Annotated in this window: 41 protein-coding genes, 1 rRNA gene and 2 pseudogenes; 18 read left to right on the forward strand and 26 right to left on the reverse strand. The window is 59.7% G+C overall.

The window, feature by feature from the left end; genetic code table 11:
* The 3 genes from BZ163_RS12315 to BZ163_RS12325 form a co-directional block, all read left to right on the forward strand.
* A partial coding sequence (locus BZ163_RS12315; protein ID WP_128871133.1) for a hydrolase or metal-binding protein occupies nt 1–824 on the forward strand: 824 nt, incomplete at its 5' end.
* Between the two features lie 48 nt (nt 825–872).
* On the forward strand, nt 873–1,370 hold the full coding sequence (radC, locus tag BZ163_RS12320) for a DNA repair protein RadC (RefSeq protein ID WP_128871134.1): 498 nt from the start codon (nt 873–875) through the stop codon (nt 1,368–1,370).
* Between the two features lie 9 nt (nt 1,371–1,379).
* Nucleotides 1,380–1,562 (forward strand): hypothetical protein, encoded by a 183-nt coding sequence (locus BZ163_RS12325; protein ID WP_128871135.1) that lies wholly within the window; start codon nt 1,380–1,382, stop codon nt 1,560–1,562.
* A 116-nt stretch (nt 1,563–1,678) separates the two neighbouring features.
* On the opposite strand, the gene BZ163_RS12330 is transcribed toward BZ163_RS12325, so the two are convergent.
* From BZ163_RS12330 to BZ163_RS12360, 8 genes are all read right to left on the reverse strand, one after another.
* Nucleotides 1,679–2,212: a S24 family peptidase gene (locus tag BZ163_RS12330; RefSeq protein ID WP_128871136.1), complete on the reverse strand. Its 534-nt coding sequence runs from the start codon at nt 2,210–2,212 to the stop codon at nt 1,679–1,681.
* A complete protein-coding gene (locus BZ163_RS12335; protein ID WP_218190506.1) occupies nt 2,213–7,531 on the reverse strand; it encodes a DEAD/DEAH box helicase in 5,319 nt (1,772 codons plus the stop codon).
* 98 nt (nt 7,532–7,629) lie between these two features.
* Nucleotides 7,630–12,333 (reverse strand): Eco57I restriction-modification methylase domain-containing protein, encoded by a 4,704-nt coding sequence (locus BZ163_RS12340; RefSeq protein ID WP_128871172.1) that lies wholly within the window; start codon nt 12,331–12,333, stop codon nt 7,630–7,632.
* Nucleotides 12,334–12,359: 26 nt separating this feature from the next.
* Nucleotides 12,360–12,743 (reverse strand): hypothetical protein, encoded by a 384-nt coding sequence (locus BZ163_RS12345; RefSeq protein ID WP_128871138.1) that lies wholly within the window; start codon nt 12,741–12,743, stop codon nt 12,360–12,362.
* Complete coding sequence (drmD, locus tag BZ163_RS12350; protein ID WP_256578991.1) at nt 12,740–16,006, reverse strand: DISARM system SNF2-like helicase DrmD; 3,267 nt, start codon at nt 16,004–16,006, stop codon at nt 12,740–12,742. The genes BZ163_RS12345 and drmD overlap by 4 nt, the downstream gene beginning before the upstream one ends.
* A gap of 153 nt (nt 16,007–16,159) precedes the next feature.
* Nucleotides 16,160–16,327 carry a hypothetical protein gene (locus tag BZ163_RS34815; protein ID WP_168187353.1) on the reverse strand — a complete coding sequence of 56 codons (168 nt, stop codon included), beginning with the start codon at nt 16,325–16,327 and terminating at the stop codon, nt 16,160–16,162.
* 113 nt (nt 16,328–16,440) lie between these two features.
* The gene (locus BZ163_RS12355) at nt 16,441–17,415 is read right to left on the reverse strand and encodes an inovirus-type Gp2 protein (protein ID WP_128871139.1); all 975 of its coding nucleotides are present in this window, start codon (nt 17,413–17,415) and stop codon (nt 16,441–16,443) included.
* 340 nt (nt 17,416–17,755) lie between these two features.
* Entirely contained in the window at nt 17,756–17,986 is a 231-nt protein-coding gene (locus BZ163_RS12360) for an AlpA family transcriptional regulator (protein WP_128871140.1), read from the reverse strand.
* Nucleotides 17,987–18,356: 370 nt separating this feature from the next.
* On the opposite strand from BZ163_RS12360, the gene BZ163_RS12365 reads away from it, so the two are divergent.
* The 5 genes and pseudogenes from BZ163_RS12365 to BZ163_RS12385 all read left to right on the forward strand — a co-directional run bounded on the left by BZ163_RS12365 (nt 18,357) and on the right by BZ163_RS12385 (nt 21,247).
* Complete coding sequence (locus BZ163_RS12365; RefSeq protein ID WP_128871141.1) at nt 18,357–19,208, forward strand: hypothetical protein; 852 nt, start codon at nt 18,357–18,359, stop codon at nt 19,206–19,208.
* Nucleotides 19,209–19,350: 142 nt separating this feature from the next.
* Nucleotides 19,351–19,446, forward strand: a pseudogene (locus tag BZ163_RS35575) (hydrolase); the annotation flags it as partial.
* An 88-nt stretch (nt 19,447–19,534) separates the two neighbouring features.
* Nucleotides 19,535–20,242, forward strand: coding sequence for a hypothetical protein (locus BZ163_RS12375; RefSeq protein WP_128871142.1), 708 nt, complete (start codon nt 19,535–19,537; stop codon nt 20,240–20,242).
* Nucleotides 20,243–20,569: 327 nt separating this feature from the next.
* On the forward strand, nt 20,570–20,953 hold the full coding sequence (locus BZ163_RS12380; RefSeq protein WP_128871143.1) for a DUF6124 family protein: 384 nt from the start codon (nt 20,570–20,572) through the stop codon (nt 20,951–20,953).
* Between the two features lie 39 nt (nt 20,954–20,992).
* Nucleotides 20,993–21,247: a hypothetical protein gene (locus tag BZ163_RS12385; RefSeq protein ID WP_128871144.1), complete on the forward strand. Its 255-nt coding sequence runs from the start codon at nt 20,993–20,995 to the stop codon at nt 21,245–21,247.
* Nucleotides 21,248–21,375: 128 nt separating this feature from the next.
* Here the strand turns inward: BZ163_RS12385 and BZ163_RS12390 are convergent, their stop codons facing one another.
* A complete protein-coding gene (locus BZ163_RS12390; protein WP_128871145.1) occupies nt 21,376–21,615 on the reverse strand; it encodes a helix-turn-helix transcriptional regulator in 240 nt (79 codons plus the stop codon).
* A gap of 505 nt (nt 21,616–22,120) precedes the next feature.
* Here BZ163_RS12390 and BZ163_RS12400 point away from each other — a divergent pair.
* Entirely contained in the window at nt 22,121–23,149 is a 1,029-nt protein-coding gene (locus BZ163_RS12400; protein WP_128871147.1) for a HAMP domain-containing sensor histidine kinase, read from the forward strand.
* A gap of 99 nt (nt 23,150–23,248) precedes the next feature.
* Here BZ163_RS12400 and BZ163_RS12405 read toward each other — a convergent pair whose 3' ends face one another.
* Nucleotides 23,249–24,472 carry an OprD family porin gene (locus BZ163_RS12405; RefSeq protein WP_128871148.1) on the reverse strand — a complete coding sequence of 408 codons (1,224 nt, stop codon included), beginning with the start codon at nt 24,470–24,472 and terminating at the stop codon, nt 23,249–23,251.
* A 228-nt stretch (nt 24,473–24,700) separates the two neighbouring features.
* On the opposite strand from BZ163_RS12405, the gene BZ163_RS12410 reads away from it, so the two are divergent.
* The 3 genes from BZ163_RS12410 (at nt 24,701) to BZ163_RS12420 (ending at nt 29,145) form a co-directional block, all read left to right on the forward strand.
* Nucleotides 24,701–25,606: a LysR family transcriptional regulator gene (locus BZ163_RS12410; RefSeq protein WP_128871149.1), complete on the forward strand. Its 906-nt coding sequence runs from the start codon at nt 24,701–24,703 to the stop codon at nt 25,604–25,606.
* Between the two features lie 135 nt (nt 25,607–25,741).
* Nucleotides 25,742–27,190, forward strand: coding sequence for a YfcC family protein (locus tag BZ163_RS12415; protein WP_128871150.1), 1,449 nt, complete (start codon nt 25,742–25,744; stop codon nt 27,188–27,190).
* An 89-nt stretch (nt 27,191–27,279) separates the two neighbouring features.
* Nucleotides 27,280–29,145: a CocE/NonD family hydrolase gene (locus BZ163_RS12420; protein ID WP_128871151.1), complete on the forward strand. Its 1,866-nt coding sequence runs from the start codon at nt 27,280–27,282 to the stop codon at nt 29,143–29,145.
* Here BZ163_RS12420 and BZ163_RS12425 read toward each other — a convergent pair.
* Together BZ163_RS12425 and BZ163_RS12430 are read right to left on the reverse strand one after the other, a co-directional pair.
* Nucleotides 29,124–29,957, reverse strand: a complete 834-nt coding sequence (locus tag BZ163_RS12425; protein ID WP_128871152.1) for a phosphatase PAP2 family protein — start codon at nt 29,955–29,957, stop codon at nt 29,124–29,126. The genes BZ163_RS12420 and BZ163_RS12425 overlap by 22 nt on opposite strands.
* A gap of 26 nt (nt 29,958–29,983) precedes the next feature.
* Nucleotides 29,984–30,655 (reverse strand): histidine phosphatase family protein, encoded by a 672-nt coding sequence (locus BZ163_RS12430; protein WP_128871153.1) that lies wholly within the window; start codon nt 30,653–30,655, stop codon nt 29,984–29,986.
* Between the two features lie 238 nt (nt 30,656–30,893).
* Between BZ163_RS12430 and BZ163_RS12435 the strand changes: the two genes are divergently transcribed.
* Nucleotides 30,894–32,813, forward strand: a complete 1,920-nt coding sequence (locus BZ163_RS12435; protein ID WP_128871154.1) for a methyl-accepting chemotaxis protein — start codon at nt 30,894–30,896, stop codon at nt 32,811–32,813.
* A gap of 49 nt (nt 32,814–32,862) precedes the next feature.
* On the opposite strand, the gene BZ163_RS12440 is transcribed toward BZ163_RS12435, so the two are convergent.
* From BZ163_RS12440 to BZ163_RS12450, 3 genes and pseudogenes are all read right to left on the reverse strand, one after another.
* Nucleotides 32,863–33,282, reverse strand: coding sequence for a type II toxin-antitoxin system VapC family toxin (locus tag BZ163_RS12440; RefSeq protein WP_128871155.1), 420 nt, complete (start codon nt 33,280–33,282; stop codon nt 32,863–32,865).
* Complete coding sequence (locus BZ163_RS12445; RefSeq protein ID WP_128871156.1) at nt 33,279–33,524, reverse strand: plasmid stabilization protein; 246 nt, start codon at nt 33,522–33,524, stop codon at nt 33,279–33,281. Before BZ163_RS12445 ends, BZ163_RS12440 begins: the two co-directional genes overlap by 4 nt.
* A 123-nt stretch (nt 33,525–33,647) precedes the next feature.
* Nucleotides 33,648–35,104, reverse strand: a pseudogene (locus BZ163_RS12450) (amidohydrolase family protein).
* 25 nt (nt 35,105–35,129) lie between these two features.
* Here BZ163_RS12450 and BZ163_RS12455 point away from each other — a divergent pair.
* Nucleotides 35,130–35,570: a hypothetical protein gene (locus BZ163_RS12455; RefSeq protein WP_178110472.1), complete on the forward strand. Its 441-nt coding sequence runs from the start codon at nt 35,130–35,132 to the stop codon at nt 35,568–35,570.
* Between the two features lie 47 nt (nt 35,571–35,617).
* On the opposite strand, the gene BZ163_RS12460 is transcribed toward BZ163_RS12455, so the two are convergent.
* The 4 genes from BZ163_RS12460 to BZ163_RS12475 form a co-directional block, all read right to left on the reverse strand.
* Nucleotides 35,618–37,063 carry a SulP family inorganic anion transporter gene (locus tag BZ163_RS12460; RefSeq protein ID WP_128871157.1) on the reverse strand — a complete coding sequence of 482 codons (1,446 nt, stop codon included), beginning with the start codon at nt 37,061–37,063 and terminating at the stop codon, nt 35,618–35,620.
* A 218-nt stretch (nt 37,064–37,281) separates the two neighbouring features.
* On the reverse strand, nt 37,282–38,175 hold the full coding sequence (locus tag BZ163_RS12465; protein WP_128871158.1) for an NAD-dependent epimerase/dehydratase family protein: 894 nt from the start codon (nt 38,173–38,175) through the stop codon (nt 37,282–37,284).
* A 103-nt stretch (nt 38,176–38,278) separates the two neighbouring features.
* The gene (locus BZ163_RS12470; protein ID WP_128871159.1) at nt 38,279–39,190 is read right to left on the reverse strand and encodes a LysR family transcriptional regulator; all 912 of its coding nucleotides are present in this window, start codon (nt 39,188–39,190) and stop codon (nt 38,279–38,281) included.
* 164 nt (nt 39,191–39,354) lie between these two features.
* The gene (locus BZ163_RS12475; protein ID WP_128871160.1) at nt 39,355–39,945 is read right to left on the reverse strand and encodes an NAD(P)H-dependent oxidoreductase; all 591 of its coding nucleotides are present in this window, start codon (nt 39,943–39,945) and stop codon (nt 39,355–39,357) included.
* Nucleotides 39,946–40,105: 160 nt separating this feature from the next.
* Between BZ163_RS12475 and BZ163_RS12480 the strand changes: the two genes are divergently transcribed.
* Nucleotides 40,106–40,420, forward strand: coding sequence for a putative quinol monooxygenase (locus BZ163_RS12480; RefSeq protein ID WP_128871161.1), 315 nt, complete (start codon nt 40,106–40,108; stop codon nt 40,418–40,420).
* Here the strand turns inward: BZ163_RS12480 and BZ163_RS12485 are convergent.
* Entirely contained in the window at nt 40,410–41,174 is a 765-nt protein-coding gene (locus tag BZ163_RS12485) for a sulfite exporter TauE/SafE family protein (RefSeq protein WP_128871162.1), read from the reverse strand. The two genes, BZ163_RS12480 and BZ163_RS12485, sit on opposite strands and share 11 nt — an antisense overlap.
* Nucleotides 41,175–41,403: 229 nt before the next feature.
* Here BZ163_RS12485 and BZ163_RS12490 point away from each other — a divergent pair, with 229 nt between their 5' ends.
* The gene (locus tag BZ163_RS12490) at nt 41,404–42,288 is read left to right on the forward strand and encodes a LysR substrate-binding domain-containing protein (protein WP_128871163.1); all 885 of its coding nucleotides are present in this window, start codon (nt 41,404–41,406) and stop codon (nt 42,286–42,288) included.
* A gap of 238 nt (nt 42,289–42,526) precedes the next feature.
* Nucleotides 42,527–42,871 (forward strand): cupin domain-containing protein, encoded by a 345-nt coding sequence (locus tag BZ163_RS12500; RefSeq protein ID WP_128871164.1) that lies wholly within the window; start codon nt 42,527–42,529, stop codon nt 42,869–42,871.
* A gap of 160 nt (nt 42,872–43,031) precedes the next feature.
* Here BZ163_RS12500 and mmsB read toward each other — a convergent pair whose 3' ends face one another.
* On the reverse strand, nt 43,032–43,919 hold the full coding sequence (mmsB, locus tag BZ163_RS12510) for a 3-hydroxyisobutyrate dehydrogenase (RefSeq protein WP_128871166.1): 888 nt from the start codon (nt 43,917–43,919) through the stop codon (nt 43,032–43,034).
* A 10-nt stretch (nt 43,920–43,929) separates the two neighbouring features.
* The gene (locus tag BZ163_RS12515; protein WP_128871167.1) at nt 43,930–45,456 is read right to left on the reverse strand and encodes a CoA-acylating methylmalonate-semialdehyde dehydrogenase; all 1,527 of its coding nucleotides are present in this window, start codon (nt 45,454–45,456) and stop codon (nt 43,930–43,932) included.
* A 162-nt stretch (nt 45,457–45,618) separates the two neighbouring features.
* On the opposite strand from BZ163_RS12515, the gene BZ163_RS12520 reads away from it, so the two are divergent.
* Entirely contained in the window at nt 45,619–46,566 is a 948-nt protein-coding gene (locus BZ163_RS12520) for a LysR family transcriptional regulator (RefSeq protein WP_128871168.1), read from the forward strand.
* A 30-nt stretch (nt 46,567–46,596) separates the two neighbouring features.
* Here the strand turns inward: BZ163_RS12520 and recD are convergent, their stop codons facing one another.
* The 4 genes from recD to rrf form a co-directional block, all read right to left on the reverse strand.
* Nucleotides 46,597–48,705 carry an exodeoxyribonuclease V subunit alpha gene (recD, locus tag BZ163_RS12525; protein ID WP_128871169.1) on the reverse strand — a complete coding sequence of 703 codons (2,109 nt, stop codon included), beginning with the start codon at nt 48,703–48,705 and terminating at the stop codon, nt 46,597–46,599.
* Nucleotides 48,702–52,391 carry an exodeoxyribonuclease V subunit beta gene (recB, locus tag BZ163_RS12530; RefSeq protein WP_128871170.1) on the reverse strand — a complete coding sequence of 1,230 codons (3,690 nt, stop codon included), beginning with the start codon at nt 52,389–52,391 and terminating at the stop codon, nt 48,702–48,704. The genes recD and recB overlap by 4 nt, the downstream gene beginning before the upstream one ends.
* On the reverse strand, nt 52,388–55,840 hold the full coding sequence (gene recC, locus BZ163_RS12535) for an exodeoxyribonuclease V subunit gamma (protein ID WP_128871171.1): 3,453 nt from the start codon (nt 55,838–55,840) through the stop codon (nt 52,388–52,390). Before recC ends, recB begins: the two co-directional genes overlap by 4 nt.
* A gap of 264 nt (nt 55,841–56,104) precedes the next feature.
* Nucleotides 56,105–56,220: ribosomal RNA gene (rrf, locus tag BZ163_RS12540) — 5S ribosomal RNA — on the reverse strand.
* Nucleotides 56,221–56,222: the final 2 nt, after the last annotated feature.

Consider the following 56,222-nt stretch of genomic DNA (forward strand, 5'->3'; position numbering starts at 1 on the left):
ATCAGTTCACCATTACTTCGCAGGTCCAGAGCCGCGACGGCTGGCTACTGCATCCACTCAATGAGGCGCTGCGCAATGGCCAAGACGGCAAGTTGCGCAGCATTCCGATCCGTTTGCTGTTCAACGAGCCTGATCTCAACTTTCGGGCTGACTACAGCCTGTTCGACCGTAACACCGGCCGGCCGGTGTGCGTCGGCAATGGCGAGACCTGCAAGCGCTTGACCAAGGACGGCATCCAGTCGATGCCCTGCCCTTCACCGGATGGCTGCCCACTGGCTCAAGGCAATGCCTGCAAGCCTTACGGCCGGCTGAACGTGGCTATCGGTGATGACGATCCGCTGGGCAGCTTCGTCTTTCGCACCACGGGCTACAACAGCATCCGCACCCTGGCAGCGCGTCTGCATTACCTGCGAGCCATCTCAGGCAATCGCCTGGCCTGCCTGCCGCTGGAGCTGCGTCTACGCGGTAAGTCCACTCGGCAGAGCCACGGCACACCGATCTTCTACGTCGATATCACGGTGCGCAGCGGGCTGAGCCTGGAAGACGCTTTACTGGCAGCCAAGCAACTGGAGGAAAACCGGCAAGCTGCGGGCTTTGATCAGAGCGCCTTGGATCACGCGGCCCGGCAGGGCTTTAACAATGGGGCCTTTGAAGACAGCGAGGAGGACACCGGCGCCATCGTCGAGGAGTTCTTCCCCGCCATTGAAGATCAGCCCAGCCCTGTAGAGCCCCAAGTCCAACTGGCAGCGCCTGCCAAACCCTCACTCGCCCAAAAGCTGGAGTCGCAAGCCGTGCGCCACCACAGCAGACCTTCGGCCCAATAACCGCGCTCCTCCCCTTTAGTTCTCACGCATTCGCACAGGAATATCCGCATGAAATATCACAAACTCATAGCAGGTGAGACGACCGGCACCTACGTCATGGAATCACCGGTCACCGAGGCCGACATCCTGCGGATGGCTCAGCAACTGGCGATGAGTCGTCTATCTAAAGGCAGGGCGCTGACTGATCCGAAGCAGGTATTCAGCCACCTGCAAACACTGCTGCAGTATCACGAGCACGAAGTCTTTGCTTTGCTGTTGCTCGATACTAGACACCGAGTAATCAGCTTTCGGGAGCTATTTAGAGGCACTCTGGATGGTGCCAGCGTGTACCCGCGGGAAGTGGTCAAGATCGCCCTAGAGCACAATGCCGCAGCTGTGATCTTGGTTCACAACCATCCATCCGGTGACCCCGAGCCCAGCCAGGCGGATCGTTCACTGACCTGCACGCTCAGAGAGGCGCTCAATCTGATAGGGGTGCGAACGCTGGACCACATCATCGTTGGCAGTGACGGCTGTGTGTCGCTGGCTGAACAAGGCTACCTGTAAGGAGACAATATGAAGCTGCTGCTACGCACACTCACCGCAGTATTCGTGTTTGCCGGCATTTTTGCTGGCTGCCTGGCAATATTACTGCTGGTGGTTCTGATGGTGCGCTTTCCACCGCTGCTGATCGTGGTGCTGCTGGCCTGCTGGATTTTCAACCGACTGGCTAGAGATTCAAAGTCAGCACATCAATAGGAACCTTGGAACGCATGGGTAGCAGCAAGGCTACCCATGCGACCGTCAGGTATTTTCTTTTGTCGTCCCGCTTTATCGAGACGTTAATTTTTTCTGCAGCTCTTCAAAACACTGCCTTACAGCACCCTTAAAAACTCGGCAACGGCAATAACCATACCCTCTTCCTCAGGCTCAAGAACCAAGGGCTCATACTCCGGATTTAGCGGCTTGAGCGTTATCCGCTCGTGCTGCCATTCGCCGTTATCAGACGTAGTTTTTCCGCTGGAGTAGACTTTTAAGGTGTACTCCCCACCGGTCTCAGTATCTGCCACGCCTACATGCCAGATGAGCAACTTCCGGCCCTGCCGACTACCAGCCGGCACCGGTCGGAACAGGCAGTAACTACCATCAGGCACCAGGGGCTCCATGGATCGACCGAGCACCTGGGCCACAAACATGCCAGGCTCCGACTTGCCATTATCCAGCACGACCCAGTCTTCAGCATGTTCGGCCAACTCAAGTAGTCCGTCCTGCTCCTTACTCCAGGCTCCAGCAGCGACCTGCAGGCCAACCAATGGTACGCAGCCCTGATAGGGTACAAAGCCTGCTTCATTCGAGGTTACGGTCTTGAATGGCAATACTTTGGCACTGGATACAGCCACACCAACCATTCAGCTGCTTGCAGAATCAAACCAGTCATCACGAGCAGCCAACTCCTTGGCCTTCGCCTTGCCGATGACTGCTCGCGCAATGCGGCGCATGTGCTCACGCATCACAGTCTTGTCATACAGCTCCTGGAACTGGATTTCGATCACCTCGTAATCTTTGTTCAGCAACTCCTGACGGATCTGACGATCCTTGGCGGCTGTTAGGGCATTGCCGTGCAGGTGCTCGCTCATGCCATCTAAATAGATGCAAACGCCCTCGTACTGATCGTTGGGCTCGTGGAAATACACGTCCGGACGGGTCGTGATGCCACCGGATAGCTGAATCGGTCGCTCAGTCTCAAACGCAGCCATGCCTGCCGCCTTCAGCATTGCCACTAGCTGTTGCTCAGGGGGATTACCCGGTTGCTGAGTCAGTGTTTCATCCGGCAAAACAGGCGCCAACTCATGGGCAAAGTTCAGGGTGCTCCCCCAGTCGTTGAACACTTCAAGCGCGGTATGGCGATTCAGTTTGTCATGATAGAAAGAGTTGCGGAAATGCTGGAGACAGTCCACACAGGACGACTCACAGGCAGACGGACACTCCTCGGCCAAGCGCCTTGCCGCACTCACCACATCCGGCCAGTGCTCCAGCAACTGTTCCAGCAGGCCCGAGCCACCCGGCATGGGGTCATACAGCAGCGCATCTACCGACTCACTCCCCGGTTTGCCTATCACCTGTACCTGGAGATCGGATATCTCCATATCCAGAACGTCGGCTGCTCCTTGACGCAGCGACTCCATGACGCTGTAGGCCGTTTCCTGGGAGGCGCAGTCCTGCAGTACTAGTGCGTCGGCTACCACCTCGGCGTAGAAAGCGATGGTCTGAACGGGACGGCCGCAGCGCTCGATATGATGCTCATTGAACTTATCCAGCTCCTGCTGGCTGCTCATGGCCGAGCGGCTAGCACCACACACCAGACAAAGCGGATAACCCAGCAACGCCCCGGATCGCACTTGCGAAGCCGCGCCAACATTCACCAAACGCATGTGCAGGCCATGCTTCAGTTGCAACTGCGCTTTGCCCCACTCATAGACTTTACCGCCGGAGTGCCGCCCCTGGTCTTGAGCAAAGACTGCCACCGCCATCTGAAAGCGATAGTCTTCATCGTCCGAAATATAGGAATGATGGGGGGCATCCACATCGCATATCGCTACACCCGGAATTTGCGTGACCGACATGGAGCTGGCTTCACTGCCAGCCTTAGTGTTCGGGCCAGTTTCCTGGACTGACTCACTTGCCACATCCACAGCAAATACCAGAGGCTCTTCCGGGACTAGATGGAAGTGACGAGGCACAAATTTGTGAGCATTGGCGTAAATCAGGTTACCAGGCACATATTCGCGAACAGCCAGCGCAGTGTTACGGCGTAACTCCCAATCACTAATGTCACTGCTGTGACGAGGCGCTACATGGGTCAGGGTAACCGCACCGGTATCCAATCCATAACCCGGCAAAAAGCCTTCAGCCGCTAATACGCCATAGGTATTGGTGTCATCAAAACCCTCTGCCTGGCTACGATTGCGCTTGGCCTCGCCTTTTAGTTTTTTTACCAGCCTTTCGCAGCGGGCGCGCAAGGCCTCTTCATCGGCGTCCAGTGTGCCCTTGCCAGCGGCCACCTTACGCAACCGTTCCAACTGCCCCAACGCCCACTGCAGGCGCTGGAATAGACGATTGATTACCCCCTGGAGCTGCTCAGCAAAACTACCAATGAGCACCTCTAACTGGCCACGGCTTACTACCTCGCGGTCACTAGCCGGCCATCCCTGGTGGAAGGCTTTAATCACCGCATTCAAGAGTGCTGCTTTATGCTGAGCTATCTGCTGACTCAGTGCTTCAACCGATAGAGGCTCAGTCCTCACCATGCCATCAGAGGTAAACAGATAGGGTCTGATTTGAAGTGGCAAGCAGGCAGACAAGGCCTCCTGCAGCGCAGTGACCTGTTGTCCTGGCAGACTGTTACTACGCAGCATCTGCAGCAGCGTGGTCAGTACTGTAGCATTCACGTGCTTCGCCACCATGACGGGGTTGCGCAGGTTGAAGCTGGGAGGTTCCACCAACCCTTCGAGCATCTTCAGCGGTTCATTGAAATAAGCTCGGTCATGACTGGTTGTGCGTGCATAGGTCAGATCCAGCGCCATGCGGAACTGGCGCCCGGCACGACCAGCCCGCTGCCAGTAATTGGCCGGTAGGGGCGGTACGTTGCGCATCAAAACTGCATCCAGCGAACCGATGTTCACGCCCATCTCAAGCGTGGGCGTACACACTAGCGTGTTGATCCGCTCGCTCTCGCCCTTGAAGGCGTTTTCGATGCGTTCACGCTCCGGCCCCGGAATCTGCGCTGAGTGCTCGCGGGCACGGAGCATAGAAAACTCTTGATCCAGCAGCAGCAGGTCGTAGTTGTCTGGATTCTCGGCCTCGAATACCAGCTTGCCACTACAACGCCAGGCCATACAGGTCATACCCGGGTTGACCCGGGCATGCAGGCGCCGGCAGGTCTGGCAGCGATACATGCCTGACGCAGGCACCAGCATCATGTGATCTACATGCACCTGGGTGGCGGCGTGACAGCCTGGCAAGTTCTTGCCGCGGGCTCCCTTGAACTGCACCTGCGTCAGCAACTCCAGTTCATCGGTACAGAGGCGCCAAACTTCATCCAGAAACGACTGAACGTGATCGGGATCCACTCCCCAACTCACAGCAGCCTGTTTGGCGGAACTGTCGTAAGTACTGAACCACTGCTTGATACGCCCTTTGTCGTGCTGACCATCGCGCACAAACACCAAGCCTTCAGGTACGCCACGCATGATCGGCAGATAACCGCGCAGTACTTCCTTCTCACCGTCCAGCCAGAATTTGGAAAACATGCGGGTGACAGGGTCAAACAGCATGCGCCGGGACCGGGCGGCATCCAACAGCGAGGCAATGCCGTCGCGCAAGTCAGCTGGTGAGCAGCCCAATGCCCTTGCCCACTTCTGAATAACCGGAAGTGCTTCATCCAGCCCCAGATACTGGATCTTCAAACGCCCCAACGGCTCCAGACCGGTGCTTTGGCGCGCCCCCAAGGTCAGCTCACGCAGCACCTGGGCGCGCAAAAACCACTTGCGCTCCTCGGCATGCGCCAGGCTGGTTTCCGATTTGGGTTCGACCCGCCAAACCTCTGGGATCAACGCCCGCGACAACTCATCATCTGCATCCAGAAACTTGTCCAGCCACAACACCAGATCACCGACCGAGACGGCGCCTTCGCGCAGCTTTTTGTAGATCAATTCCCTGAGGCGATAACGACGGGAGCGATCCTGCATCCAGCCCGCCTGGAAAGCGGCATCCTGGCGGTTGTCTGCGAACACCAGGAGGCGCTTGCGCTCGGCACGGTGGATCATGCTCTGGGCCAGCACATGCACATCCGCCACGCCCGTCGCGCGTACTGGACGGGCCGGCTCACGGTAGCTGCCGCTCACCCGGCGACCATGGGCGCCGCAGGATACACAGCGGGTCAGACGGCCAATGTGTTCTTCTTTCTGCTGTACGAAGTGCAATGCCTTAAGGGTCTTGTTGCGGCCACAACCAACACATTCAGGAGCCTGCCGGTCATGCGTGGTGCCGCAATAACGGCAGACGAAGAGCACCTCAGTACGCGAGGGTTCCTCCTCACCATCGGAGCCAACCTGATGATCCAGTGAAACCGCACGTACGCCCCCCAACGGAATGTCCTGGGCACGCCATACACGACTCTTGCCCTCTGCGGAGCCACCGCCAGGCGCATCACCGGTGTAATCGAAATCCTCCAGCGCATGCTCGAAGTAGTGCTGGCCACAGGTCGTGCAGCTCGACAGTGGGAAGGTTTTCAGTTCAGGATCACGCCCTTCAGTCGCAGCCAGTGCATCCTCAGCCGACAGCCACAGGCGCCCCAGCTGCCCTTGCCCTTCTTCAAAGGTCACCACTGCGCCGCTGACACCGCGCACAAAGCCGTGTACCACCGGGCGCAGCAACGGCCGGTCACCATTACGGGCCGCAGCCCCCAGGGCCAGCCAGATCAGGATTTCCTCTTCGGTGATCGGGCGTCCCAGTTTGTCGTTCAGCTCTTCCAACAAGGTAGCCACGGCTCGCGGACGGCGCAGCACATCGGCGATTTGAAACACCACCTCGTTATGGCTGAGCCACTGGTTCAGGGCCTCACGCCAGTTGTCACCGGCCATGCGAATACCGCTGGTGGTCTGGAACCAGATGCGGAATGCCTGCAGGTCAGCGGGCTCTACCTCGGCTCGGTCCAGTGTGCCGAGCATTTCCAGCACGGTTTTCAGCTGCATGGCCTGATCGCCATTGAAGGGCGCGCTGACAGTGCGCGGCTCGCCCCAGATATCCTCTTCGTAGGCTTCGCCGATCAGCTCGACATTCTGGCCATCCACGCCAAAGAAACGACTGGCAAACTCGCGGCCGGCTTCAATACCGCGGCGCGGGTCAGCAATGGTGGCGGAGGTGGCGACACAGGTGGTGCTGTTTTCGTCCTTGCCGCAATAGGCACGCAAACGGCGAATCAGGCAGGCAGTTTCGGCGCCGCCAGCGCCGGTAAAGGTGTGCGCCTCGTCGAATACCATGAACTCCAGCAGTGCATTGTCGAACAATTCCAGGTCCTGCTGCCGGGTAAGCAGCAGCTCCAGCTGCTTGACGTTGGTCAGCAGAATACGTGGCTGCTGCCCGGGTGTGCGCATGGCTTCACGGCTCACCCGTTCCTCGGTCGGGTGCAGAGCCACGTCCATTTTCTGTTGCTGCATCTGCTGCAACTTGCTGCGGTAATCGACCACCGTGCTGCCGGGCGCCAGACGCACGCCGTTGATGTCGGCTTCGGTACGCGGGGTTTTGCCCACATACATGCCGAAGGTGACGCCGGTGCCGACCAGTAGTTCGCGCATTCGCTGCAACTGGTCTTCAGCCAGGGCGTTCATGGGGTAAACGATCACCGCCGTCACACCCGCTTCGGCACCCTCGTCGCGCAATTGCAGGCAACGGCTGATGATAGGCAGCAGGAAACATTCTGTCTTACCCGACCCAGTACCGGTGGCCACCAGCGTGGTGCGGCCAGCCTTGATGGAGCGGAAAGCCTTTTCCTGGTGCAGGTAGGCCCCCGGATAGGGAGACAACTGGCGGATATGCGGGTGCAACACGTCGTCCTTGACCAACTGCTCAAGGCTCGCACCCTTCATAAAGGTGCGCGACAGGGAGATAAATGGCCCTTTCATCAGCGGCGTATTACGGGTGTGCTCGAGGTTGAGCAGTTCACGCATCTGTCGATACAGATTCTCGTCGGCAAAGGCATAGGTACTGAGCTGGTAGCGCAGAAAGTCGCTGACCACGTCTTCGGTGTAGGTAATGGGGTTCAACATCAGAACAGTGCTCCCTGCGGTGAATCTGTTTTATAGGACGCGTGCGTTTCGGCGATCTGGTCGGATTGTTCCGACTCCGGCAGCGGCACAATGCGGCGGATCAACTCGGCATGGGCGGCGCACTCCTGCCAGGAGCGCTCCACATCCTCATTCAACTGCCAGTCGTAGAAGCGTGGCCCCAGGCGTGAGGCCACCGGCTGGTATTCCTGCGCACGTTCATCATGGCCCAAGCTGTAGTCGGCAAGGCGCAGCTGTTCGGGAATCATCCAGCCTTCGCCGTCGTTCTGGGCGAGAAATGCATCGAAGCCTTTTTCCTGTAGGTCACGGAAGGCGACCAGCGACAGGACGGTGTGGCGCAGTTCGGGGTCTTTATCTTTGTCAATGCGCCAGAAGCCACGCGCGTCCAACGCTTTGCAAAACTCCTCATTTCTAAGCCGCGCGATAGGAATATCCAAGCCCGTCAATATCTGCCGGGAGTCCTCCAAATCGAGACCGTATAAATGGAACGCAAGAGCCTCAAGAATGGCCTTTAGTCGACTTCTCTCATGAGGGGTTACAGCCCACAAACGCCGCCAGGCAAGCGATTTATCGTACGACTTCTCGAAACTGATCCATACCTCAGCTCCACGCACATCCGGGAATGACAGCGGAAGGAAGTGCTTGATGTAAACCTCAAGTCGCCTCCGGAAAGCTTCGGATACCGAGCACTCCTCAGCAACAAAAAGATTGATGTGAGTACCACCTAGCCGCTTCCTCACTAGCCAGTCAAAAGCGATGGAAGAGAAAGCAAATGCCACCGAAGCAATCGACTTTGGAGATGATGAAAAAACACCTAAAGTGTTGCCACACGGGAACCCGTCGATCAAGCAGCCAATTGCCGAGCGTGTATCGGTGTTTCTAGCGATATCTCTGAACGCAAGCTTCAAACCAGTCTTGAATCTGTCGCCCTTTTTCCGACAATCCAGCAACGATATTAAGAACTGAGGGAGTATTTCCTTAGAGCCGAACTCCATCGGCTTCCATGTAGCTTGGGCGCTTGCCGTTGAAGTGAATCCAGAGGCGTTATTGTCAAAAATATTGACCATACCTCCCTGAAAGAGCGGCAACGCCACATCCTCAACCTCATCCACATGCATCGCCTGCAGGCCATCCCGCGACAGCACCAGCCCCGGCTCACGCTCCAGAATATGCTGTGGCCCGTTGTAGTCCCGCCAGGGGCCTTTCAGCCAGTGGCCATACTCGTCGGGGCGATAGCCTTTTTCCTCCCACTTGGGCCGCGGCGGGAAAAGTTTGGAGTTGGACGTCATATTGAAGTCGCCCTGCTGGTACTTGATGCCCCATCCGTTTTCGCTCTGGTCTCCCAGCAGCACGCCGTTGGCGTAGATCTTCTGCAGCACACGCAGGTCCTGCTCACTGCGGATTTCCAGAATGGCCTTGGAATACGGCGAGAACTCCTCCACCCGCGCGCGCGGATAGGCCAGCACATGCCGCTCGGCCTGCTCCCAGTCATCCACGTTGCGGTGCATAAAAGCGGCGCGAATGGCCTGGGTTTCACCGCCCTTCTGTACGATCAGCGGACAGAACTTGAAGGAGCGGTGGATATCGAAAATGCCTTCACGGTTCTCGAAGCCAAACAGCCACTGCCAATCGCACTGGCTGAGGAACAGCTCGCGTAAGTCGGTGGTGCCCTTGTCGGTGTAGATACCGCTGGGCACGATCATGCCCATACGCCCCTGGCCACGTAGCAGGGCATGGCTCAGCTCGAGAAACATCTTCTGCAGGTAGGGCTTGCCTGAGCCCTGATGAATAAAAGGATGCGCGGTATCTGCAAAGCCCTTGTGCTTCTTGCGCTGTTGCAGCCACTTTTTATGCACGGCCGCCGAGGACTCAAAGCTGTTCTTGCCGCGCCCGCCCAGGTTCAGGTCGTGCTTCTTCTTGCCATCCTTGCCTTCGGTGACCCGGTCACCATAGGGCGTGCCTGCCGCGTTCATCCAGTTGGCAAAGGCTTTGAAGCCCGCCATGTAGGTAATCCAGTCGTGCTCCAGTTGCGGCCCGGCCCGGAAATACTCCAGTTGCTTGGCCAGCGCATCCTGCTTGCCGTAGGCACGGTAGAGCGGATCGTGGTTGGAGAAGAATTCCTTGGAGTTCGGCTGCATGGTTTCCCAAGGTGGGTTACCCAGCAACGCATCAAAGCCGTCCTGGGTGGCAGTGAACACATCCGGGAACTCCAGCTCCCAGTGGAAGAAACGTTGACGGCGCGCCACCTCGGCGGCAATGGCCAGTGCCTGTGCATTGGGGTTGGCAAACTCACGCGGCAGCGGTGCCAGCTCGATCTGCTCGCCGGGCCAGAACCACAGCGCGCACCACAGGTCCATGCGTGCCTTCAGGGCATGGTAGAGGGGGTTGTTCAGCACCTCGTTGCGGTAGACCTCGGCGCGTTTTTCACTTTCGTGTACCGGCAGACGGTGTAGCTTCTTGAATATTTTGAGCAGCTCGTCGTGCACATTGCCGGCATCCAGCCCGCCCTCCAGGGTCATCTGGCCGCTGAGCAGCGCCTGAAGTTGCTCGGGCACGCCCTTGCTACGAGCCTTTATCGCATCAGTAAAGACGTCACCCTTGCGCTTGCCCTTGGCGTCTTCGTACCCATGGTTGATCAGATTGTCTGGCTTATTCTTTTGGTAGTCCTTGTCGCCGCCTTCCCGCTCCCAGGCCATGGCTGGGTAGTCGCGGTAGGTGTCAAACCAGGTGCCCACCAGGGCGTTGCCGACCTTGAGCTTGTGATCAAGGAAGCCAAAGGGCAGATCACGGTCCATGGTTTCCACCCACAGCGCCATGCGACCCAGTTCCACCGCAAGTGGGTCGAGATCCACGCCGTACAGGCAGTTTTCTACAATGTGCCGCTTGAGCTGGGCGCGCAGCGCTTCTTCAAAGCCGTCATCTCTGGGGTTGAGTTTGGACAGTTCGTCGCTGAGCAGTTCGACCAGTTTGCCGTCGGCCATGCGCGGCACACCGCCATCTTCGCTACGTTCAATCAGTTTGTGATGGAACAGCGACTGGGTAAGGGCTTCGGTCAGGTAACGCAAGGCGCCAGCCAGAAAGGAGCCGGAGCCCATGGCCGGGTCGCACACTTTCAGCGCCAGAATCTGTTCGGGCTTTTTCGGCACCCACTCCACCACGGTGTCCAGGCCGGTGCGCGGGTCAGTTTCCGTGCGCACGGCCTCATAGGCCAATGGTTGCAAGGTGCGGCGCACGGTGGGCGCGGCCAGTTGTGGGCGGGTATAGAAGGTGCCCGCGCCCTTGCGAGTACCACCCCAGCGCACAAGGAAGAACTGGCCGGGAGCGACCATACGAGCACACAGCTGTTTGCCCGCCTTTTCCAGTGCCTGTTGTTCTTCATCACCGGCGGCATTGGCTTTGCGGCCACGGGTTTTCTTTACCAGCCCGGCAATCTGCGCGGCACGCTGCAGCCAGGTATTGGCCCGGACCAGATGGTCTTCGCTAAAGGTCAGCTCTTCTGCGCTGTCGTTGCTGGCGACCATTTCTTCTTGGCTGTCGTCCTCGACGGAGTCGGTTTCTTCGTCGGCGCTCTCTTCGCTCTCTTCGCTCTCTCCGCTCTCTTCGCTGTCGGCGGTTTCTTCCTCGTCCTCGTCACCCTCGTCACCCTCGTCGCCACTGTCATCCCCGGCCTTGTCTTTTTTCTTCAGGGCTTCGAACAGCTGCTTGATGGCTTTGTCGTCCATAGCCTCCAACTGCGAAAAAGTCAGGGCCGGCTGGTTGCCTACGGCGAGAAAGATCACCGGGTCATTGTAGGCAGCCTGTTTGAGTTCGAAGTCGAGCAGGCCTTCGTAAAGAATGCCGATGTATTCCGAAGACAGAGTAGAGAAATCTACCGGCGCATCGACCCAGCGGCTGCCGCGCCCCTGGCGCACCTTCATTTTGGTGCGGGTGAGCAGGCGCAGCAGTTTGTGCACCTGCAGATCGCTGACCAGATTCTGACTGCTTTCCAGCAGCGCCAGTGCACGGGAAATGCCATCGTCGCTGCCCGAGTTTCCCGGCTCGAACAGCGCACCGCCATAACGGGGCACAGTCAGGCGTTCGTGGGCGGAGCCTTCATGGATCAGGTTAAACAGACCAATCAGGCGCGGCCAGGCGCTGCGGCCCTGGCTCAGGCGTTCGTTGCCTCGGCCACCGGCGCGGCGGTCCATTTGATGGCGCAACCCTTCCAGGCTGTAGGCCTGTTGATAAATAGGGTTGTCGACCGGCACCAGGCCGCGGGCTTCGGCAAACAAGGTAATGATGCAGCGCATGATGATGCGCGAGCCGGCGACGTACAGATCTTTGTAATCGTGCACCTGCCCTTGCTGTTGCGCCTGCTCGATGGCGACATGGGAAGCGGTGATCAGCTCTTCCACTCCCTGCCGCACGCGCTCGCCCAGTACGCTGGAGAGCTCGGCCTGGCCCTTGCGTGAAGCGCTGATGGCTTGCAGCAGGAGGCTCAGGCCCTGCGCTGCCAGCAGAGTGTTGCGGTTGAGCAGTGTGCGCCAGACCACTGTCTGCGCTGAGGGTTGGCCTTCGTTGAACCAGAGATCGATATCCCATTCACACCAGGCGTCGTAATCGCTACCGGCATGCACCAGGCGCCATTGGCGGCCATTAGTCACCAGTGCCAGCGCCTGCCCGGTACGGCGCAGCCACTCGACCACGCGGCTCAACAACTGCCGTGAGCGCCCTACCCCCAAGCGGCTCGCGAACTGACGCGAGCGCCATCATCAGGCACGAACACGGCCAGGGTTTCGCCGTTTGGCCCCAGCCACAGGCGGCGGGGCTTGATCTGGGCGCCGGTAAAGCTACGTACGGCCCAGCGACTGTCGACGCTCTGGGCCTTTTGCCATTCATCTGCAGGCAGGCCTGAAAGATCCTGCAGGATGTAATCCAGCAGGCTGCTCAGGCTTTCATTACTACCGTCAAACGCCGTAAGCGCACGACGGAGTTTTTCGGCCGCAAATTCTCTCATGACGGGTGCGGCTGCCGGGAAATATTCATCCAGCTTGGCCGGAGAAATCAGCAGGCCGCCGTGCTTGAGCTGCGCCCATCCTTCTGCATGCAGGCTCATACACCCACCTCAGGGAAACGAATTTCAATGGTTACCGGAAAGAGTTGAGCTTCGCCACGCAGGGCAAAGCGGCGCGGCAGAACCTGCTCGAGGATACGACGTTTCTCTTCGGTCAGACGTTCTTGTAGGTCACCAAACTGGTTCTGGCGGCGTTTGAGCTCGTCCTCCAGATCACGCAGACGCTTTTCGGCCAGTGCGTCGGCATCATCGAATAGTTGCTGCTGGATACTGGCCACACGCTGTTGCTCAATTTCTCGTTTTAGCTTGTCGATGCTCTGTGCCTTCTGTAGGGCAGCAACTTCACGAATGCGCTGCTCGAAGGCTTCCTTTTCATGATCCTTCGCCTGTTCGTACGCACTCTTGAGTTGGGTACGAAGGATCTGAGTCAACTCAGCTCGGTAACTGCCCAATAAGGTTTTAATCTCGTCTTCCACCTCGTCCCATAGGTAGCGTGCGGCGGACACATCGGTTGCACTTTCCTGGCCAAGCAAACCATAGTGCGGCCCGCTGTAAGGCAAGGGTTCACCCAGGGTATTGTTTTGCACCGGCAGGGCCAGGGTTCGGGTCCAGTGGTGGAAGGTTTCGCGCAGATCGTTAATGGCCATTTCCTCCACTGTGAACAGCACCAGCGCTTCAGCGCCAGCCGGCACCTGACCACGGCTTACCAGCCAGCGGCTAGGCGGCTGAAAGTCGGTCTGCCCGCCCGGAAATCGCAAGCGTGCAAAGGCATTGAGCGACTGACGCAGCAACGGATGGCCCAGGTGCAGCAGCACGGTGTCCGGGGAGGGGCGGAATACCGGGCGACCATTGACGTTGTGGATAAAGAAGTGATTGTCGAACACCAGCCAGGGCATGGCGCCGCTGACACCTATGCGTGAGGGCAAACGAAGGCTGTCATCGACCACGGCCTGCCAACGCATAGGTAGCGGCGTACGTAAGCGCATGCGGCCCTGGGCATCGGGACCATCCATCACTTCGCGCGATGCACCCAGCCCCATCGCAACGCCGAGCGTATCTTTGAGGGTACTGGGATTAAGATCTAGATCGTCCAGCAGCTGTTGCAACCGTTGTTTTTCGTCTTCGCCGCGCTCCTCTGTGTGAACCTGGGCATCTTCGGTTGCACTTCTGCGACTGCTTATCTGCAGATCCAGGTCACCCAGCACGTCGCGGTCTTCATTCATCTCCATCATGCGACGCTGAAAAGCGGCATCAAACACCTCACCCACCGAACCTAGATCCTCGCGGATGTCGTTGACCTTGCTCAGTACGCGGGCGACAAACTGCAGGTCAGTGTCATCTTCGCTGGTGAAGTGAAAGATGGTGACATCCCGCGATTGACCATGACGGTCAATACGACCGTTACGCTGCTCCAGACGCGAGGGGTTCCACGGAATCTCGTAGTGCATCAACAAGCGGGCGGTGTGCTGCAGGTTAAGGCCTTCAGAAGCAGCGTCGGTCGCAACCAGAATACGTACCGGCGCGTCCGGATCGTTGAAGGCGCGCTTTACTGCCTCGCGCTCGTCCTCATGCATGCCGCCATAGAGCATGCAGATGCTGCCGGGTTCAGCGCCATACTCGTCATTCAAGCGGTTGACCAAATAGTCGAGCGTGGTCTTGTACTCGGTGAAGATGATCAGTCGCTCATCATTTTTCCACTGTTCCGCGTTACGCAGCTCCTTGCCGATCAGCTCACGCAGGCGATCAAAGCGGGCATCCGATTTCGGCTTGGCCTTAACCACGGGTTGTTTGTCTAGCCCCAAAGACTTTAGCGCGGCATCAATTGCGTCAATCTCTGGTTGCAGTACATCCACGTAGGGGTGCATCCAGGCGCCGACGACCTGCGCGGCATGGCGGTTGCGGCTCTCGCGTTCCTGATCATCATCGATATCTTCTTCACTGGCACGACGGGCGGCAGCCACTTCAGCTGCCTGCAAAGCCTCTTTGGCAGCCAGGCCCTCCTTGAAGCGCAACCAGCTGTCGGCAAAGGCCACCGGACACGACAGCAACCGCTTGCGCAAAATCTCAATGGCGAAATTGAGCACCATGCGTGCTTCGGGAGCGGAGCGGATAATGCCTTTCAACTGCGTGCAAAACTTGCGAACGGCAGCCGCCAGTTCCTGCTCCGGCTTAAACATATACAGCGGCAACGGCTCCAGATAGCGCTTGGCGAAACGCGGCACTCGGCCCGCCTGGCGATCCTGATCGTTGATCTCGCTTTTCAGCCTCCGGATTACCACATCACCGATCATCTTGCGCTCTTTGTCCGTAAAATCCGGCGTTTGGGTAAAGCGCACCGGATCTAGCTGTTCCAGCAGACCAGAGAAGCAGCGGGTATGGCCGTTGTGTGGTGTGGCTGTCAGGAACAGGCGGTGCTCAAAATACGGCGTCAGAATCCGCAGCATCTTGGCCAGATCGCTGTCTTCCCCGAAGTTGGACGGCATCAAGTTGTGGGCTTCATCGACAATCAACAGATCCCAAGGCAGCTGTGCACCACCCCGCTGCTTGATGGAATCGCAATTGGCGATGAACTGCTCCAGCACATCCTGCTGACGCAAGTAGTGGTAAGACGTGATGATGCGCGGCAGTGCACGCCAGGGGTTTGCATCCAGTCCCATCTCTTTCTGCAGCTTGTGGGTGGCGGCTTTGTCGACGATATCGAAGCCCAGGGAGAATTTCTCCTCCATCTCCTGTTGCCACTGGGTACGCAATGCCGCAGGAGTAATGATCAGCACCCGGCGGATACGACGCTTACGGATCAGCTCAGCCAGAATCAGACCGGCTTCGACGGTTTTACCCAAACCCACATCATCGGCCAGCAGTAGAGACACACGTGGCATGCGCATGGCCCGCGCCAGGGGTACGAGCTGGAAGTCATCAACGCTGACCGCACCATATACCGGTGCAGTCGGCACTGGCTCCGAGCGCTCATGAGGATCACTTGCTGATAAGAACGGAGTAAGGGCGCTCCATCGAGCGGCACGCTGCAGAGCCAGAAACTCATCCTGCTGCATCGGGGCTTCGCGATCGACTTTAGGCAGAGCATTTGGCTCCAATACCACCGGACCGCGCTCACGCTCCCATAGCAGCGATTCTTCTGCATCACCATCGGCATCGCTGAACTCGATGGTAACCAGGTGCAGCAACGCTGAGGTCTTGCTGTCACTGAAGGGCTCTACGGAGGAGATCACACCGCGGCGGTTCCGGACAGTGGCGAGCATGCCAACCCGGGGCAAGTGACTGGCCGCTGAGTCTGAATTGTTCATCGGGGATTCCGTTCGATTAATTTTGAGTCGGCAGAAAGGCTATTAACAAACTGGATTTTTGGGCTCTGATCGCGAGAAATCTTAATAGCCATAAAAGGATACGGTTAATGCAGATGACGAACCTTAACCGTCTGAAGCGAATCGAGCCAGAGCCTACTTGTTGAGCTCCAGATCTGCTTTCAGTTGGCCGGGGCGCAATCCTTGGACATCGGCGTTTGCCACATCGCCGCCACCTGTACAGATAAGGCTGATGCGCATGCCGCTCTGCAGGCCGACGGCGTAGTTGGCATGGGCGTCATCGAGCTCAAATTGCGGCTCCATGAACTGGTTGCCAAGCCGGCTTGCGGGCGAAGCGACTAGAGTTTCGCCCTCTCTGCTTACACTGCTCGGTGGACTGAGCTTCTAGTCGCAAGAATCCAGGAGACCACGTCCTGTCACCCTCCCCGACGAGAATGCTTCACCTGACCCGTCCGCAGGCATCGAGCTCCCTCTGGTCTCAAGCGCAGGTGCTGAGCATCTTTGACGAGATACTTCACCACCTTGTGGACATGGCGCCGAATTGCTCGATCACTCCTCAGGATGCGGCCGATACCACACTCGTCACCGTATTTCTCCTTGTCGTAGTTACAGCTGTGCACGTAGCCCTGGCCATGCGTGATGTCTTCCCATAGCTCACCGAGCTGGATGGCCTTGTAGACATCGCCCTGCACCTTGTTGCCATTGAAGAAGTAGCCAGCGTGGATGTGGTAGCCCCCACCATCATTCCTGTCGCCCTGCTCCACCGAATAAATGTGGCCGATGAGGTGGTCAAAAATCGCATTGCGCTTGTGCTTGGCAATCAGCTCATCCAAGTCTTCGAACACGTGCTCGACGCGTAGCCTGGCCTGCGCCTCAGAACGGTAGTGGAAGTCGATCCTGATGATGGTGATGCGTGAGTAGAGCTCACATAAGGCATCGGCGTAGACACAGACTTGGATCTCCTGCTCCTTGGCCTGGTGGCAGAGGTCATGTTTCCTGCGGAGATACCAGCGCTCATGAGTCAACTGACGGATCCGGGCGACCAAGACGTTCATGCTGTGGTGATGATCCAGATAGGCCGTACCCTCTTCATTCAGACAGGCAGGGCCATCAGGGTGGCGCTCCAGCCCGATGTCCTGACATGCAGTTCTAAACGCTTGCAGGTGCTCGCTGTAGCTGTATTCGATACGGCCTTCGAATAGGTCTAGCATCTGCTGGATGTGATCGAGGTACCGAGAGAGCTTGGTCTCTTGGACGCGTTCGTAACCTGTGCGGACTTGCTTGATGCGGAATGCCGGTGAATCGGAATCTTCGATGGCGTGGACAAGTCGCTCGATCTGAAGAGCAATGTCGGACTGGGAAAGGTGGGTGTAAGTCTTGCGATTGATCATGGATGGGTACCTGGTTGGTTCTTGTGCATACCAGGCACGTGTTGTGTATTTTTTAACCGATTACCTATCCCTGTCTGTGCATTAGGTGTCGTACTGGATGAGTGCCAATAGCTATTGAATGGTTAGGCATTGATAGTCAGTAGCTATCTATATCACTAGAAGCAGCCCAGTTCATTACCAACCCTCCCGGTGAGACCTGGCAACGGGGAGCAACATTGCCCTGCCTGCCGAGAGATTTGCCGAACTGCATCCTGGGAGAGTTAGCTGAGAACACAGGACCATCCCAAGCGGCATAAACGCCATGACCAGCCGTAGCAAGTCATGGCGCAAATGGTCAGTTCTAGCCGGCCACACTCAGGTGGCCAGTGCCGCGCACCGCAATACCCTCTGCCAGGTCACGCTCCTCGATCCTAGCCAGGATCCAGTCGTGCACCTCGCTGTCGACCCAACCGACGCAGCGGTCCCCCAGCGAGACGGGTTTCGGGAAGGTGCCCTCCCCGATGTATTTGTAGATGGTCGACCGAGCAAGGCCGGTCGAGTCGATGACTTCTTTCAGACGGATGATCCTCATGAACGGGGCTCCTCGTATTCGTTCAGAGGATTGGCAGAGCCGGTAAAAAAACACTGAAGAACTGATCCGCTGGAGCTCCTCTAAGTCACCTACAGCCTGTGAACGTACATACGTGAATTCTCTGGCACCCGAGTACTGACTTAGGCCATAGCACAGGCTCGCGGCTACTCGACTGTAGAAAACTCGAAAAACAGTCAAAAAACCTACTGAAGGCCGATAAACATTGGATTTACACTAAAAATATTATTCTAGAATCTCCATAGATACGACATAGATTTCGCAAAGAAACTAGATAGAATCGCTCTAGAATGGATGTAGAATCAGACGAGAATCCGCACCAGAAATGTCCTTAGATCGGGATTGAAATGACGTGAAGACTGACAATCACGCGCGTAACAAAGATGCAGACAGACTGAGCGAGTTGCTCCAAGAACCTCATCGAAACCATCGCCACGACATCTGGCTGTGGCTGCACCTCTACCATCACAAAGAGGCGAGGCTTGACGTCAGAACCTGCAACGGCCTAACCATGCGTGACGAGATAGCCAGAGCCCTGAGGGGCCGTAGGTTCATCCAGTCCCTCATCCCACAAGGGAAAGATCGACTCCTGCTTCCGGACGAAAAGCTGGAGTGGATCAAAGAGGATGAACGGCAGCATCGATGGCTGATCCGCGAGATCGAAAAAATGACTGACTTGCGCCTGCCGCTCAGCCTGGTCCACCTCACAGGTAGGAATCGCCTCATCGGCATGATCGACCTTTGGGATGTCGATATTTCTGAAAAGGCATCCGAGGTCGAACACCTTCACCAGGACTGGCTCAGGCACAAGGCGAAGGACAGTGAATTCGAATGGTTCACCGATAAAAAAGAGAGCGAAAAGCGCTGTGTCTGCGCCTGGGAGTGGCTTAAAAAGAATCATCTGTCGCCGCGTTCTAGGCAAACGCCAATCAGCAACTACCAAGAGCTGCTGATGTTCTTCGACCAAGGGGATGTAGGCCGTCACGAACGGACGGCCATACTTCGAGAGATCAAAAGGCGATGGAATCGTAAGCAATTTGACGAGCGTGCCGCCGACAAGAAGCAGGTCAACGTCATTCTCTCGAAAACGGTGATCGCCCAGCTTGATGCGCTAGCGAAGGCGCACGGCCTGAAGCGAGCTCAAATCATTGAGAACCTGGTGAGGATGGAGACTGACGCTGGCGTATACCTAGCTGAAAGCTAGCTATAGCCCCCATCAAGACGCCCCAAGGTACCAAGCAAATCCTATCGGCATTCCAATTGGCATTCCAACACAAAAATCTAACCAATATAATATTTTAAAATCAATACCTTACGTTACCAGTTCAGATTACCCCGGCCCACCAGATTTGACGGTGGGGTCATCGCTGGATCGCACGGGTGGTTTGGGAGTGAGGCTTTTCAAGCACACCGTGACCCTGGATGAACTACAGCAGATCTAGTGTCGGGATGCTTGGCGCTACCCTCTCTATGCTGCTGTCTCATCTGCATGGACAACGTCACCGAACAGAAGCATTGAGGAAGATGTACATGATTGCCCGTATTTCAGCCGCCTTCGCCGTTATGGTTTCTTTGGTTGCCCATGCCAACGCTGGGGTCGCACCTCGTGTCGAAATCGCCTTCAATAACGGCGCCGAAACCGTGACGGCTAACCATTCCATCAAAGAACCGCTCGCAGCGCAGCACCTGTCATCGAGACTTGTCGATGATGCCAAGAACAGCATCCAGCCGTTCGACCAAACGCTCAAATTGCAGGGCATTCGTTTTCATGTGACGACGGCGTTGATCGATGGAAATCCCGTGCTCTACATCACACCCCAAGGGCTGGAAATCGATAATTCGAAGTTGACTCACCCACTCACCGGCAACATCGTTCGGGCGCAGGTCGCGGACCTTGATAGCGACGGTTCACCCGAGATTTACGTCTTCGTCAGATCATCGGGGCGTGGGATGGCGGGTGAGCTCATTGCCTACTCCGCTAACCGCAAGAAATCGCTCAGCACGATTTATCTGCCACCTGTCAGTGACAACCCGAAAATTGCAGAGGGTTACCAAGGCGAGGATGAGTTTGCTGTGACGGAAAATTCGTTGGTGCGGCAGTTTCCGATTTATGACGGTGCTGACGCCGAGGCTGGGCGGACGGGAAAAATTCGGCAGGTTCAATACAGGTTGATCCCAGGGGAAGCTGGGTGGCTGTTGAGAGTTTTTCAGGTGACGGATACTGAGGCAATCTTTTGAAGGAGAAAGTCACTCTCCGTCCTAGGAAATTTCCTGCAAGACGCGTCGCCTTCCATGAACTAGCGAACTCTGCCCGTCATAGATAGCCTTCAGGTGTCGCTGCAAATCAGCGATCGGCTTTGACAGGCTGAAAACCGGAACCTTCCACTCTACCTAATAAAACGGCATGCTTGCGCGCGTGCAGTTTTTTCATGGCGGCTGTGCGTGGGGCATCTTTGGATGCACCGGTTTCCTGTGTTTCCGGTCTGTCAACCTGCGTACAGCTGCCACCCTCCCTGTTTGACAGCAGGGGAATGGTAGTTCCTATGACAAACCAGGAATTAGACCATGAAAAAACACAGCCCCAATCCACCGGACTCCTCGCCGGATTTGGCAACAGATACCCCCGATTTATCCAAGCTCTCCGAAGTCACTGAACCCCTCGTAAGCGCTCGCCTGCGCAACCCACGCCTCCCCGATCCCGTCAGCCACGTCTTCACCATCCTCCCCGACATCGACACCCCCTCCCTGCTCGCTCACGCCTGCGAAACCCTGGCCTCGCTCAACGTCATGAGCACGGACCTTGCCTGCGATCTGGAAAGCTCTCGCCGCAACGTAGCGCTGGCGATCCAGCAACTGGCGGTGGTGGCCGAACTGTTGGTAAACCGGGCGCTGGACAACCTGGACCCACCCGATGGATTGCCAGAGAACCCGTCCGCCAGCCACCCTTGAGTGGCCGCGCGCCTTTGTTACCGACTGGAGGTTTTTGTCATGGCTCGATACATGCCGGTCACCGGCATCGATTGCAGCATTGCGGTGCTGTTGATCGACACCGAAGCGCCACTGGACGTATTGCACGAAACCGCGGCCTACCGCATCCGCACGGCAACCCAATTGCTGGAGAGCTTCGCTGCAAACGAAAATGTTCACAGTGAACTGGCGCGGGTGTTGGTCACTTCACTGCGCGACGGCTGCGATTTGTTGGACGTCGTCGGGCGGCGATTGCAGGCGCAGGTTTTGATGTAGAAAGAAAATGGGCGATCGCTGAGGTCGCCCATTTTTAGACTGTCATCCAACGCGGCTTCATGCACAACGACTCAACAGAAGGTTTCACTTTATGTAACTTTCTGTGGAGTCCGCCTCCTCACATTCATTCAGAAGAGCTCCGCAAGTTCTTCAAGGGTCGGCATGGCCGCTGGTATAACCGTGAGCTCACAATCCAAAGCGCCTAATACACGTGCATACGCCACCATGCTCACGCATAGAGCACCTTTTTCCACAGCAATGATTTTTTGCCGCGTCAACCCTGCGAGCTTTGCCTGGGTGTAGCCACGATTGATACGCTTTTCACGTATGTGTTTACCCAGCCGCCAGGCCAGTAGGCTGTAGTCCATGTTCAGTTACCGTGACATTTATCGTCAGATGTAACGAATACATAACATCGAAGCAATTCTAAGCACTCTCCCGCTTCAGAAGACGCATCGCGCAGATGAATTTTTCTTCACCCCACCGCCCCTCTCCAACCGGTACATTGCACTCGCTCTTCAAGAAACTACGGTTTGCCCGCCCTCCCGCGGGCTTTTTTTTGCCTTTTGAACGGTCAGCTTCATTCAGTCATCCAATAACCGCCCTCCTCTGACGCATTCCCCTCCCAATACCCTTATTGGGTGTACCATCGAAAACTGTCCATCAGATATCAGTTAGCCATGTCCACGCTAAGCGAAGAGAGCAGTCAGATCGTAGCTTCTCTGACGCACCGTGTTGGCCCCAACGCTGACGTTTCAGCCACAGCCGATGCCCTGTTTTTCGGTGAAGTGTTGCTGACTACTTTCTACCAGCTGCTGACTACCCTGATCGGGCCCTCGCTCACCGCACGTTTGCTTCGTGGCGGGTGGGATCATGAATGAGGCTAACAGCAAGAACGAGCAAGCAATGGCCACTGCCGCTCGCGAATTGTTCCTGCTCGGCCAGAAAACCGTCGAGGCGCGAGCCGTACTGGCGGCACTGCAAAAGGAGCTGAGCGAGGCCAACACCCGGCTCGTCAATATCCAACAGGTCGAGCAACTGATCGGGGCCAATCAGCAATTGGTCCTGGCGATTCTGCTGGCTCAGTCGGATGCGGAAAAACCCCAACGCTCAGCCGAAGAACACCAGCGTTACCTGGAGATGCGCGACACCAACGAACAATTGGTGCGTGCCGTGCTCAGTGCGCAACACCTGCAAGCCTCGGCGGAGCACAGCCTGGCCCAGCAACAAAATATCCTCACCCTGGTGGCTCACGAGCTGCGCAATCCTTTGACTCCCATCAGCATGATCGCCGGTCGACTGGTGCGGGTACCGAAAGAAGAGCTGCCCCGAATGCAGGCACTGATCGAAGGCCAGGTGCAGCACATGTCGCGCCTGGTGGACGATTTGCTCGACGTCTCCCGCGCCAGCACCGGCAAGTTGCGCCTGGATTGTCGAATCGTCGATATGGTGCAAATCATTCAGGAGGCCGTCGCCGTGTGCAGCCCGGTGATGGCCGCGCAGCATCTGCACTTCACCGCCGAGTTGCCTGAAGGTGCGCTCGCGGTGAACGGCGATCCGGTTCGGCTCACGCAAATCCTTGGCAACCTGCTGGGCAACGCGGCCAAGTACACCCAGGCGGGCGGCACGGTCACGCTGTCGGTGACCGCCGAAGACAATCTGCTGCAGATGAGCATCGGCGACAACGGCATCGGCATTTCTGCCAAGGCACTGCCTTTTATCTTCGAGCCCTTCGTGCAGGATGTTCACGCCGTCGACTTCAACCGTGCAGGCCTGGGCATTGGCCTGACCGTGGTACGCGAATTGGTCGAGGCTCATGGCGGAACGGTCATCGGCATGAGCGACGGCGACGGCAAGGGCAGTACCTTTATTGTGACGTTGCCGTTGGCGGTTGGAGCGTAAACCGCGTTGCGCCAGGTTGCACCGCGAAGCCAATAGTGCAGACGACAAAAAACCCGCAATCCCTTTCGGGACTGCTGGTTTTGTCGTTCTGAATCCGTATCACCACAATGCAATGTCATACGTCAGATAAAGCCGCCAGTTGTCCCGATCGCTGGCGTAGGTCGAACGATAAGTCGCCTTGCGCACTTCCATCCCCAGCCCTTTGAAGGCGCTGCTCTGAATGACATAACGAAGGTTGGTATCCGACTCCCACTCGCGGGCTTCCCGTCCCTTGTAATCGCCGTTCTCACCCTTGTAGTAACGCGTCATGAAGGTCAATCCGGGCACAACGGCAGCGAAGTCATAGTCGTATCGCAGCATCCAGGTTTGCTCTCCGCCCTGAATGAATTTTCCGACACCTGCATTCGTGAACGAGTACACCGTGGAGACACTGGTGTAGGGCAACGCTGTGTCGCCGGTGACTTTCTGATACCCCACACCGAGCGCTTGAGCGCCCAGGCGATAGGTAAACAGACCACTGAACATGTCGGCATCAACTTCGCCGTTGCGTGCCTCGCCCGCATCGCTACTGATGAAGTAACGCAGGTCGCTGGTCAGGTTGCCGCCGCCCACTGGAAGCTTGTGCACCAGGCCGAGAAATTGCTGGCGGTAGAACTCGCGCATTTCGCCGTAGTACCAGGTGCCGCTGAGGTTTGGGGTGAAGGTGTAGACGGCGCCGGCAAAGTCGAAATCCGTGCCCTTGTCACCCGTGTAGCCCTGAGGGTAAATATCGACACTGTCGGTGGAGTTGCGCTGTTTGAATTTATCCAGATGCCCGGTGTGCAGGTAGAGATTACGGATACCGGAGTATTCAACTTGAGTGCCGCGAAAGGTCTGCGGCAGCAATCGACCGTCGTTGTAGACCAGCACTGGAATCTTCGGCAGCAGATTGCCGGTTTTCACCACGGCATCGCCAATGCGCATTTTCGCCGTCACGCCCAGGCTGGAAAAACCGTCCGCCGCATGGCCGTCATCGTGTACCGGCAACAAACCCGTGCCGGCATGGGTCGGGCTTGAGTCCAGCTTGAGCCCGGCCAGCCCCAACGCATCCAGGCCAAAGCCGACCGTGCCAGCGGTGTAACCCGATTGCAGGTTGAGCAGAAAGCCCTGTGCCCACTCTTTGCGGTCGTTGCCGCCATCGCGGTAATCGTCGTTGAAGTAATAATTACGCAGGGAGAGTTTGCCGTGCGAATCCTCCAGAAACCCCTGAGCCATCAGCTCCGGGGACAGGCTCGCCAGTATTCCCGCGGATACAATCGCGCCTCTCGTGAACAGCTCACGCATCGCTTTTCCTCAGTGCCGTATTGTCGATTTTTATGGGCAGTAGCAAGGGTCCCGTTGCCGGGATTTGTCTCTGTGTTGTGGTGGTGTGGCGCTGGACTCAGCGGCGCATTGGGGCGGACACTAACGGCTCGCCAGCGCGTTCACAACGTTATGCGAGAAGCGCATCAGGCTATGCGCACGCTCGTGATACGGCACCTCACGTCGCTGAAAAACCAAGGGGATCCCTGCGTGAATTTCAAGCAACTCGAAGCTTTCAAGGCAATCATGGCCACCGGTTCGACCATCGGCGCGGCAACGCGAATGGGCCTGTCTCAATCGGCGGTCAGCCGCTTGCTGACGCAGCTGGAAGAGGCCCTTGGGTTTGCCTTGTTTCTGCGCAAAAAGGGCCGGTTGATGGCCACGCCTGAAGCCGAAGAACTGCTCACCGAAGTGGCCGGGCTGGTGGACGGCATGCAGCGCGTCCAGCGCCTGGCCGACGAGTTGCGGGTCGGTCGCACGCGCAAGCGTCTGCTCAAGGTGGGCGTGCCGACCAGCATGACCCAAGAGCTGTTGCCGAAGATCGTCGCCGATTTTCTCAAGAGCCACGAAGACATTGTCGTCGAGTTGCTGACCGGCTCTTACGACATGATCGAGCGGGCGGTGCTTGATCGCTCGGCAGACCTGGGATTCGTGCGATTACCCACCGACCTGCCGGACTTTGACATCGAGCCGGTGCTGGAAACCGAAGGCGTTTGTGTGATGCCGGCGGATCATCCGCTGACCCGCCACACGTTCATCGAAGTCCAGCATTTGCGTGACGTACCGCTGGTGCTGCTGGGTCGCCAACGCGCGCTGCGAGCGGAGCTCAACCAAGTCTTTCGCGCGGCGAACCTGACCCCGCAAGTGCGGATCGAAGTGCACTCGGTCGGCGCGGCGTGCAGCTTCGTCGCCGAGGGTCTGGGGGTCTCGATCGTCAATGGTTTGCTGGCCAGCCACTTCGCTCACCTGCCGATTGTCACCCGGCCGTTTCGGCCTGCCCTGCCCTATGCATTTGGCTTGGCATTCCGCCACGACGAGCCGCGCCCAAGCATTGTCAGTGCCTTTGCCGAGCACCTCAAGCGGCGCCTCAGCAAGTCGTGCGCCGCGGGTAAATGATGACAAACGCATAGCTCAACCCGTTCCGCGCATAACGTTGTGGCCGGCAAGCGTTTGGCCTAGTGTCCGCCTCACCAACAGCCGACACCCAAAACAATAACCGCGAGGACCTCCCTGCCAGTCAGGGCAAGAATCATGAGCGAACTACAGATCACTCTCCCCCCGCCGAGCGCCGCCTCCACGACAGTGGACTCCGGCAAAACCGGCCAACGCAAACCCATCAACCCGGCGATCATCCTGCTGAGCATCGTCTTGCTCGCGGTCGCATTCACGTATGCGGTCAGCTCCGGCACCTTCCAGCGCCAGAACGCGCTGGTGGTGCCGGGTTCCTATCAGGTCCTGGAAAAGAGCCATTCGCTGACGCAGTTGTTCTCCCTGGAGCCGCGCAAAACAAATGACGCCGTGGCCCGACCGGTGTCCCTGGTCGAAGGCTTCATGGCCATTCCCCAAGGCATCGAAAAGCGTGCAGCGCTGATTTTCATGGTGCTGTTCATCGGTGGCATGTTCGGCGTCCTGAACAAGGCCGGCGTGATCGACGCCGGCCTCGAACGCTTGCTGGGGATGACCCGGGGCAACATCTACGTGCTGGTGCCGATGCTGATGCTAGTGTTCTCGGCCGGCAGTACCTTCATGGGGCTGGCCAAGGAATTCATCCTGATCGTGCCGCTGATGGTGGCCATGGCCAATCGACTGGGGTTGTCGAACCTGATCGGGCTGGCCATCGTGTGTATCTCGGTGAAGATCGGCTACCTGGCTTCCATCACCAACCCCGTGGCGCTGTCAGTCGCGCAACCGATGGTCGGCTTGCCGATTTTCAGCGGCATGAGCATGCGGATCGCGGCCTACGCCCTGTTCCTGAGTGTCGGTATTGCTTTCGTGCTGTGGAGCATCCACAAACAGGGCTTCGACGCCAGCGCGAAAATCAACTTCGAACACAAACCGTTGCCGATCCGCCACCTGTTGAACCTGCTGGTTCTCGGGAGCGGCATCGCGTTCATGGTCTTTGCCTCAACCCGCTGGCAGTGGAAGTACCACGAGCTTTCGGCGTTCTATCTGTTGTTGAGCATCGCCTTCGCCGTCATCGCCGGTCTTGGCGCCAGTGCCACTGCAAACGCGTTCGTCGACGGCATGAAAAAAGTGCTGATCGCCGGCGTGCTGATCGGCCTCGCAACCGCGGTTGAAATCATCCTCACCACCGGACAGGTGCTGGACACCATCGTCAACGGCCTGGCCAGCGTAGTGAGTGATCATGGCCCGATCGTATCGGCCTATGGCATGTTCTTCTCGCAACTGGGGCTGGACGTACTGATCCCTTCGACGTCCGGTCAGGCCGCGGTGACCATGCCGATTTTCGGCCCGCTCGGCCAACTCTCCGGTGTCAGCCCGCAAACCACCGTGTATGCGTTTCTGCTGGGCAACGGACTGACCAACATGATCACGCCGACCTCCAGCGGCTTGCTGGTGCTGCTGGCCACCGCGCAAGTCGGTTGGGGCCAATGGGCGCGTTACATCCTGCCGCTGTTCCTGATTTACCTGGTGCTGGCGATGATCCTTCTGGCCATTGCAGTGACCACCGGCTACTGACCGCCCGATGGCACCTGCGGTGATGCCGCAGGGGCCCGCGTCAACAAGGTTTTGATATGAACTTCCTTTCTGAACAAGCGATACCGGCCATGCAAATTTTGCGCGACCAGTCGGTCCCCATGCGCGATGGCGTGTACCTGGCCACCGACATCTATCTGCCTGCAAACATTGAAGGTCCGTTTCCGGTCGTGATCGAACGCACGCCTTACGACAAAAGCAAACCGTCGCGTTCGGAGAAGCAGCTCGACGGGCAGCACATTTCCCGCCAGGCGATGGCGGCACGGTTCACCGAGCAAGGGTTTGTAGCGATCTTCCAGGACTGTCGCGGGCGTTACGCCTCCGAAGGGGTATTCACCAAGTACACCGCTGAAGGCGAGGACGGCTTCGACACGCTCGCCTGGATCGTCGAGCAACCCTGGTGCAACGGCCGGATTGGCAGCATGGGTTTGTCTTACGCGGCCCACACGCAACTGGCGATGGCTTGCCTGCATCCACCGGGGCTGAGCAGCATGGTGCTGGACTCGGGTGGTTTTGCCAACGCGTTCCAGTGCGGCATCCGTCAAGGTGGCGCGTTCGAGCTCAAGCAAGCGACCTGGGCCTGGCGACAGGCCAAGGAAAGCCCGGCAGCGCTGGCCGATCCACAGATTCGCGAGGCGCTGGAACAGGAGGATATTCATCAATGGTTTGCCCGCATGCCATGGCAACCGGGCCAGTCGCCCATTCGCCACGTGCCGGAATACGAAGCCTATCTGCTTGAACAATGGGCCCAGGGCAGCTTCAGCGATTACTGGCGTAAACCGGGAATTTACGCGGAGGGGCATTACCATGACCTGCCGGATATCCCGGTGCTGTTCATGTCGAGCTGGTATGACGCGTATGTCAGTTCGACCCTCGCCAACTACTGCGCATTCAAACGTCATAACAGCACACCGCAACATTTGATCATGGGACCTTGGCTGCACGGTGATCGCAACATCAGTCACAGCGGCGATGTCGAGTTCGGCGCAGCTGCATCCTTCGACGGCCGAGTGGCCGAGAACTGGCTGACGTGCCGGCTGAACTGGTTCGAGCGCTCACTCAAGGACCAGCCCACCAAAGCGCTGGCCGACGCGCCGGTAAAAGTGTTCCTGATGGGTGGCGGCGACGGTACGCCTGATGACAAGGGTCGTCTGCAACACGGCGGTCGCTGGTTGCACAGCCAACAATGGCCACTGCCTGGCAGCCAGCCACTGAGTCTGTACCTGGACCATGAGCGGCAGTTGAGCCGGGAACGTCCGGTCATGCGCGAGGCAACGCTGAGCTATCGCGCCGACCCCGACCACCCGGTCCCCACCATCGGCGGCGCATTGACGTCCGGTGCCCCGGTGTTCGCGGGCGGGGCTTTCGATCAACGTGAGCGACCCGACTTTTTCGGCACCCGCGGCAACAATCAACCGCTGTCGGAGCGCGAAGACGTACTGAGTTTTCAGACGCCGCCGCTGACCGAAGACCTGATCATTGCCGGCCCGCTGTACATCGAGCTATGGATTGAGAGCGACGCGCCCGACACGGACTTTACCGCCAAACTGGTGGACATCTACCCGCCGAGCGCGCACTACCCCGACGGCTACGCGATGAACATTACCGATGGCATTCGTCGCAGCCGTTACCGGGACTCATGGGAAAATCCCGAGCCACTGCAACCGGGTAAAAGGGTCAAAGTGGTGATCGAGCCGTTCGCGACCTGCAACGTATTCAAACGCGGCCATCGCTTGCGCCTGGACATTGCCAGCAGCAATTTTCCGCGCTTCGACGTGAACCCCAATAGCGGTGAAGCCGAGGGTCAGGCACAAAACAAACGCATCGCCATCAACACGGTGCACCTGAGCCAGGACTTTGCCTCCCGGCTGGTGCTGACGACGCTCCCGGCAGAGGCATTGCCGGCACTGGAGCGTCAGCCGGCAGATTGCGGCTGAGCCATCAATGCCGGTTCTTCATGCTTTTGCAGAACCGGCAGCTCCAGCCGCGCTCGCCCATAAAACGCCAGCGCCGTCAGCAAACACGCCAGCCACACGAAGATCCCGGCCCAAAAGGTGTGGGACATGTAATGCCAGCCTTGCAGAACCCGCGTCGTGCCGTAGACGAAACCGAGTGCCAGCGAGCCGTACATTACCGCTTTGGAATAGCGCCAGCGGTAGCGGCGTGCGACGAAGTACAACGCCAGCATGGTAAAACCACCCGAAGCATGACCGCCCGGCCAGCAGCGCCCATCCCCGGCAACCTTCAGCAGATCGAAATTCTGATACCACTCCTTGTGTTCAATCTTCCCCCCATACTGGGTCGTTTCGATCGGGCAATACACACTGGTATGGCCCTTGAGGTAGTGGATTACGCCGGTGCTGATAGAAAACGCGAGCACCACGTACAGGAAATCACGGCGGTGCCTGTTGGCAAACCGCAGCACCGGCGCGACTTTGATTTTTTCCAGAAACGCGATGAGGGTCGAATGCTTTTCAGCCTTCAGACGCGGCCAGAGAAACGACAGCAAGGCGCCGACGATGGCGATCTCGCCGGTCCAGTTCGGGATGATCCGCGCCCACTTATGGGTGATTTTTTCGAACCAATACACATGGTCCAACGGAAACGTCTGCGTCACCGGATCATAAAAAAGATCGTTGAAGGCGATGTCGATGCGGGTCAGGTCGAACAGCAGGAACACCACGAGCGCACAGGCCAGCGGGATACCGAAGTTCACCCAATAGAAACGTGAGCGGGAGGAAGTCAGCATTGAGCGCCCTGATTGAGAAAGTGAATTCATTCGCTGGTCACCGAGCCCCAGTCCGAGGCTTCGATGAAACCGAGCATGCGCGGTGCCTGTAACGTTTCGGCGGAAATGAACAAGGAAGCGCCGTACCCCAGGGTCGAGGTTGGCAACTTGAGGTCTTTCAGCAGTTGCGACATGCATTCGCTGTGGGTGACCAGAATCAGATTGCGGCCGGCCACTTTGTGCGCCAGGGCGTCACGCAACATGGTGCCCTTGCAGTTGACCAACCAGTCTTCATCGAAACTGATCTTGTTGAACATGTAGCCGGCGGTCTGCGCGGTCCGCATGACCGGGCTGTTGTAGATGTCGGCCTTGTTCAAGCCCAGTTGCTCGAACTGAGCACCCACCGCCACTGCCACGCTGCGAGAACGCTCGGTGATGCCGTCATTGCCGCTCAGGCAGGCTGCGGAGGAGTGATCGCAACGTTCGACGTGGCGCACCAGCACGATCATGTCACCTTTGGCCCAGCCGGCCGCCAACGCACGGACGCCGGCCACATTTTCGTCGGCCAGGTCCGGCACGGCGGCGGGTCGCAACAGCCATACCGTCAACGGGATCACCAACAGCGCCGAGGCCAGCACCACAGCCGCGTTGCGATAGCGGGCCAGACGGCTCAGGTCGAGGGAGCGTTTAATCCCGAACAGACTCAGTCTCAATTCCACATCAAGCCGCCCCGCCGGCATGCCTCACTGTCATTCGATGCCGCGAGGGTAGAGAGGCGCGCGTTGGCTGGGAGTGAAACGATTGTGAAAAAAAGCTTAAGAACAACGGCAAAAGATCTTTCTTCAGTTCCCAACCCCCCTGCCGATACACACCTGCTACCTACCTTGCTGGCGCCCAAAAACAACAATCTTCCAGCCAACCGACGATCAAGAAACACAACGTTCCTGGAGGAATTCGATGAATAGCTGGTTCGGCAATATCAGCGTGAACCTGAAACTGGGCCTGGGGTTCGGCCTGGTCCTGACCCTGACCTGCATCCTCGCCCTGACCGGCTGGACGAGCCTGGGCGGTTTGATTGACCGCAGCAACTGGATGAGCGACATCACCCAGCTCAATGCCGGCCTGACCAAACTGCGCGTGGTTCGGCTGCAATACATGCTGACCAACGGCGACGAAACCGCCGCGCAAAACGTACAGACCACCCTGGACGCGTTCTCCGCCCAGCAGCAAGCGCTGCTGGCGAAATTCAAGAGCCCGGACAACCTCACGTTGTTGAGGGAACAAGGCGCCGTCATCGAGGCTTACAAGGCGTCCCTGAACAAGATGCGCAGCGCCTACCGCACCGGTAACAGCGCCCGCGACGTCATGGGCAGCAACGCCGAAACCGCCAGCAAACTGATCGACGCCATCAACACCGCCGTGCAGCAAATGCCCCCGAGCGATCAGCGCTTCGAACAGTTCCAGGCCATCACGGCCGCCAAGGAAGCCTTCTTGCTGACCCGCTACGAAGTGCGCAGCTACACCGCCACCACCAACCCCGAGACCGAACAGAAAGCCGTCCGCCAACTGGATGTGGCGATTGCCAGCGTGAAGTCACTGGGCGGGCATTTCGCCGAGACTCAGCCAGACACTCTGCGGCAGCTGGAAGCCGCGCTGGGTAACTACCGCAGTGCCTTGCAGGCGTATAAAAACGCCAGCGACGACGCCGTCCAGGCGCGCAAGGAAATGACCGACCAGGGCGCCGCGATCGTGTCCCTGAGCGATCAGCTGTATCAGATTCAGCTCGAACGCCGTGACGCCGAAAGCGCCCAGGCCCGCACCCTGCAACTGATCAGCACCCTGCTGGCTTTGTTGGTGGGCATCATTGCTGCCGTCATCATCACTCGCCAGATCACCGGCCCGTTGCGCGACACCCTGGCCGTGGTCGAGCGCATCGCCAGCGGCGACCTGTCCCACGACGTCAAGGTGACTCGCCGCGATGAACTCGGTGTGTTGCAGCAAGGCATTGCGCGCATGGGCGTTACCCTGCGCGACTTGATCAGCGGCATTCGCGATGGCGTCGCCCAGATTGCCAGCGCCGCCGAAGAGTTGTCGGCCGTGACCGAGCAGACCAGTGCCGGGGTCAACAGCCAGAAGATCGAAACCGATCAGGTGGCCACGGCCATGCATGAGATGACGGCCACGGTGCAGGAAGTCGCGCGCAATGCCGAGCAAGCCTCCCGGGCCGCGGCTGCCGCTGACGGCGAAGCTCGCGAGGGCGACAAGGTGGTCAACGAAGCCATCGCCCAGATCGAACGCCTGGCCAGCGAAGTGGCGCGCTCAACCGAAGCCATGAATGTGCTGCAACAGGAAAGTGACAAGATCGGCAGTGTCATGGACGTGATCAAGGCCGTCGCTGATCAGACCAACCTGCTGGCGCTCAACGCCGCCATCGAAGCCGCCCGTGCCGGTGAAGCCGGTCGAGGTTTTGCCGTGGTGGCCGACGAAGTCCGTGGCCTGGCCCAACGCACCCAGAAATCCACCGAAGAAATCGAAGGCCTGGTCGCCGGTCTGCAAAATGGCACCCAACAGGTGTCGGCCGTGATGAACAACAGCCGCACCCTGACCGACAGCAGCGTGGCGCTGACCCGCAAGGCCGGCGTGTCACTGGAAAACATCACCCGCACGGTGTCCAACATCCAGTCGATGAACCAGCAAATCGCTGCCGCCGCCGAGCAGCAAAGCGCGGTGGCCGAAGAAATCAGCCGCAGCATCGTCAACGTGCGCGACGTGTCCGAACAGACGGCGGCCGCCAGCGATGAAACGGCTGCGGCCAGTGTTGAGCTGGCGCGGTTGGGTAATCAGTTGCAGATGATGGTGAGCCACTTCCGGGTTTAAACACACCTGATCGTTCCCACGCCCTGGTGGGAGCGATCTTTTACCTGTGTCAGGTATCCCACGGATTGATCACCTCGATCCCGGAAAATTCGAAGTCTCGAACATTGCGGGTGGCGATCGGTGCACCGTGAGTCCGGCATATTGCAGCAATTTGCGCATCAGCCATGGACACCGCTCGCCCCTGTGCTTCACAACCCGCTACCAGCGTTGCGTACTCGACGGCGGCGTGAACATCAAAAGGCAATATCCTTCCAGCGAAATCCTCTTCAAACATCTCCATCGCATGAGCTTCAAGTTTTTGCTTGCGCTTACCGCAAGGTAATCGGGCAATTCCATGAAGTATTTCTGCCACGGTCACTGCGCTGATCGCCAGATCCATCGCTGGCTGCCGATCAACCCAGGCCACTACTCGAGCCTCGGGCTCGGCCCGCATAAACTCGGAAAGAACATTGGTATCGAGCACTATCATTCAGAGAAATCCACCGCTGTAGCTTTCTCCGAACGTATGGGTAAATCGAGGTCCACGCCACCGACATCGTTGAATCTGTTGCGGATCCGGCTACCAAGCCCTCCAGCCCGGTCAACGGTAGCCAGCGCTCTCCCAAGAATCAGGCGGACCTCTTCTTCCATGGAGTGGCCGTTGTGAGCAGCGGCAATACGCAGCTGTTCTTTTATGGCGTCGTCCAGATTACGGATGGTGATACTGGCCATGGCGCGGCCTCCTGCAATCAATGAAATCATTGATTGCAGGCTAACACATAATTCTCAGTGAAGCGCGGAATGTGTTTTCCCTGTAGACGCTGCAAGGCAACGATCTTTGGGTGTCGCCCACGATCAAAGAAAGCCTGTGCGCAACTCCCCTTCCCGCGCCAGGAATCGTCCTGCCCTTCTGCCGTTCGCCTGACCTTCGCTGTAACTCAACACCCCATTGATCCAAACCCCATCAATCCCTTCCGCTGCCCGTTGCGGGTCATTGAAGTCCGCCACGTCGCGAATGGTCACGGGATCGAACAACACCAGGTCCGCCCAGTGTCCTTCGCGGATTTCGCCCCGTTGCTTCAAGCCAAATCGCGCCGCCGACAATCCGGTCATCTTGTACACCGCGGTGTGCAGTGGAAACAGCCCCACATCGCGACTGAAATGTCCCAGGACTCGTGGGAACGCGCCCCACAAGCGTGGATGCGGAAACGGGTCTTCCGGCAATCCGTCGGAGCCCACCATCGACAGCGGATGCGCGAGGATTCTTCGTACATCGGCCTCATCCATCCCGTAATACACCGCGCCGGCCGGTTGCAGGCGGCGGGCGGCATCGAGCAGCGGCACGCCCCACTCGGCGGCGATGTCCATCAGGTCGCGGCCACCCAACTCCGGGTGCGGCGTGGACCAGGTGATGGTGATGCGATGGGCATCGGTCACTTGCTTGAGGTCCAGGGTCGATGAACTGGCCGCGTAGGGATAACAGTCGCAGCCCACCGGGTGGGTTTTCGCCGCGTGTTCCAGGGCCGCCAGCAAGTGCGGACTGCGCCCCCAGTTACCGGCGCCGGCACATTTGAGGTGGGAAATGATCACCGGGGTTTTCGCATGGCGGCCGATCTGGAACGCTTCATCCATGGCCTCCAGTACTGGCTCGAATTCGCTGCGCAAATGGGTGGTGTACACCGCGCCGAATGCGCTCAGCTCTTCGGTCAGTTGCATCACTTCGTCGGTGGAAGCCGAGAACGCGCTCGCATACGCAAGACCTGTGGACAAGCCCAATGCACCCGCCTCCAGGCTTTCACGCAACTGTTCGCGCATCGCGCCGATTTCCTCGGGCGAGGCGCTGCGAAACAGGTCGTCGAGGTGATTGCTGCGCAACGCAGTGTGGCCGACCAGGGCCGCCACGTTCAGCGTGATATTCGCCGCTTCGACGGCGGCGCGGTAGTCGCTGAACGTCGGATAAACAAACGCCGCGGCGGTGCCGAGCAGGTTCATCGGGTCCGGCGGATCGCCGCGCAAACTCACCGGCGAAGCGCTGATCCCGCAGTTGCCGACAATCACCGTGGTCACCCCCTGGCTGAGCTTGGGCAACATCTGCGCTGGCGGATCACCACCGTGTCGTCGTGGGTGTGCACGTCGATGAACCCTGGCGCCAAGACGCGGCCGGCGGCGTCGATTTCTTCGGTGGCGCCGGCATCGTGCAGGTCACCGATGCGCTCGATGCGGCCGTTCAGGATCGCCACGTCGGCGGGATAACCGGGGGTGTTGCTGCCATCGATGATCAGGGCGTTGCGTATCAGCGTGTCGTACTTCATGTCAGTCTCCCAGCGGCAACGCCACATGCAGGACATTTTTTTCTATTGTCGTGTACCTTCACATTCGGCCAATCTCGACACTGTATGTGCAGTTTTCAAAAACTCGCCGTTCGCCAATGTTTCACCCACTCTCAAGAGCAAAGGAATGCAGATCATGCAATGGAAGACCGTGGTGTTCGCTGCGTGTTTGCTGCTCATCAGCGCCTGCCACGCCAGGCCGTTTCAGCCACCGCCCGCGGAGTCGACCCAGTGGCTAAAAGCCGGTGCCAGCGAGGATGACGCGTTTCAGTCGATGCTGGCGTGCGGGTACATCAATGGCTCTGGCACCGATGCCAAAGCCACAATCGAACAAAGAGTTGAGCGCTTCCAGTGCATGAAACTCGCAGGCTATAGCCGTCGCGACGGTCTGGATCTGTGTACCCAGCCAAGTTTTCACCCGCTGCAGGCTTGCGCGCCTGCCCATTGAAAAGACGAAACGGGTGCCGAGCCTCGTGCGAGCGATGATCAATCAAGTCAGTTAAGTTCGCCCCCTGCCCGCTTGAGCATTTGCTTGCAGCGCTCCGACAAGTGAAACACATGCAAATGTTTGCCCGCCTTGGCGTAGCGCTCACGCAGGGTTTTCAGCGCGGCGATCGCCGAGTAGTCGACAAATCTCAGATGACGACAGTCCAGGGTCACGTGCGCAGGGTCGTTGGCTGGGTCGAACTGATTGAGGAAAGGTGCGGTCGAGGCGAAGAACAGCGTGCCATGCAAGTGATACAGCTTGCTGCCGTCGGCTTCGATATGAGCGTCGGCATAGAGCTCGCGGGCCTGTTGCCAGGCGAAGTTCAGCGCGGCAATGATGATCCCGCAGAGCACGGCGGTGGCCAGGTCGGTGAACACCGTAATCACCGTGACGGCGATGATTACCAGCACGTCGTTCAGCGGGACTTTGTTCAGCACTCGCAACGAAGCCCAGGCAAACGTCTGCTGCGCCACCACGAACATCACCCCGACCAGTGCCGCCAGCGGGATGCGCTCGATCAGCGGCGACAAAAACAGGATGAACAATAGAATCAGGACCCCGGCCACTACCCCGGACAGTCGGCCACGACCACCGGAGCTGAGGTTGATCACTGTCTGGCCGATCATCGCGCAGCCGCCCATGCCGCCGAACACGCCGGAGACCATGTTGGCCGCGCCCAGCGCCACGCATTCGCGATCCGGGAAACCACGGCTTTCGGTAATCTCGTCGGTGAGGTTCAGGGTCAGCAGGGTTTCCAGCAGGCCGACCAGCGCCATCAAAATCGCGTAGGGGGCGATGATGTGCAGGGTTTGCAGATCCCAGGGGATGTCCGGCAGCGCAAAGGTCGGCAAGCCACCGGCAATGTGCGCCATGTCGCCCAGGGTGCGGGTGGGCAGGCCGAGCAGATACACCGCGAGGCCAACGCCCAGGATCGCCACCAGCGCCGGCGGCACGGCACGGTCAGGCGGCGGCAGCAGGTCCACGATGGCCATCGTCACCGCCACCAGCCCCGCCATCAGGTACAGCGGCGCCCCGCTCAGCCAGGCGTCACCGTTCTTGAAGTGCTCAAGTTGAGCCAGGGCAATGATGATCGCCAGGCCGTTGACGAAGCCGAGCATCACCGGGTGCGGCACCATGCGCACCAGTTTGCCCAGCTTCAGCAGACCGAACGCCAGCATGATCAGCCCACCCAGCAGCACAGTGGCCAGCAGGTACTGCACACCGTGCTGCACCACCAGCGCGACGATCACCACCGCCATCGATCCGGCGGCGCCGGACACCATGCCCGGCCGCCCGCCGAAGAGCGCGGTCAGGGTGCAAATGATGAAGGCGCCGTAAAGCCCCATCAAGGGATTGAGGTGGGCCACCAGGGCGAAGGCGATGCATTCGGGCAGCAAGGCGAAAGAGGTGGTGAGCCCGGCCAGGACATCGGCGCGCAGACGTTTTGGTTTCATGACTTACCCAAAAATTTTGGCCGTAGGGAATGGCCAGCAAAGAGGGTGCGGATGTTACGGAATTGAGGGCAGCCCGGCCAGTTGTTGGGCTGCTGAAAACGCCTTCGCGAGCAAGCCCGCTCCCACAGGGTTATGTGCCGTTCGCCGATTTCGTGAACGACACATTACCGGTGGGAGCGAGCTTGCTCGCGATGGCAGCGATGCGGTCTATAGAGAACTCAAACCATCTCGTCCCGAATCCACTCAACCACCGAAGTCCGCTTCGGCGCCCAGCCCAGCAGTTCACGCGCATGCTTGCCGCGAACCCGGCTGTTGGAACCCAGGCCATAGTTGGCCATTTCATAACCCCACTCGGCTTCGGCGTCTTTCAGCGGCCAGTCTTGTGGCGCCCCCAGCTTCAGCGCTTGGGCAATCGCCGTGGTCATGTCGATGAACGACGCCTCACCGCTTTCGACGAAGTAGAAGGTGCCCGGTACGTTGTTGGTCAGCGCCAGCAGATACAGGGCCACCACGTCTTCGATGTGCACGTTGGACCAGATGTTCTGGCCCGGGCCGACATGCCGGACCACACCGCTTTTGCGTGCCTGCTTCAGCAAGCGCGGCAACTGCACGCTGTCACGATTGACGCCCAGGCTGTGACCGTAGATCAGGGTGTTGCAGATAACGGCTGAGTTCACCCCGTCTTTGGCGGCGGCGAGGATCAGGTTATCGATGGCCACGCGAGCCGCCTTGTCGACCGTCGGCTCCGGCAGGCTGTCTTCGTAATAGACGACGTCACTGGATTTACCGCCCGACGCATCGCCGACAATGCTCGACCCGCTGGTATGCAGGAACACTTTGTTGGAACCGCGCAGTGCATCGAGCAAGGCGTCCACTGCGCCGCGATGGTCGCTGCTGGCGGCATTGATCACGGCATCGGCAGCCTTGGCCTGTTTGGCCAGCAGTGCGCTGTCGTCCAGCGTGCCGATCACCGGGGTGATGCCCAGTGCGCTCAGTTCATTGGCTTGTTCGGCGCTGCGCACCAGGCCGGTAACCTTGTGACCTGCCCGGACAAGACCGGTAGCGATGGAGCCGCCGATAAAACCGGCAGCGCCGGTAATGAATACGTTCATGGAGAAACTCCCTGCGTTAATAAGTGATGCAGCCAGTATCGGGGAGCGATGCCTGGGGAAACAGGCGGCACAGCCCAATTCACTCTTGCGCAGGGATCACGAATCAACCCGAGAAGTCCGCTATCGCGTAATCCGCCAATTTGCCCTGGATGAAGTCCAGGAAGCACTGAATGCGCAGGGCCAGTTGCGAGTTACGGTAGTACACCGCATTGATCGGCTGACGATAGCCGCTGTTGAACTCCGCCAGCAGTACCTGCAGGCGCCCCGCGCGGATGTCGTCGATCGTCATGAAATGCGACAGGCTGGCGATGCCCTGCCCTGCCAGTGCCAGGTGCCGGATGGTCTCGCCGCTTGAGGCGCTGATCGCCGCCTGGATCGGCCAGCGATCACCGTGCACATAACGCAGCGGCCACTGGTTGAGGCCTTCGTTCTGGGTAAAGCCCAACAGCGTGTGCCCGGACAAATCCGCCACCTCAACCGGTACGCCGTGTTTTTCCAGGTACGCCGGGCTGGCGACAATGTGCAGCGGGCTGCAGCCCAGGGAGCGGGCGTGCAAGGTCGAGTCGGCCAGCGTGCCGATGCGGATGGCGATGTCGGTGCTTTGCTCGAGCAGGTCGATGATCAAATCGTTGCTGTTGAGTTCGAGCTGGATGTCCGGATAGAGACTGCGGAACTCATCGATATACGGCACGATGGCGTGCAGCATGAACGGTGAGGCAGCGTTGATCCGCAGGCGCCCGGACGGGGTTTGCTGGCGTGAAGTCAGGCGCTCTTCGAGTTCGTCCATCTGATCGAGAATCAGCTTGGCGTGCTCGAAGAAGTACTTGCCCTCCTCGGTCAGGTCCATGCGCCGCGTGGTGCGGTTGATCAGAGTGGTATCGAGCTTGGCTTCCAGCCTGGACAAGGTGCGGCTGACTGCTGAAGGCGTTTGCCCGACCTGCTCGGCCGCAGCCGAAATCGACCCGCATTCAATCACGCAGACGAAAATCTGCAATTCATCGGATCTGGCTTTCACGGGTGTCCTCTCACAAATAGGCGTGGCTTGAATCGCCAAGATCGCAGCCTTCGGCAGCGCCTACAAGGATTGCTCCTCCCCGAATCTGGGGAGTACGCCATCTGTAGGAGCTGCCGCAGGCTGCGATCTTTCCCGCCGTTGCGACGGATACTAGCCGGAAAAATTCAGGCAGGCAGGCCAAACACCTCGGTCAAATGCTGCGCGTAACGCACCACGTCGGCTTCGATATTGGGGCGCTTCATCACGTCAACACTCAGGAACGTCGGCAAGCCAGTCATGCCGAGGAATTCGTTGGCCTTGTGAAACGGGAAGTACACCGCGTCCACGCCCTTGGCTTCGAAGAAGTCGGTGGGGTCGTCGAATGCTTGCTGCGGCGCGTTCCAGGTCAGCGACAGCATGTATTGCTTCCCCTGTAACAGACCGCCGCTGCCGTACTTCTGCGAGGCATCGGAACGGGTACGACCGTCGCTGGCATAGAGGCTGCCGTGACCTTCGGTGAAGACTTCATCGATGTACTTTTTGACAGTCCACGGTGCGCCCATCCACCAGCCCGGCATCTGATAAATGATCACGTCGGCCCAGAGGAATTTGGCGACTTCTTCGGCGACGTCGTAACCCTCGTCGATGAAGGTGGCTTTCACGTCCACGCCGCCGCGATCCAGCACACTCAGCGCGGCGTCATGCAGGGTGGCGTTGTAGCGGCCATCGGAGTGGGCGAACTTTTTGCCGCCATTGAGCAACAGGACTTTTTTCATCAAAGGTCTCGGAAGGTTGGAATTCGATGGCGGCAGAGTATCGATCTGCCTCGCGTGGAATAAGCGCTGAATTCACAAAAATCATTTGACCTATACGCAAGAATCGACAGGCGATTGTTGCCATAAACTAGCGCCGATTCTTAACTGGAGGACATTTCTGATGAGTGACATGCAAGGCTTCATCCTGCACGCCAAGACCCGCCCGGAAAAATCAGACGCCTTTGAAGCGTTTTTCAGCGCGCATGTGCAAGCGAGTCGCGCCGAGCCCGGCTGCATCGAATACCACATGCTGCGCGACAAACAGGACCCGACGCTGTTTATCTTTTATGAGATCTGGCAATCCCAGGCTCACTTGGATGTGCACTCGAACCTGCCGCACATGAAACAGTTCCTCGAGCAGCGCGATGAGTACCTGGAACGGGACTTCGAGATTCGCGCCATCGACATGCTCAGCCCGTCGTCCGCTACCCGCTGATCAGCAAGTGGCCACCGAGTACGCCGAGGCCGATGAAGAACACTCGCTTGAACAGCACGGCGCTGATCCGCTGGCGCAGCCATTGCCCCAGCAACATGCCAAGCACCGCCGGGATCAGCGCCAGCAACGACGCACTCAACTCGCCACCGCCCAGGGCGCCGCGCCATGCCAGGCCGGCGGCCAGGGCCAGGGTCGAGACGGTGAATGACAGGCCCAGCGCCTGCACCAGTTCATCCTTGTTCAAACCCAGCGCTTGCAGATACGGTACCGCCGGAATCACGAAGACCCCGGTGGCCGACGTGATCACACCCGTCACCAGGCCGCAAAGCGGAGCGAGCCAGCGCTCGCTGCTACCGCTGACGCGCAAGGGCGGCAGGAACAAACCGCTCAATGCGTACAGCAACAACGCCGCCCCCAGTCCTCGCACCACCCAGTGACCACCCGTCATGCCGATCCACATTGTGCCGGCAGCGGTGCCGATGAATATCGCCAGCAGCATCGGCCACAACCGTTTGACCAACCCCGATAAATGCCCGCCGAAGGCCAATTGCCAGACGTTGGTGAGGGTCGCGGGGATGATCAACAATGCGGCAGCCTGCGATGGCGCCATAGCCTGGCCGAGCAGGCCCATGGCGATGGTGGGCAGGCCAAGGCCGATGACGCCTTTGATCATGCCGGCCAGGAGGAAGGTGGCGATGACCATTAAAGAAAGGGTCAGGCCGAGGTTTTGGTAGAAGGTTGCGAGCGTATTCATGGGCTTATCCTGGGCCTGAATGGGCTGCTTGGAAATCTGTCATATACTGAGGCTGCCTCTTGATTTGGCAGAGGCTGAAGTTTTTGCTGCGGCTGTTGACGCCTTCGCTGGCAAGCCAGCTCCTACAGGTTTTGTCGTTCACCCATTTCGCGACCGGCACAATATCTGTAGGAGCTGGCTTGCCAGCGAAGGCGCCCACCCAGACAACAATCATCCAGAGGCCGTACCCATGCACTTCGACTTCACCGACCTGCGCCTCTACCTCAACATCCTCGACACCGGCAACATCACCGCCGGCGCTGCCCGCAGTCATCTGTCCCTGGCCGCAGCCAGCGCACGCATCCGCGCCATGGAATCCTCTCTCGGCATCGATTTCCTGGAACGCGGTCGACGCGGTGTCACCCCCACACCCGTCGGCAAAGCGCTGGCGCAACACGCTCGCGTCTTGCTGCAACAGGCCGAACGCATGCAACAGGATCTGGCCGACTACGCCCAAGGCGTCAAAGGCCAGGTACGGCTGTTGTGCAACACCACGGCGATCACCGAGTACCTGCCAGAGTTGCTCGCGGACTTCCTGCGCGAGCACCCCAACCTCGATATCGACCTGCAAGAACTGCCCAGCACCCGCATCACCCACGCCTTGCGCGAGGGCGCGGCAGACCTCGGAATCGTGTCCGACGCCGTAGACATCGACGACCTGCAGACCCGCCCGTTTCGTGACGATCCGCTGGTGCTGATCATGCCGCGCGATCATCCCCTGGCAGACGCCGGCTCAGTCAGCTTCAGCGACACCTTGCACCACGATTACGTCGGTCTGAACGCCAACAGCGCCATGGCCGTCTACCTTGAAGAACAGGCACTGCACGCAGGCGTGCGCCTGCAGATCCGCATTCGCGCCGATGGTTTCGACGGGGTGATGCGCATGGTCGCCCGGGGAGCGGGGCTGGCGATCGTGCCTCTCGCTGCAGTCGAACGCAGGGCCAGTGAAACATCCTTCAAGCACCTGGCCCTGCAAGAACCCTGGGCCCAGCGCAAGCTCATGCTCTGCGCCCGGGACTTCGCGGTGTTGCCCGGTTACGCCAAGGCCTTGCTGCACGCCTTGACTCTCCCCTGAGGGGCAGACGCTGCGTGAAGGCTATCAACCGGTTCAACCACTGGAAACCGACTTGGGCCAGGCCCAGGCAGACATCCTGTGGCCCCGGATCGATTGTCCGCTGGAAAGTCTTTGAGGGTATGGCGCGTTTCTGGACAGTTCGATGTCGACCCCAGACAACTGACCGGCGAACCGACGCTATAGGGTGCGTGTTCAGTTCTCGAACGCTACTTCTTATCGCTCAAGGCCCGGAGTCCACATGACCGCATCCATTACCGTTCTTCGCGACACCCACCCGCTACCGGTGCTCGACGCCTGCAAATGGGAAAAACTCGAAGGCGACCCGCACACCGTCAACCTCAATGCCTACACCAGCGAAGACGGCAGCAAGATCATGGGCACCTGGATCTGCACGCCGGGCAAGTGGTACGTGGAATACGTGAAGTGGGAATACTGCGATTTCCGCGAGGGGTACTGCATTATCACCCCAGAAGGAAAGGAGCCGATCCATCTGCGCGCCGGTGATATTTTCGTCATCGAGCCGGGCATGAAAGGCACGTGGGAAGTGGTGGAGACCGTGCGCAAGTACTTCGTGTTTGCCTGATATAAAAAACCGGGAGATCACCCGACGTGATCTCCCGGTAAATATCGATGCGACCTGTAGGAGCAAGCTTGCTCGCGAAAAACTCGAGAGCGACGCGGGGTATCAGATTTTCCGCAATATCGTTAACGACCATCGTCGGAACGCCGCCCGGAGCGAGCTCCTACTGTGGTTTGCGATAGCTGTTGATGATCGCCGAGAAGTCCTTGCCCCCTTCCCCACGCTGACTCATCGCCTGATACAACTGCTGCGCCACCGCGCCCAGCACCACCGGCTGGTGAGCCTGGCGTGCCGCTTCCGTGGCCAGTCCCAGGTCCTTGAGCATCAGTTCGGCACCGAAACCGCCGGTGTAGCCGCGCGATGCCGGCGCCGTTTCAACGATGCCCGGGTACGGGTTGTACATTTCCGAGCTCCAGCAGCGTCCGGTGGAACTGTTGATGACACCCGCCAGCACCGTGCTGTCGATCCCCAGGGCCTCGCCCAGAGCCATGGCTTCGCTGACGCCGACCATGGAAATCCCCAGCAGCAGGTTGTTGCAGATCTTGGCGATTTGCCCGGTGCCGACTTCGCCGCAACGGACGATGTTACGGCCCATCTGCGCCAGCACCGGTTGCAGGGTGGCGAACAATTCAGGCGTGGCACCCACCATGAACGTCAGGGTCCCGGCGGCCGCACCGCCGGTACCGCCGGAAACCGGCGCATCGGCCATGGCCACGCCTTGTTTGGCGGCGGCCGCGGCCACGTCACGGACGGTCTGCGGATCGATGGTGCTGCAATCCACGGCCGGCACGCCCTTGGCGATACCCGCCAGCACGCCGTCTTCGCCCAGCCAGACGCTGCGCACATGCACCGCGGCTGGCAGCATGGTGATCACCAGTTCGGCGTCTTGCGCCGCTTCACGCGCCGAAGCGCTGATGCTGCCGCCCAGTTGCTCCAGCTCCGCCAGTACGCTTGTGTTCAGGTCGACCAACCGCAGCGAGTGGCCGGCCTTGATCAGGTTGCGCGCCATCGGCGCACCCATGTTGCCGAGACCGATAAAAGCGATTTTCATGTCCGGCTCCTTAACGCAAGTTGATGGTGGTGTTCACACCGTCGTTGACGCTGTCGTCATCGAACCAGCGACTGGTGACAGTCTTGGTCTGAGTGTAGAACTGCACCACTTGCTTGCCATACGGGCCGAGGTCGCCGAGTTTGGAACCGCGTGAACCGGTGAAGCTGAAGAACGGCACCGGCACCGGAATCGGGATGTTGATGCCGACCTGGCCGACGTCGATTTCGGTCTGGAATTTACGCGCCGCCGCACCGCTCTGGGTGAACAAGCCCGTGCCGTTGCCGAACGGGTTGGCATTGACCAGCGCGATGGCCTCATCGAGGGTGTCGACTTCCAGCACTACCAGCACCGGGCCGAAGATTTCCTGGGTGTAGATCTGCATCTCGGGCGTCACGCCGGAGAACAGGGTCGGGCCGACAAAGTTGCCCTTCTCGAAGCCTGGAACGCTAACGTCGCGACCGTCCAGCTCAAGCTTGGCGCCTTCCTTGATGCCGCTCTCGATCAGATCCAGAATCCGTGCCTTGGCTTTTTTGGAGATCACCGGCCCCACATCGGTGCCCGGCTCGCTGCCGGCATTCACCTTGAGTTTCTGTGCCAGTGCCTTCAGGTCCGGCAGCCATTGCCTTGCCGCGCCCACCAGCACCACCACGGACGTGGCCATGCAACGTTGACCGGCGGCACCGAAACCGGCACCCACCAGCGCATTGAGTGCCTGGACGCGGTTGGCATCCGGCAGCACCACGGCGTGGTTTTTCGCGCCCATCATCGATTGCACGCGCTTGCCGTGTTTGCCGGCCAGGTCATAGACGTGGGTACCGACTGCAGTCGAACCGACGAAGGACACCGCCTTGATGTCCTTGTGAGTGCAGAGCGCATCCACCACATCCTTGCCGCCGTGTACGACGTTGAGCACGCCCGCCGGCACGCCGGCTTCGATCGCCAGCTCCACCAGCAGCATGGTCGACATCGGGTCCTGTTCGGACGGCTTGAGCACGAAGGTGTTGCCGCAAGCGATGGCCATCGGGAACATCCACAGCGGAATCATCGCCGGGAAGTTGAACGGGGTGATGCCGGCGCACACGCCGATCGGCTGGCGCAGGGTGTAGGTATCGACGCCGCCGGCGACGTTCTCGGCGAATTCGCCCATTTGCAGGCTGCCGATGGAGCAGGCGTGTTCGACCACTTCCAGGCCGCGGAAGATATCGCCTTCAGCGTCGGCGATGGTTTTGCCCTGTTCGTTGCTGAGCACCACGGCGATGCGCTTGGAGTGCTCGCGAATCAGCGCCTGGAGCTTGAGCATGATGCGCATCCGCGCGCCGATCGGCGTCAGCTTCCAGGTCTGGAAGGCGCGGTGGGCGGCGCTGATCGCGGCGTCCACTTCCTGCGCGGTGGCGAACGGAACCTTGGCCAGCACTTGCTGGGTGGCCGGGTTGATGATGTCGTGCCATTCGGTGGTCTGGGACTCGACCCACTCGCCGTCGATCAACAGCTTGACCTTTTGAACGGTAGTGTCGTTTGGCGTGAGCGATGCGTTCATGCTGGTCTCCTGGACGTTGTTGTTATCTAGAGAAGTATCGGAGAAGCCAAGGCGAAACAGCCGCCTTGCGATTAGACGTGTGTCGCGAATTGGTTGTCGGACTGTTTTTGGAGTATAGATGTGCAAACTTCTAATAAGAACGCACATAAAAGCCGGTCCATCATGCAAAAAAACATCACGTCCTTAGGTTCGCTGAACTGGGATGACCTCAAGTTTTTTCTCGAAGTCGCCCGCACCCGCAAGGCCAGCACCGCGGCCAAGCGCCTGGCGGTGGACTACACCACCGTGTCGCGGCGCATCAGCTCGCTGGAAGCGGCGCTGGGCACCTTGCTGTTCGAGAAGTCCCGGACCAGCGGATTCGTCCTGACCGCCGAAGGTCAGCGGCTGCTCGGTTACGCCGAGTCGATCGAAAGCACCCTGCACATGGCCTGCGAGCAGGTCTCGGGGTCTGGCGTGGCGTTATCCGGCCATGTGCGCATGGGCTGCACCGAAGGTTTCGGCAGTTTTTTCATCACCCCGCAGCTGAGCCATTTCGTCGACGCTTACCCGGCGATCTCGGTCGACATCCTGCCGCTGCCGCACTTCATCAGCCTGTCCAAACGCGAGGCCGACATCGTGATCGCCCTGGAGCGACCGGAGCATGGCCCGTACGTCTGCTGCAAACTCTGCGACTACCGATTGCAGCTCTACGCGACCCAGGACTATCTGGACAAGCACCCACCGATCCGCCGCCCGGCAGATCTGGGTAAACATTCATTCATCAGTTATGTCGACGACCTGGCGTTCAGCTCGGAGCTGTTGTACCTGGCCAACGTGCTGCCCGGCGCCAGCGCCAACTTGCGCAGCACCAGTGTGATCGCGCAATTCGTCGCGGCCCAGCAAGGACGGTCGCTGGCGATTCTGCCGTGCTTCCTGGCCGCCCAGGATTCGCGCTTGCTGGCGGTGTTGCCGCAAGAGATCACGATCACCCGGCAATTCTGGATGTACTGCCGCGAAGACCTGCGCAAGCTCAAGCGGATCACCTTGTTGTGGGATTACATCCGCGCGGTGACTGAGCAGAATCAGGACCTGTTGATGGGAGAGAGCCGGGACATGTTGTTCGCCGATTAGTCGGCGTTCGCACAGTGTCCCCGCGCCCTTTCAATCAATCGCCAAGGGGGTCTCTTCCAGCTCCAGCATCAACCCGCTCAAACGCTTGACCTTGCGCCGCACCGCTTCTTCGAACACCCCGGCGCGCGGTTCGATCAAGGTGAACCAGTGCTTGGCCCGGGTAATGCCGGTATAGATCAGCTCCTTGGTGAGGACCGGGTTGAGGGCGTCCGGCAGGATCAACGCCGTATGGGCAAACTCAGAACCCTGGGACTTGTGCACGGTCATGGCGTACACGGTTTCGACATCATTGAGCCGGCTCGGCAAAACAAAGCGCACGCCGCCCTGTCCGTCATTGCGCGGGAACGCCACACGCAGCACGTGCTTCCCGGCGTCGGGACCATCACGTTCCGGCAACTTGAGCGCGATACCGATATCGCCGTTCATCAGGCCCAGGCCATAGTCGTTACGGGTCATCAGCACCGGGCGGCCTTCGTACCATTGGTGGTCACTGTCGATCAGCCGCGCCTTGAGCAGTGCGGCGGTGACCCGTTGATTCAAGCCCTCCACGCCCCAGGGGCCTTTGCGCACGGCGCACAACAACTGGAATGCGTCGAAGGCTTGCAGCACGCCACGCGCCCAGTCGACCCAGGATTGATCATGCAGGGGTCGGTCGAGCGCTGGCCGCTGGCTGCGCAGCAAGGTCAGGTAATGCCGATAACCTTGCGGCCCGTCGCCATGCCCCTCCAGCAGCAGGCGTTCCAGCGCCCGGTCCTGCTCGCCCTTGAGCGACAGGCAAAACACGTCGTCGTGACTGCGCGCCGCCAAGAGCTTGCGCGCTTGTTCGGGGTGCTGCTGGTTGACCCAGCGCGCCAGTTGTCCAATGCCGCTGCCCTCGCCAAACCTTCGCGAGTGGCGCAGCATCACCACTTGCTGGGCGAGTGGATGAGTCCCATGGATGTCTTCGTGCAAACCGCTGGCGTCCAGATTTTCACCACTGACCGACTCCAGCCACTGCCGGGTCTGCGGGCTGTACCAACCGGCCTCGGCATCGCGGCACAGGTCGCCGAGCACGGCGCCAGCCTCCACTGAAGCCAACTGGTCCTTGTCACCCAGCAGCACCAGGCGGGCATGGGCCGGCATGGCGTCGAGCAGGTTGGCCATCATTTCCAGGTCGATCATCGAGGCTTCGTCCACCACCAGCACATCCAGCGGCAGGCGATTGCCCGCGTGATGCCGGAAATGGCGGGTCCCGGGACGGCTGCCGAGCAGGCGGTGCACGGTGGTGACGTCCGACGGGATCTTTTCCCGTACCGCTTCGGCGACTTCCAGGGTGCGAACCTGGGCACTGATGGACTCCGTCAGCCGCGCCGCGGCTTTGCCGGTGGGGGCGGCGAGACGGATGCGCAAGGGTTTGCCTGCCTCCACCGCTGGCGCCTGGAGCAGCGCCAACAAGCGCACGACGGTCGTGGTTTTGCCGGTGCCCGGGCCACCGGTGACAATGCTGAAAGCGCTGCGGGTCGCCAGGGCGCAGGCGAGTTTCTGCCAGTCGATCACTTCACCGGGCCGGGCCGGACCGAACAGGCCGGTCAGGCGCTGGGATAAATCATCGGGGGTTGTTTCGTGCTCCGCCAGGCGCTGGCGCAGCGAGTGATCGATACGCCGTTCGTAAGTCCAGTAGCGACGCAGGTACAGGCGCTTGCCGGACAATACCAAAGGCCGCTGTTGCGCCGCCTCACGGCCATCGACTGCCAACGCGACCAGATTGCTGGCCGCCAGCACCTTGCACCAATGAGCGCCGTCCAGCGCCTCGAGCAATTGCGACGGCAACAGCATCGCATCACTTTGCAGATCCCCTTCGGGCGGCAACGACAGGGCGAAGTCCGGCTCTTTGAGGGTCTCGAACAGATCCAGGCAGACATGCCCGTGGCCGAGCTGGTGACTGGTCAATGCCGCGGCCAGCAGCACCAGCGGATCATCATCGGGTGCGAGCTCATGCAGAAAGGCCACGAAGGCCTTGTCCAGCGCCCGCAACCAGCCGCGCTCGACCCAGCGCGTGAGCAACAGCAACAGGTCATCGGCGCGACTCAACGGGGCCAGGTCCGCCAGGCTGTCGGCGGCCAATGGCGTGGGCAGCAAATCGGCGAAGGTGCGACTCATAGCAGTTCTCCCTGTTCCCAGGCCGGTTCTGCCTTGGGCTCTGGCTTGCCCTGGAACATCCGGTCCAGGCGCTCGATCATTGCTTTTGGCGGACGGGCGAAGTACACGCCCTGGCTGGGTGCGCGCGTTCCCCGCAGGAACAGGTACAACGCACCGCCGACATGCCGGTCGTAATCGTAATCGGCAAGCCGCACCTTGAGCTGACGATGCAGGGCCAGCAGGTACAGCACGTATTGCAGGTCGTAACGGTTGTCGAGGATCGACTGCTCCATGGCCTGCTCGGTGTAGGCCATGTCATCGACACCCAACCAGTTGGATTTGTAGTCGGCGACGTAGTAACGGCCGTCGTGCTCGAATGTCAGGTCGATGAAGCCCTTGAACATGCCGTTGAGCAACACCGGTTCGGCCGCCACCCGCGCCACACCGTTGTGGGTGTATTGGCGCACGAGCTCATCGAGCTTGAGCACATCGACCTTGTGGCTGGCGAACCAGAATTCCATCTCGACGCGGTATTGGCTCAGTTGGCCGAAAATCACCGGCGTCTGTCCGGCGCCGATGTGCAGCGGGGATTTGAGCAGATGCTGCAGCCAGTCGCTCAAGGCGCTGATCCAGCCTTCCCAGCCGCGACGGTTGCAGCGCCGGGCGATGGCGTCTTCCACCGCTTGCGGTGTGGCGGCAAAACCTTCATCACCGGCCCATTCCAGCAAGCCATGGAGAAACGTACCGGGGCCCGGGCCACGGGGGAATCGATGGATGTCCGCGCCACCGGCCACCACGTCTCGCGGTGCTTGCGGGTCGAGGCGTTCGTCGTCGAAGAGATTTTGCGCTTGCGGACTTTCGGGTGCTTCGTCACTGCCTGCGCTCAGGCGCTCGCCAATACGCAAGGCACTGTAAGAGGCGATCCACCAGTTTTCACTGGCCTTGCGCTTGGGGATCCGTGCAGCGAGCAGTGCCGCTTCGTTGTGTGGCGGATGGTAATGCCCGGCGCTCGCTTCCGGCATTTCACCGTAGCTCAGTGCCGGGCAGTCCTGCTGCAGGTCTTGCAGCCAACGCGTCAACCCGGCCGACTCGGTCAATGGCGCACCGCCCCCCAGCAGATAACCCAACGCCGACAGGTGCAGCACCGAACTGTGGTTATTGCCGCGCTTGAGGTCAGTCACCCCGAGCCAGCAGGCATGTTGCGCCCGGGTCAGGGCCACATAGAGCAACCGCAGATCTTCGGCCAGACGCTCGTCGTCGGCCAGGGCAATCAACTCGGCCGTCGGTTTCAGAGTCACTTGGGCCTTGCCGCTGGCGTCGTGGTAATGCAGCGGCAGACGGCTGCCATCCACCGGCTTCGCCGAGCAAATGAACGGCAGGAACACCAAGGGGTACTCAAGCCCCTTGGACTTGTGAATGGTCACGACCTTGACCAGTTGTTCATCGCTCTCCAGGCGCAGGATCTGCTCTTCACCGGCCTGACCGGACAACGCCAGGTGCTCGGACAAATGCCGGATCAGCGCCTGCTCGCCATCGAGTTCGGCAGCCGCCTGTTGCAGCAACTCGGACAGGTGCAGCAGGTTGGTCAACACGCGCTCGCCATCGCTGCGCGCGATCAATGCCTGGGGCAAGCGGAAGTCATGCAGCAAGCGCCGCAGCATGGGCAATACACCCTGCTTGCGCCACAGCTCGCGATAACTGCGGAACTGCATGACCCGGGCTTCCCAGGCCAGTTCGTCCTGATTCAACCGTTCCAGTTCGGCCAGCGACAGGTTCAGCGTGATGCACGCCAGCGCCGCCCGCAGTGGACGCTCGACATCCGGCTCGGCGCACGCCTTGAGCCAGGTCAACACGTCGTGGGCTTCCTGGGCGGCGAACACCGAGTCCTTGTCCGACAGGTAAACGCTGCGCACGCCCCGGGCCGAGAGTTCGGCGCGCACGGCCTGGGCTTCCTTGCCGTCGCGCACCAGGATCGCGATATCCGCCGGCAACAGGCCGCGAAAGTCTTTGCCGTCCTGGATGAAGCCGGCACGACCTTGTTGCCCGCCGTTGAGCAACGCCGTGATTTCACTGGCGCACGCGGCGGCCAGTTGTTGCCGGTACACCGCACCGGAAAGTGGTTGTTCGGCAGACAGGTGCCAGACATTCAGGGCGGGGACAGCCCGGCCGTCAATGTGCAGCGCTTCTTTGCGGCCCTGGGACTCGACGGGCAGGAACGGCACCGGGTTCTCGCCGCTTTTTTCACGAAACAGGAAAGCGCCCCGCCCGGACTCGCGCGACTCGGCACGCTCGAACACGTGGTTGACCGCATTGACCATGCCATGACTGGAGCGGAAGTTGGTGCCCAGGGTATGCAGGCGGCCCGCAGTGGCCTGGCGGGCGCGCAGGTAGGTATAGATGTCGGCACCGCGGAAGGCATAGATCGCCTGCTTCGGGTCGCCGATCAGGAACAGGCCGCTTTCAGGGTTGTTGTCTTCGATGCGATAGATGCTTTCGAAGATCCGGTATTGCACCGGGTCGGTGTCCTGGAATTCGTCGATCAACGCCACCGGAAACTGTTCGCGGATCAAGGTGGCCAGGCGCTCGCCGCCTTCGGCTTGCAAGGCGGCATCGAGGCGCAGCAGCATGTCATCGAAGCCCATCTCGGCGCGTCGGCGTTTCTCTTCCTCGAACCGTGCACCCACCCATTGGGCGGCATGTTGCAGGACCGCCGCATCGGGCGTCGGCAATCCATCGAGGCTGAGCTTCAGGCCGGGCATCGCCTCCAGTCCGGGATGACGGGGCACCTCACCTTTCCAGGCTTCAGCCATGCCATCGGGCGTCAGGCGCGTGAAACCGGTGCCGATATCCAGTTGCTCGAGGGATTCGTCTTCGGCCCAGGCTTTTATTTTTTCGAACCAGGGCTCGAAGTAACGCGCCTGCATCTTGCGCCCGTCGACGCTCTTGCTCGCCACGCCCTGATGACACAGGGCAAGCAACTCGTCCGCCCATTGGCGCCAGGGCATCTTGAGTTCGAGCAAGGCGGCCCGGCGTTCCAACAGGCATTGGGCGATCAGTTCGGCGGGCGCCGGACCCGCGACATTGTCACGCTCGCTGGCAAACAGCCCGCGCACTCGCGGCAACAAGGCCGCCGGGCCGCCCCAGTTGCTGCGAACCCAGTTCAGTGCATCGCCTTGCATCGGGTAGCAGAACATTCGCCAGTAATCGCGCAGGACCTCGCCCAGCAAATCGCTGTGATCGGTTTCCAGGGTCTGGGTAAACAGGCTACCACTGTCGAACGCGTGCTCGCGCAACATGCGCTGGCACCAACTGTGGATGGTCGAGACGGCGGCTTCGTCCATCCATTGGGCGGCGATATCCAGGCGGTTGGCGCAGCCGGACCACTGCTCGGGCAGGTATTGATCACGCAGCTCGGCGATCAGCGCATCCGGCGCCGGGGTTTCCTCGCGGAAGAACCGGGCAGCCTCGGCCAGACGCGTGCGAATCCGTTCACGCAGTTCTTTGGTGGCCGCATCGGTGAAGGTCACGACCAGGATGTGCGGAGGCAACAGCTCACGTCCGAACCCGCTCGGTTCCCCGCCGTGGCCCAGGACCAGGCGCAGATAGAGCGCGGAAATGGTGAAGGTCTTGCCGGTCCCGGCGCTGGCTTCGATCAGTTGGCTGCCACGCAGCGGGAAGGCCAGGGCCAGCGATGTTTTCGTGGTCATGGGCGCGCTTCCTCGCTGGTCAGTGAACGCCAGGGCGCTTCAAGCAGTGGCCGATACAAGGCGTCGCACCAATCGGGGAATGTCTCGTCGGCCATCAGCACGTCGTAGTCGGCGAACTGACGACCCAGTGCCGGGCTTTCACGGCGCTCGCCATCCGTGGTCAGGCCATCGCCTTCATAGGCCTTGCGTGCAGCGGCCTGGGCTTTGACCGGATCGGTCTGACCCAGCCAGGCAAAAGCCGTTTTTACCGCAATCGGCAGCGGTTGGCGCATACCGGTTTGCCAGGCCAGCAACAGGTTGCCCAGAATCCGCGAAGCGGTACCCTGCTCCATCGGCGCGAGCAGCAGGCTGTCGTCGCTGGCCACCAACGCCGTGGTCAGCGCCATGCCACTGGCGCAAGCCACCAGGTGGTTGACCCATGGCCGCGTCAGGCGATGCCATTTGCGCGACTTGATCGAACCGATGCTGTTGGGGATCGTCGTGACCGACAGCAAACCACCGTCGGCACGCTGATGCAGGCCGCTGAGCCAACCTTCCAGGCGCAGGCCTTGCAGCTCCAGACTCACCGGCAGCGCGCTGGTGAGCGGTGTCGGCCATAACGCCAGCAGTTGCCGGTAACGCTGCAGCAGATCCGGCAAGGGCTCGATCAATTCTCGCTGCAGGCATTCGCCAAACCCGGCCATGGGCAGCAACCCGCTGTGCTGCAGACGCCTGGCCTGCGCCTCCAGCGCCTGATCGGTGTGCTCCGGTTGGCCCAGCGCCGCTTCGAGCAGCCTGTCGCTGAGGCTGTAGCGTTGCAGCGCGTCGAGGACAAAGGGCTCTTCATCGGCCAGGGGTACGTCCGCCGCTTCGAAGAACACCTTCAGGCGCTGGCTAAAGAAATGTCGTACCGGATTGCGCAGGAAATCCTGCAATTGACCAAGGCTCAGCGGCTCTTCCTGAAGGTAGGCATCGAGGACTTCGACCTCAGTCCCGGGCTCGCTGGCTTGATGGAGCACCTGCCATTCGCTGGCATAGCTGAACAGGTCATCGCCTTCGTGGAAATAACGGGCGCTAAAGGGTTGCAACGGGTGTTCCTGAGTCATCGCTTCCAGCAGGTCTGCGTCCGCTGCGTGCAATCGCCAGCCGCTGGCCAGATGGTCGCGCAGCTGGCCGATCAGCACCGATGCGGGTCGCTCGCTGTTGTCCCGGATGCTGCGGCCGACCCAGCTGATATACAGTTGGTCACGTGCCGACAGCAGGGCCTCCAGCAGCAGGTAGCGGTCGTCTTCGCGCCGGGAGCGATCGCCGGGGCGGTAATCGCTGCCCATCAGGTCGAAGTCCAGCGGCGGTTGCGCCCGCGGATAATCGCCGTCATTCATGCCCAGCAGGCAGACCAGCTTGAACGGGATCGCACGCATGGGCATCAAGGTGCAGAAGTTGACCGCACCGGCCAGGAATCGCTGGGACAAGCGACCTTGATCCAGCCCGGCCAGCCAGGCTTCACGGACGACGGTCAGGGGCAACTCGTCGCGCAAGCCGACTGATTCACAGGTCTCGAGCCAGGTTTCACGCAACGCTTCGAGCTGGGACAGCAAGTAATCGTCATGCTCGTTGCTCGCCAGGAAGAACAACTGCACCAGCGCCTGCAAGCGCATGCCCCACTGCTTGGGGGGAGCAGGCCGGGAGAGTTCCTGGTGGGCAATCTCCAGCGCATCCAGCAGCGCGACCAGCGGACCGATGAGCGCGGCATCCAGACCGCCGATCTCATCGTAGGGCTCAATGCCCTCGCAGGCACCGGCGCTGCCCACGGCATAACCGAGCAGCATCCGACGCAGGCCGAAACGCCAACTGTTCTGCTCCAGCTCCGCCGGCAGACCGAGACCTGCACGCTGCTCGGCGTTCATGCCCCAGCGAATGCCGGCGCCTTCGATCCAGCGGTGCAGGGTGGGCAGGTCACGCTCCTCCACCGCGAAACGTGCGCGCAGTGCCGGAACGTCCAGCAAGTCGAGGATTTCGCTGACCGGGAAACGACTGTCAGGCAGTTTGAGCAGATGCTCGACAGCGATCAGTAGCGGATCACGGCCACGTTGCCCCTGGTCTGCCAGCGTGAAGGGAATGAAGCGCGGATCCTGGCGCTCGAGCTGGCCAAACACCGCACGAATGTGCGGTGCGTAGCTGTCGATATCCGGGACCATCACGATCACGTCGCGCGGCCGCAACTGCGGGTCGGCACTGAAGCGCGCGAGCAATTGGTCGTGGAGGATTTCCACTTCGCGCTGAGCGCTGTGGGCAATGTGAAAACGGATCGATTCGTCCTTCGCCAGATCGATCGCAGGCCAGCGCTCGCGAGTCTCGTTCAGGGGACGTAATTCAAGAATGTCGTCCTGCAGTTGGTTGAGCATGTTCTGCGGTTGGCTGTCGCTGAACAGGTCAATGCGCCCATCGCGAAATGCCGAGCGATAGCTGTTGGGATCATCGTAGCTGTCGAGCAGGTTGATGTAGTCCCGCCCCTGCTTGCCCCATGCCGCCAGTAGCGGGTGGGCATGTTGATGCAGGGTTTGCGGATCGAGCACCACCGGCATGCCGTGCTTGCGCGCCTGCCGCTTGTATTGATGCCGCAACAGGTCTTTATCGGCGACGATGTCTGCCCAATGGTGACGACAGGGGTTATGCACGCACAGCAGAACCTGGCTGAAACGAGACAGTCCGGCCAGGGCTTCAAGGGCTTGCGCCGGCAGCGAGGAAATCCCGAAAACGATCACCCGGGAAGGCAATCCGTCGGGCGCCACTTCGAGGTTGTTGATGCGTTCGATGAACCGCTGATGGACACCGGCACGGCTTTGCGCCATGCCTTGTTCCCCCACATCCAGCAACAGTGCACGCCACAATTCTGCCTGCCAGCAGTTAGCCGGGGTCAGGGGTGTGGTCTCGCCTCTGCCGTTGCGTAATTGATGGCGGCCTTCGGCCCAGTCTTCGAGCCAGTCGGCCCGGTATACCTGGTATTGGTCGAACAGATCCGCCAGGCGCTCGGCCAACTGGTAGCGCTTGCGTAAATCGCTGTCATTGGCCAGGAAGCGCTGCAGGGGCTCGAAGTGCGGTTGATTGATCAATTGCGGAAGCAGGCGCATCAGGCGCCAGGTCAGCGGCGCTTTGTCGAGCAGGGATTTGACCGGGATTTCGTCACGGCCAAGGACCATGCGATAGAGCTGCCACATGAAGCTGCCCGGCAACTGCACGTCGATGGCGGCGGCGATGCCACAGCCTCCCATGTCGTCATCTTCCGGGTCTTCGGCCAATGCCAGCTTCAGCCATTGGGCGATGCCGTTGCTCTGGACCAGGGCGATTTCATTTTCCAGCGGCGCCAGCGGGTAGCGCCGCATCCAGCTGACCACCAGGCTGCGCAATTCGTCCAGGCGGTTGCCGTGAACCACCATAAAACCAGCACTGAGGGACGTCGCGTCCGGCATAAAGGCTTCCTTGGGGAAAGCAAAATCGAGAAATGGACTTTAGCATTGAAGGCGACGTGAGCAGGAGCGAGCTTGCTCGCGAAGAACTAAAGGACAGCGGGGTGTGTCAGGAGGCCAGCGTCATCGTTGGCGACCTTCGCGAGCAAGCTCGCTCCTACATGTACATGGAGGTCGTCGGGGGGTTGCATTTCGGTCGCGGCGGATTTTCGGCGGACAAAAACAAAACCCCTACCTGCATACGCAGATAGGGGTTTTGGAATTTAATCTTGACGATGACCTACTCTCACATGGGGAAACCCCACACTACCATCGGCGATGCATCGTTTCACTGCTGAGTTCGGGATGGGATCAGGTGGTTCCAATGCTCTATGGTCGTCAAGAA

Origin of the sequence: Pseudomonas sp. VI4.1, from assembly GCF_002029345.1 — a bacterium.
Taxonomy (GTDB): Bacteria; Pseudomonadota; Gammaproteobacteria; order Pseudomonadales; family Pseudomonadaceae; genus Aquipseudomonas.

Bases quoted from the DNA above. Each gene is read 5' to 3' on its own strand.
- radC (WP_128871134.1), top strand. From the start codon at position 873: ATGAAATATCACAAACTCATAGCAGGTGAGACGACCGGCACCTACGTC.
- BZ163_RS12325 (WP_128871135.1), top strand. From the start codon at position 1,380: ATGAAGCTGCTGCTACGCACACTCACCGCAGTATTCGTGTTTGCCGGC.
- BZ163_RS12330 (WP_128871136.1), bottom strand. From the start codon at position 2,212: ATGGTTGGTGTGGCTGTATCCAGTGCCAAAGTATTGCCATTCAAGACC.
- BZ163_RS12335 (WP_218190506.1), bottom strand. From the start codon at position 7,531: ATGCGTGAACTGCTCAACCTCGAGCACACCCGTAATACGCCGCTGATG.
- BZ163_RS12345 (WP_128871138.1), bottom strand. From the start codon at position 12,743: ATGAGCCTGCATGCAGAAGGATGGGCGCAGCTCAAGCACGGCGGCCTG.
- drmD (WP_256578991.1), bottom strand. From the start codon at position 16,006: ATGAACAATTCAGACTCAGCGGCCAGTCACTTGCCCCGGGTTGGCATG.
- BZ163_RS34815 (WP_168187353.1), bottom strand. From the start codon at position 16,327: ATGGAGCCGCAATTTGAGCTCGATGACGCCCATGCCAACTACGCCGTC.
- BZ163_RS12355 (WP_128871139.1), bottom strand. From the start codon at position 17,415: ATGATCAATCGCAAGACTTACACCCACCTTTCCCAGTCCGACATTGCT.
- BZ163_RS12360 (WP_128871140.1), bottom strand. From the start codon at position 17,986: ATGAGGATCATCCGTCTGAAAGAAGTCATCGACTCGACCGGCCTTGCT.
- BZ163_RS12375 (WP_128871142.1), top strand. From the start codon at position 19,535: ATGATTGCCCGTATTTCAGCCGCCTTCGCCGTTATGGTTTCTTTGGTT.
- BZ163_RS12380 (WP_128871143.1), top strand. From the start codon at position 20,570: ATGAAAAAACACAGCCCCAATCCACCGGACTCCTCGCCGGATTTGGCA.
- BZ163_RS12385 (WP_128871144.1), top strand. From the start codon at position 20,993: ATGGCTCGATACATGCCGGTCACCGGCATCGATTGCAGCATTGCGGTG.
- BZ163_RS12390 (WP_128871145.1), bottom strand. From the start codon at position 21,615: ATGGACTACAGCCTACTGGCCTGGCGGCTGGGTAAACACATACGTGAA.
- BZ163_RS12400 (WP_128871147.1), top strand. From the start codon at position 22,121: ATGAATGAGGCTAACAGCAAGAACGAGCAAGCAATGGCCACTGCCGCT.
- BZ163_RS12405 (WP_128871148.1), bottom strand. From the start codon at position 24,472: ATGCGTGAGCTGTTCACGAGAGGCGCGATTGTATCCGCGGGAATACTG.
- BZ163_RS12415 (WP_128871150.1), top strand. From the start codon at position 25,742: ATGAGCGAACTACAGATCACTCTCCCCCCGCCGAGCGCCGCCTCCACG.
- BZ163_RS12420 (WP_128871151.1), top strand. From the start codon at position 27,280: ATGCAAATTTTGCGCGACCAGTCGGTCCCCATGCGCGATGGCGTGTAC.
- BZ163_RS12425 (WP_128871152.1), bottom strand. From the start codon at position 29,957: ATGCTGACTTCCTCCCGCTCACGTTTCTATTGGGTGAACTTCGGTATC.
- BZ163_RS12435 (WP_128871154.1), top strand. From the start codon at position 30,894: ATGAATAGCTGGTTCGGCAATATCAGCGTGAACCTGAAACTGGGCCTG.
- BZ163_RS12440 (WP_128871155.1), bottom strand. From the start codon at position 33,282: ATGATAGTGCTCGATACCAATGTTCTTTCCGAGTTTATGCGGGCCGAG.
- BZ163_RS12445 (WP_128871156.1), bottom strand. From the start codon at position 33,524: ATGGCCAGTATCACCATCCGTAATCTGGACGACGCCATAAAAGAACAG.
- BZ163_RS12455 (WP_178110472.1), top strand. From the start codon at position 35,130: ATGCAGGACATTTTTTTCTATTGTCGTGTACCTTCACATTCGGCCAAT.
- BZ163_RS12460 (WP_128871157.1), bottom strand. From the start codon at position 37,063: ATGAAACCAAAACGTCTGCGCGCCGATGTCCTGGCCGGGCTCACCACC.
- BZ163_RS12465 (WP_128871158.1), bottom strand. From the start codon at position 38,175: ATGAACGTATTCATTACCGGCGCTGCCGGTTTTATCGGCGGCTCCATC.
- BZ163_RS12475 (WP_128871160.1), bottom strand. From the start codon at position 39,945: ATGAAAAAAGTCCTGTTGCTCAATGGCGGCAAAAAGTTCGCCCACTCC.
- BZ163_RS12480 (WP_128871161.1), top strand. From the start codon at position 40,106: ATGAGTGACATGCAAGGCTTCATCCTGCACGCCAAGACCCGCCCGGAA.
- BZ163_RS12485 (WP_128871162.1), bottom strand. From the start codon at position 41,174: ATGAATACGCTCGCAACCTTCTACCAAAACCTCGGCCTGACCCTTTCT.
- BZ163_RS12490 (WP_128871163.1), top strand. From the start codon at position 41,404: ATGCACTTCGACTTCACCGACCTGCGCCTCTACCTCAACATCCTCGAC.
- BZ163_RS12500 (WP_128871164.1), top strand. From the start codon at position 42,527: ATGACCGCATCCATTACCGTTCTTCGCGACACCCACCCGCTACCGGTG.
- mmsB (WP_128871166.1), bottom strand. From the start codon at position 43,919: ATGAAAATCGCTTTTATCGGTCTCGGCAACATGGGTGCGCCGATGGCG.
- BZ163_RS12515 (WP_128871167.1), bottom strand. From the start codon at position 45,456: ATGAACGCATCGCTCACGCCAAACGACACTACCGTTCAAAAGGTCAAG.
- BZ163_RS12520 (WP_128871168.1), top strand. From the start codon at position 45,619: ATGCAAAAAAACATCACGTCCTTAGGTTCGCTGAACTGGGATGACCTC.
- recD (WP_128871169.1), bottom strand. From the start codon at position 48,705: ATGAGTCGCACCTTCGCCGATTTGCTGCCCACGCCATTGGCCGCCGAC.
- recB (WP_128871170.1), bottom strand. From the start codon at position 52,391: ATGACCACGAAAACATCGCTGGCCCTGGCCTTCCCGCTGCGTGGCAGC.
- recC (WP_128871171.1), bottom strand. From the start codon at position 55,840: ATGCCGGACGCGACGTCCCTCAGTGCTGGTTTTATGGTGGTTCACGGC.